Annotated in this window: 55 protein-coding genes and 3 tRNA genes; 51 read left to right on the top strand and 7 right to left on the bottom strand. The window is 44.3% G+C overall.

Features of this window, described 5'->3' with window-relative positions; translation table 11 throughout:
* Positions 1–154 precede the first annotated feature (154 nt).
* Positions 155–1,180 (top strand): UDP-N-acetylmuramate dehydrogenase, encoded by a 1,026-nt coding sequence (murB, locus tag ACVBIU_RS18945; RefSeq protein ID WP_447164529.1) that lies wholly within the window; start codon positions 155–157, stop codon positions 1,178–1,180.
* Complete coding sequence (birA, locus tag ACVBIU_RS18940; RefSeq protein WP_447162233.1) at positions 1,181–2,143, top strand: bifunctional biotin--[acetyl-CoA-carboxylase] ligase/biotin operon repressor BirA; 963 nt, start codon at positions 1,181–1,183, stop codon at positions 2,141–2,143. It abuts the gene before it with no gap.
* Positions 2,144–2,174: 31 nt separating this feature from the next.
* Here the strand turns inward: birA and coaA are convergent, their stop codons facing one another.
* Positions 2,175–3,125, bottom strand: a complete 951-nt coding sequence (gene coaA, locus ACVBIU_RS18935; protein WP_447162234.1) for a type I pantothenate kinase — start codon at positions 3,123–3,125, stop codon at positions 2,175–2,177.
* Positions 3,126–3,359: 234 nt separating this feature from the next.
* On the opposite strand from coaA, the gene ACVBIU_RS18930 reads away from it, so the two are divergent.
* The 44 genes from ACVBIU_RS18930 (at position 3,360) to rplQ (ending at position 35,781) form a co-directional block, all read left to right on the top strand.
* Positions 3,360–3,435 (top strand) — tRNA-Thr (locus tag ACVBIU_RS18930).
* A 7-nt stretch (positions 3,436–3,442) separates the two neighbouring features.
* Positions 3,443–3,527, top strand: a tRNA-Tyr gene (locus tag ACVBIU_RS18925).
* Positions 3,528–3,562: 35 nt separating this feature from the next.
* Positions 3,563–3,636, top strand: a tRNA-Gly gene (locus ACVBIU_RS18920).
* Between the two features lie 196 nt (positions 3,637–3,832).
* On the top strand, positions 3,833–5,017 hold the full coding sequence (tuf, locus tag ACVBIU_RS18915; protein WP_447162235.1) for an elongation factor Tu: 1,185 nt from the start codon (positions 3,833–3,835) through the stop codon (positions 5,015–5,017).
* Positions 5,018–5,302: 285 nt separating this feature from the next.
* Complete coding sequence (gene secE / locus ACVBIU_RS18910; protein WP_447162236.1) at positions 5,303–5,674, top strand: preprotein translocase subunit SecE; 372 nt, start codon at positions 5,303–5,305, stop codon at positions 5,672–5,674.
* Between the two features lie 9 nt (positions 5,675–5,683).
* The gene (gene nusG, locus ACVBIU_RS18905) at positions 5,684–6,235 is read left to right on the top strand and encodes a transcription termination/antitermination protein NusG (protein ID WP_012279191.1); all 552 of its coding nucleotides are present in this window, start codon (positions 5,684–5,686) and stop codon (positions 6,233–6,235) included.
* 126 nt (positions 6,236–6,361) lie between these two features.
* Complete coding sequence (gene rplK / locus ACVBIU_RS18900; protein WP_012153448.1) at positions 6,362–6,790, top strand: 50S ribosomal protein L11; 429 nt, start codon at positions 6,362–6,364, stop codon at positions 6,788–6,790.
* A gap of 4 nt (positions 6,791–6,794) precedes the next feature.
* Positions 6,795–7,496 carry a 50S ribosomal protein L1 gene (rplA, locus tag ACVBIU_RS18895; protein WP_447162237.1) on the top strand — a complete coding sequence of 234 codons (702 nt, stop codon included), beginning with the start codon at positions 6,795–6,797 and terminating at the stop codon, positions 7,494–7,496.
* A 266-nt stretch (positions 7,497–7,762) separates the two neighbouring features.
* Positions 7,763–8,260 (top strand): 50S ribosomal protein L10, encoded by a 498-nt coding sequence (gene rplJ / locus ACVBIU_RS18890; protein ID WP_447162238.1) that lies wholly within the window; start codon positions 7,763–7,765, stop codon positions 8,258–8,260.
* Between the two features lie 54 nt (positions 8,261–8,314).
* A complete protein-coding gene (gene rplL, locus ACVBIU_RS18885; protein ID WP_447162239.1) occupies positions 8,315–8,680 on the top strand; it encodes a 50S ribosomal protein L7/L12 in 366 nt (121 codons plus the stop codon).
* 240 nt (positions 8,681–8,920) lie between these two features.
* Positions 8,921–12,952 (top strand): DNA-directed RNA polymerase subunit beta, encoded by a 4,032-nt coding sequence (gene rpoB, locus ACVBIU_RS18880; protein WP_447162240.1) that lies wholly within the window; start codon positions 8,921–8,923, stop codon positions 12,950–12,952.
* A gap of 80 nt (positions 12,953–13,032) precedes the next feature.
* The gene (gene rpoC, locus ACVBIU_RS18875; protein ID WP_447162241.1) at positions 13,033–17,247 is read left to right on the top strand and encodes a DNA-directed RNA polymerase subunit beta'; all 4,215 of its coding nucleotides are present in this window, start codon (positions 13,033–13,035) and stop codon (positions 17,245–17,247) included.
* A 189-nt stretch (positions 17,248–17,436) separates the two neighbouring features.
* Positions 17,437–17,811 carry a 30S ribosomal protein S12 gene (gene rpsL / locus ACVBIU_RS18870; protein WP_012153454.1) on the top strand — a complete coding sequence of 125 codons (375 nt, stop codon included), beginning with the start codon at positions 17,437–17,439 and terminating at the stop codon, positions 17,809–17,811.
* 80 nt (positions 17,812–17,891) lie between these two features.
* Positions 17,892–18,362, top strand: coding sequence for a 30S ribosomal protein S7 (gene rpsG / locus ACVBIU_RS18865; RefSeq protein WP_012153455.1), 471 nt, complete (start codon positions 17,892–17,894; stop codon positions 18,360–18,362).
* Between the two features lie 74 nt (positions 18,363–18,436).
* Positions 18,437–20,533, top strand: coding sequence for an elongation factor G (fusA, locus tag ACVBIU_RS18860; RefSeq protein ID WP_447162242.1), 2,097 nt, complete (start codon positions 18,437–18,439; stop codon positions 20,531–20,533).
* A gap of 83 nt (positions 20,534–20,616) precedes the next feature.
* On the top strand, positions 20,617–21,801 hold the full coding sequence (tuf, locus tag ACVBIU_RS18855) for an elongation factor Tu (RefSeq protein ID WP_447162243.1): 1,185 nt from the start codon (positions 20,617–20,619) through the stop codon (positions 21,799–21,801).
* A 361-nt stretch (positions 21,802–22,162) separates the two neighbouring features.
* Positions 22,163–22,474, top strand: a complete 312-nt coding sequence (gene rpsJ, locus ACVBIU_RS18850; RefSeq protein WP_005503530.1) for a 30S ribosomal protein S10 — start codon at positions 22,163–22,165, stop codon at positions 22,472–22,474.
* A gap of 27 nt (positions 22,475–22,501) precedes the next feature.
* Positions 22,502–23,140, top strand: coding sequence for a 50S ribosomal protein L3 (gene rplC, locus ACVBIU_RS18845; protein WP_012153457.1), 639 nt, complete (start codon positions 22,502–22,504; stop codon positions 23,138–23,140).
* Between the two features lie 17 nt (positions 23,141–23,157).
* Positions 23,158–23,763 carry a 50S ribosomal protein L4 gene (gene rplD / locus ACVBIU_RS18840; RefSeq protein WP_012153458.1) on the top strand — a complete coding sequence of 202 codons (606 nt, stop codon included), beginning with the start codon at positions 23,158–23,160 and terminating at the stop codon, positions 23,761–23,763.
* Positions 23,760–24,062, top strand: coding sequence for a 50S ribosomal protein L23 (gene rplW, locus ACVBIU_RS18835; protein WP_012153459.1), 303 nt, complete (start codon positions 23,760–23,762; stop codon positions 24,060–24,062). Before rplD ends, rplW begins: the two co-directional genes overlap by 4 nt.
* 17 nt (positions 24,063–24,079) lie before the next feature.
* Positions 24,080–24,907: a 50S ribosomal protein L2 gene (gene rplB, locus ACVBIU_RS18830; RefSeq protein ID WP_012153460.1), complete on the top strand. Its 828-nt coding sequence runs from the start codon at positions 24,080–24,082 to the stop codon at positions 24,905–24,907.
* A gap of 11 nt (positions 24,908–24,918) precedes the next feature.
* Positions 24,919–25,197 carry a 30S ribosomal protein S19 gene (rpsS, locus tag ACVBIU_RS18825; RefSeq protein WP_011863970.1) on the top strand — a complete coding sequence of 93 codons (279 nt, stop codon included), beginning with the start codon at positions 24,919–24,921 and terminating at the stop codon, positions 25,195–25,197.
* Between the two features lie 15 nt (positions 25,198–25,212).
* Positions 25,213–25,545 carry a 50S ribosomal protein L22 gene (rplV, locus tag ACVBIU_RS18820; RefSeq protein ID WP_012144645.1) on the top strand — a complete coding sequence of 111 codons (333 nt, stop codon included), beginning with the start codon at positions 25,213–25,215 and terminating at the stop codon, positions 25,543–25,545.
* Positions 25,546–25,554: 9 nt separating this feature from the next.
* Entirely contained in the window at positions 25,555–26,244 is a 690-nt protein-coding gene (gene rpsC / locus ACVBIU_RS18815) for a 30S ribosomal protein S3 (RefSeq protein ID WP_012153461.1), read from the top strand.
* A gap of 11 nt (positions 26,245–26,255) precedes the next feature.
* The gene (gene rplP / locus ACVBIU_RS18810; RefSeq protein ID WP_012279176.1) at positions 26,256–26,666 is read left to right on the top strand and encodes a 50S ribosomal protein L16; all 411 of its coding nucleotides are present in this window, start codon (positions 26,256–26,258) and stop codon (positions 26,664–26,666) included.
* On the top strand, positions 26,666–26,857 hold the full coding sequence (gene rpmC, locus ACVBIU_RS18805; RefSeq protein WP_012144642.1) for a 50S ribosomal protein L29: 192 nt from the start codon (positions 26,666–26,668) through the stop codon (positions 26,855–26,857). The genes rplP and rpmC overlap by 1 nt, the downstream gene beginning before the upstream one ends.
* Complete coding sequence (gene rpsQ, locus ACVBIU_RS18800) at positions 26,857–27,105, top strand: 30S ribosomal protein S17 (RefSeq protein ID WP_447162244.1); 249 nt, start codon at positions 26,857–26,859, stop codon at positions 27,103–27,105. The genes rpmC and rpsQ overlap by 1 nt, the downstream gene beginning before the upstream one ends.
* A 180-nt stretch (positions 27,106–27,285) precedes the next feature.
* Positions 27,286–27,654, top strand: coding sequence for a 50S ribosomal protein L14 (rplN, locus tag ACVBIU_RS18795; RefSeq protein ID WP_011863976.1), 369 nt, complete (start codon positions 27,286–27,288; stop codon positions 27,652–27,654).
* Positions 27,655–27,665: 11 nt separating this feature from the next.
* Positions 27,666–27,980, top strand: a complete 315-nt coding sequence (gene rplX / locus ACVBIU_RS18790; RefSeq protein ID WP_012279173.1) for a 50S ribosomal protein L24 — start codon at positions 27,666–27,668, stop codon at positions 27,978–27,980.
* Between the two features lie 13 nt (positions 27,981–27,993).
* A complete protein-coding gene (rplE, locus tag ACVBIU_RS18785) occupies positions 27,994–28,533 on the top strand; it encodes a 50S ribosomal protein L5 (RefSeq protein ID WP_447162245.1) in 540 nt (179 codons plus the stop codon).
* Positions 28,534–28,543: 10 nt separating this feature from the next.
* Positions 28,544–28,849, top strand: a complete 306-nt coding sequence (gene rpsN / locus ACVBIU_RS18780; protein WP_447162246.1) for a 30S ribosomal protein S14 — start codon at positions 28,544–28,546, stop codon at positions 28,847–28,849.
* Positions 28,850–28,873: 24 nt separating this feature from the next.
* Complete coding sequence (gene rpsH, locus ACVBIU_RS18775; RefSeq protein ID WP_012153468.1) at positions 28,874–29,266, top strand: 30S ribosomal protein S8; 393 nt, start codon at positions 28,874–28,876, stop codon at positions 29,264–29,266.
* Between the two features lie 10 nt (positions 29,267–29,276).
* Positions 29,277–29,807, top strand: coding sequence for a 50S ribosomal protein L6 (gene rplF, locus ACVBIU_RS18770; RefSeq protein ID WP_012153469.1), 531 nt, complete (start codon positions 29,277–29,279; stop codon positions 29,805–29,807).
* 11 nt (positions 29,808–29,818) lie between these two features.
* Positions 29,819–30,169 carry a 50S ribosomal protein L18 gene (rplR, locus tag ACVBIU_RS18765; RefSeq protein ID WP_012153470.1) on the top strand — a complete coding sequence of 117 codons (351 nt, stop codon included), beginning with the start codon at positions 29,819–29,821 and terminating at the stop codon, positions 30,167–30,169.
* 13 nt (positions 30,170–30,182) lie between these two features.
* Positions 30,183–30,689 (top strand): 30S ribosomal protein S5, encoded by a 507-nt coding sequence (rpsE, locus tag ACVBIU_RS18760; RefSeq protein ID WP_012153471.1) that lies wholly within the window; start codon positions 30,183–30,185, stop codon positions 30,687–30,689.
* Between the two features lie 6 nt (positions 30,690–30,695).
* Positions 30,696–30,881 carry a 50S ribosomal protein L30 gene (gene rpmD / locus ACVBIU_RS18755; protein ID WP_020912153.1) on the top strand — a complete coding sequence of 62 codons (186 nt, stop codon included), beginning with the start codon at positions 30,696–30,698 and terminating at the stop codon, positions 30,879–30,881.
* Position 30,882: 1 nt separating this feature from the next.
* On the top strand, positions 30,883–31,317 hold the full coding sequence (gene rplO, locus ACVBIU_RS18750) for a 50S ribosomal protein L15 (protein ID WP_012153473.1): 435 nt from the start codon (positions 30,883–30,885) through the stop codon (positions 31,315–31,317).
* 7 nt (positions 31,318–31,324) lie between these two features.
* Positions 31,325–32,665 carry a preprotein translocase subunit SecY gene (secY, locus tag ACVBIU_RS18745; RefSeq protein WP_012153474.1) on the top strand — a complete coding sequence of 447 codons (1,341 nt, stop codon included), beginning with the start codon at positions 31,325–31,327 and terminating at the stop codon, positions 32,663–32,665.
* 23 nt (positions 32,666–32,688) lie between these two features.
* A complete protein-coding gene (rpmJ, locus tag ACVBIU_RS18740) occupies positions 32,689–32,802 on the top strand; it encodes a 50S ribosomal protein L36 (protein WP_006083579.1) in 114 nt (37 codons plus the stop codon).
* A 113-nt stretch (positions 32,803–32,915) separates the two neighbouring features.
* Positions 32,916–33,272, top strand: coding sequence for a 30S ribosomal protein S13 (gene rpsM, locus ACVBIU_RS18735; RefSeq protein WP_012153475.1), 357 nt, complete (start codon positions 32,916–32,918; stop codon positions 33,270–33,272).
* Positions 33,273–33,286: 14 nt separating this feature from the next.
* The gene (rpsK, locus tag ACVBIU_RS18730; protein WP_012153476.1) at positions 33,287–33,679 is read left to right on the top strand and encodes a 30S ribosomal protein S11; all 393 of its coding nucleotides are present in this window, start codon (positions 33,287–33,289) and stop codon (positions 33,677–33,679) included.
* 35 nt (positions 33,680–33,714) lie between these two features.
* A complete protein-coding gene (gene rpsD, locus ACVBIU_RS18725; protein WP_012153477.1) occupies positions 33,715–34,335 on the top strand; it encodes a 30S ribosomal protein S4 in 621 nt (206 codons plus the stop codon).
* A 24-nt stretch (positions 34,336–34,359) separates the two neighbouring features.
* Positions 34,360–35,349: a DNA-directed RNA polymerase subunit alpha gene (locus ACVBIU_RS18720; protein WP_012279167.1), complete on the top strand. Its 990-nt coding sequence runs from the start codon at positions 34,360–34,362 to the stop codon at positions 35,347–35,349.
* A 39-nt stretch (positions 35,350–35,388) separates the two neighbouring features.
* The gene (gene rplQ / locus ACVBIU_RS18715) at positions 35,389–35,781 is read left to right on the top strand and encodes a 50S ribosomal protein L17 (RefSeq protein WP_012153479.1); all 393 of its coding nucleotides are present in this window, start codon (positions 35,389–35,391) and stop codon (positions 35,779–35,781) included.
* 1,752 nt (positions 35,782–37,533) lie between these two features.
* Here the strand turns inward: rplQ and ccmE are convergent.
* From ccmE to ccmA, 5 genes are read right to left on the bottom strand one after another with little or no spacing between them, the layout of a single operon-like run.
* Positions 37,534–38,022, bottom strand: a complete 489-nt coding sequence (gene ccmE, locus ACVBIU_RS18710; protein ID WP_447164528.1) for a cytochrome c maturation protein CcmE — start codon at positions 38,020–38,022, stop codon at positions 37,534–37,536.
* On the bottom strand, positions 38,022–38,219 hold the full coding sequence (gene ccmD / locus ACVBIU_RS18705) for a heme exporter protein CcmD (protein ID WP_447162248.1): 198 nt from the start codon (positions 38,217–38,219) through the stop codon (positions 38,022–38,024). The genes ccmE and ccmD overlap by 1 nt, the downstream gene beginning before the upstream one ends.
* Positions 38,219–38,965 (bottom strand): heme ABC transporter permease CcmC, encoded by a 747-nt coding sequence (gene ccmC / locus ACVBIU_RS18700; protein ID WP_447162249.1) that lies wholly within the window; start codon positions 38,963–38,965, stop codon positions 38,219–38,221. The genes ccmD and ccmC overlap by 1 nt, the downstream gene beginning before the upstream one ends.
* Before the next feature lies 1 nt (position 38,966).
* Positions 38,967–39,653, bottom strand: coding sequence for a heme exporter protein CcmB (ccmB, locus tag ACVBIU_RS18695; RefSeq protein WP_447162250.1), 687 nt, complete (start codon positions 39,651–39,653; stop codon positions 38,967–38,969).
* Positions 39,654–39,662: 9 nt separating this feature from the next.
* Positions 39,663–40,313 carry a cytochrome c biogenesis heme-transporting ATPase CcmA gene (gene ccmA / locus ACVBIU_RS18690; protein ID WP_447164527.1) on the bottom strand — a complete coding sequence of 217 codons (651 nt, stop codon included), beginning with the start codon at positions 40,311–40,313 and terminating at the stop codon, positions 39,663–39,665.
* A gap of 321 nt (positions 40,314–40,634) precedes the next feature.
* On the opposite strand from ccmA, the gene ACVBIU_RS18685 reads away from it, so the two are divergent.
* Positions 40,635–40,928 (top strand): c-type cytochrome, encoded by a 294-nt coding sequence (locus ACVBIU_RS18685; RefSeq protein WP_447162252.1) that lies wholly within the window; start codon positions 40,635–40,637, stop codon positions 40,926–40,928.
* Between the two features lie 847 nt (positions 40,929–41,775).
* On the opposite strand, the gene ccmI is transcribed toward ACVBIU_RS18685, so the two are convergent.
* Entirely contained in the window at positions 41,776–43,029 is a 1,254-nt protein-coding gene (gene ccmI / locus ACVBIU_RS18680; protein WP_447164526.1) for a c-type cytochrome biogenesis protein CcmI, read from the bottom strand.
* Positions 43,030–43,460: 431 nt separating this feature from the next.
* Here ccmI and ACVBIU_RS18675 point away from each other — a divergent pair, with 431 nt between their 5' ends.
* Genes ACVBIU_RS18675 through ACVBIU_RS18660 form a run of 4 tightly spaced genes read left to right on the top strand, consistent with a single transcriptional unit; the run spans position 43,461 to position 47,068 of the window.
* Positions 43,461–45,440 (top strand): heme lyase CcmF/NrfE family subunit, encoded by a 1,980-nt coding sequence (locus ACVBIU_RS18675; RefSeq protein WP_447162254.1) that lies wholly within the window; start codon positions 43,461–43,463, stop codon positions 45,438–45,440.
* A 16-nt stretch (positions 45,441–45,456) separates the two neighbouring features.
* Positions 45,457–46,008 carry a DsbE family thiol:disulfide interchange protein gene (locus ACVBIU_RS18670; RefSeq protein WP_447162255.1) on the top strand — a complete coding sequence of 184 codons (552 nt, stop codon included), beginning with the start codon at positions 45,457–45,459 and terminating at the stop codon, positions 46,006–46,008.
* 11 nt (positions 46,009–46,019) lie between these two features.
* Positions 46,020–46,487 (top strand): heme lyase NrfEFG subunit NrfF, encoded by a 468-nt coding sequence (nrfF, locus tag ACVBIU_RS18665; protein ID WP_447162257.1) that lies wholly within the window; start codon positions 46,020–46,022, stop codon positions 46,485–46,487.
* Positions 46,484–47,068: a TlpA disulfide reductase family protein gene (locus ACVBIU_RS18660; protein WP_447162256.1), complete on the top strand. Its 585-nt coding sequence runs from the start codon at positions 46,484–46,486 to the stop codon at positions 47,066–47,068. Before nrfF ends, ACVBIU_RS18660 begins: the two co-directional genes overlap by 4 nt.
* Positions 47,069–47,173 lie beyond the last annotated feature (105 nt).

Raw genomic sequence — 47,173 nt, 5'->3', positions numbered from 1 at the left:
TGAGAGTTCAGAGCGAGTGACAAAATTGTGTTCTAGGGATTGGGCAAGTGTGACCAGTTAATTTTCCAGTTTGGTATTACCATTAAAGTGCTCCAAGCTTCTTCGATTTACTTCTTTAGGCTACAATAGTTGTTTTCCCCTAAATGATATCCAAATGCCAACCAGCCCACTTTATTCCCTTCAAGACTTTAATACTTTCGCTTTAGCCCATGGCTGTCAGCAATTAGTTCATGCTACGACATCAAATGTGTTGGTTGATACTTGCTGCAAACTTTATCAAGCGCAGCAACCTATGCTTATTTTAGGTGGCGGTAGTAATATTATTTTATGTGAAGATTTTCAAGGGACTGTGGTATTAGTCGAAACTAAAGGGATTGATATTACGGACGATGAGAATTATCACTATCTGAGTGTAGCGGCTGGAGAGAATTGGCATGATCTTGTTAGTTTTTGCTTAAGAAATAGATTCAGTGGTCTAGAAAATCTAGCGTTGATCCCGGGGACTGTTGGCGCTGCTCCGATTCAGAATATTGGTGCATACGGCGTCGAATTAAACGATTTTTGTGATTGGGTTGAGTACGTTGATTTGCGAGATGGCCACTTGGTACGTTTAGCTGCCAATGCTTGTGATTTCGGTTATCGAGACTCTATCTTTAAGAAAGAGTTGTTAGGTAAGGCGGTGATCACCAAGGTTGGTTTTAAGCTACCAAAGCGTTGGGTTCCACGATTAGATTATGGCCCTCTTAGATCGTTTAAAGCTGAACAAGTCACTGCTCAGCAAGTGTTTGATAGCATTTGTGAAACTCGTCGAGAAAAATTACCTGATCCAGCGGAGTTTGGCAATGCGGGGAGCTTCTTTAAAAACCCGATAATCGATAAGGCTGACTTTGATCGGCTTGTCGGCGTATTTCCAGATATCGTCGGCTATCCTCACGGCGATGAACAAGTAAAAGTGGCTGCTGGTTGGCTTATTGATAAATCGGGTTTAAAGGGACGCCAACTTGGTGGTGCTGCTGTGCACCAGAACCAGGCATTAGTGTTAATAAATAAACATAATGCGACCAGTGAAGATGTACTTTCGTTGGCGAGATTGATTGTTGAGAAAATTGAAGCACAATTTGGTATTAGGCTTGATCCTGAACCTCGAATGATCACTGCCAATGGTGAAAGGAGTTTATAGATGGCTGAGCAATGGAGTCGAAAACGCGAGATACTATCTGAATTGGCCGCAGGGTCATTTGTATCTGGAGAGGCTTTGGCCTCTCTTTTAGGGGTTTCTCGTACCGCTGTAAGTAACCATATTGCTGGACTGGAAGAGTATGGCGTTGATATATACAGTGTCAAAGGCAAGGGCTACCGCTTAAACGGACCTATATCGTTAGTTGATGAAGTGAAGCTAAAACAACAAATTAGCAATCGTTGCTTTTATTTTGACGAAATCCCCAGTACTAACGCTTTTATTTTAAAACACGCAGAAGACTTAGTTTCGGGCGATATCTGTGTTGCTGAGTATCAATCGGCAGGGCGAGGTCGACGTGGTCGTGTTTGGGTTTCGCCTTATGGTTGTCACTTGTATTTCTCTATGTATTGGCAATTTCCGCAAGGAATGGCGCAAGCGATGGGGTTAAGCCTAGTTGTGGCATGCTCGATTGTTACCGTACTTGAAAAGCTTGGCATTAAAGATGTTGGGGTAAAGTGGCCTAACGATATCTACCTTGAAAGTAAAAAACTCGCTGGCGTGTTGATTGAGATGAGTGGTCATACAGATAGTGAGTGCAATTTAGTCATAGGTATCGGCTTGAATATGGCCATGGGTGAGCAACATGCAGCACTGATTGATCAGCCTTGGAGTGATTTAACCGGTCAAGCAAGTCTGCCAGATAAAACGGCTTTGTTAGCTCTGCTGCAGAAGCAATTACAGCAAGATCTTAATCTATTTCAACAGTCTGGACTCACACCGTTTCAAGATCGTTGGCGCGAAGCTGATCTCTTTCAAGGAAAGTCGGTAAAGTTACTGATGGGCCAAGATGAGATTTATGGTGTCTGTATGGGGGTCGATGAGCAAGGGGCTGTTGTCTTAGAAACAGAGTCGGGATTGCAAAGCTATATTGGTGGTGAGATTAGCCTGCGTAAAGCAGACTAATCAGTATTAGCTTTTATACATAGCAGGTTCTCTATTTGCGCAATAGGACTTGATCCATCATATGGTCAGGTCCTTTTTGTAAGATAAGGTGTGCTCTTTCGCGCGTAGGCAATATATTTAGAGTGAGGTTAGGGCCGTTAATTGAGTCCCAAATGTTTGAAGCTGTCGCGGTTGCTTCAGAGTCATCGAGCTTTGAGTAATGATGGAAGTAAGAATCTTCACTACTGAACGCCCCGGTTCTGAACTGTAAAAAACGGTCGACATACCACTCTTTTAGTAACGCCTCATGGGCATCGACATAGATCGAGAAATCGACAAAGTCAGAAACAAATGGACGCTGGGTATCAACAGGTGAGTCTTGGCCAGTTTGCAAAACATTGAGTCCTTCAATGATTAAAATATCTGGCTGTCTGATCCATTGTTTTTCATCTTGAATGCGGTCATAGGTAATATGTGAGTATATCGGTGCACTGACTGCCGACTCACCAGCCTTAATCGCTGAAATAAACTCAACTAAGGCTTTCATATCGTAACTTTCTGGAAAACCTTTTCGCTGTAATAGGCCACGTCGCTTAAGCTCTGCTAACGGATACAAAAAGCCATCAGTGGTAATTAAATCGACTTTTGGATGCTCAGGCCAATGGCTGAGCAGTGCTTGTAGAATACGGGCTGTAGTGCTCTTACCAACAGCTACGCTGCCTGCGATACTGATAATATAGGGGCGTTTAGGCGGTACATGTCCGAGAAACTCATTTAACGCCAAACCTCTTTGCTGCTTTGCGCCAACATTTAAATTTAATAGACGACTCAGCGGCAGATAAATATCGGTGACTTCAGATAAGGATATTTTTTCATTAATACCACGTAAATCTGCCAAATCATTTTCACTGAGTGTTAATGGCACAGACTCTCTCAGTCCTGCCCACTGTAGGCGCTGAAAAGCGAGATAAAGAGCGTTGTGAATTTGGTTTGGTTGCGACATTGCGAAGTTCTCCGTTCAGGAGGGCACAGTACACTATGAATTTATTATGAACAACTGCAATGAGAACTGCGATGCTGGCTTTAAGTACTAATTTGATTTAATTGCTTCAAAAGTATACTTGAAAGTAGCGTTAAGCATAAAAAAACGCCATTTAACTCACTTTTTTAATAATATTTCACTTTTGCTATTGCACTTAGGCTCACATTTCCATAATATCCGCTACCGAAATGACACGCCGGCATAGCTCAGTTGGTAGAGCAACTGACTTGTAATCAGTAGGTCCCGAGTTCGACTCTTGGTGCCGGCACCATTTCTCTGGAGGGGTTCCCGAGTGGCCAAAGGGATCAGACTGTAAATCTGACGGCTCAGCCTTCGAAGGTTCGAATCCTTCTCCCTCCACCATATTCTAGGTAGTTAGGTAACCTGAAGTAGGTTCCGCGGATGTCGTATAATGGTATTACTCCAGCCTTCCAAGCTGATAACGCGGGTTCGATTCCCGCCATCCGCTCCAAAATCTTGCTGATAATACTTAATCAGTAGAAAGCACTCGGTCTCGAGTGCTTTTTCCCGTTTAAGACTACCTATCAGCTCCTCCCTGCTTCTCACCATTCTGATTATCTTACTAACTGATTCGATGACATTTTAATGCATCGGATTTTTTGCTATATGCAGTTTCATCACCAAAATACTTGGATTGGGGCAATACCATGGCTAAAGAAAAATTTGAACGCGTAAAACCACACGTAAACGTTGGTACCATTGGACACGTTGACCATGGTAAAACTACTCTAACTGCCGCTATCTCTTCTGTGTTAACGAAGACTTACGGTGGTACTGCACGTGATTTCGCACAGATCGATAACGCTCCAGAAGAGCGTGAGCGCGGTATTACAATTAATACTTCTCACATCGAATATGACACTCCATCACGTCACTACGCACACGTAGACTGTCCAGGTCACGCGGATTATGTTAAAAACATGATCACTGGTGCTGCACAGATGGACGGCGCGATTCTAGTAGTTGCTTCTACAGATGGTCCAATGCCACAAACACGTGAGCACATCCTGCTTTCACGTCAGGTTGGCGTTCCATTCATCATCGTATTCATGAACAAGTGTGACATGGTTGATGACGAAGAGCTTCTAGAGCTAGTAGAAATGGAAGTTCGTGAACTTCTATCTGAGTACGACTTCCCAGGTGATGACTTACCAGTTATCCAGGGTTCTGCTCTTAAAGCTCTTGAAGGCGAGCCAGAGTGGGAAGCTAAGATCCTTGAACTAGCTGAAGCTCTAGACACATACATCCCTGAGCCAGAGCGTGCTATCGATGGTGCATTCATTCTTCCAATTGAAGATGTTTTCTCAATCGCTGGTCGTGGTACTGTTGTTACTGGTCGTGTAGAGCGCGGTATCATCAAAGTTGGTGAAGAAGTAGAAATCGTTGGTATCAAAGATACAACTAAGTCTACTTGTACTGGTGTTGAAATGTTCCGTAAGCTTCTTGACGAAGGTCGTGCTGGCGAGAACTGTGGTGTTCTTCTACGTGGTATCAAGCGTGAAGACGTTGAACGTGGTCAAGTATTGGCAGCACCTGGTTCAATCACTCCACACACTACTTTCAAGTCAGAAATCTATGTTCTGTCTAAAGAAGAAGGCGGACGTCACACTCCATTCTTCAAAGGCTACCGTCCACAGTTCTACTTCCGTACAACTGACGTAACCGGTACTATCGAATTGCCAGAAGGCGTAGAGATGGTAATGCCTGGTGACAACGTAGCTATGACAGTAACTCTAATCTGCCCAATCGCGATGGACGAAGGTTTACGCTTCGCAATCCGTGAAGGTGGCCGTACAGTTGGTGCTGGTGTTGTAGCTGAGATCGTTGCTTAATTAGCAATCGTCTTAACTCGATACTGAAAAAGGCAGCTTAGGCTGCCTTTTTTGTTTTTATTGTATTTAGGTTTAATTTGTTAGTGAAGCTGGGCTATGTATTCTTGCCAAATAAGTGGAATAAGAATACAATCTATGACCGATTTTTGACTCGTTGAGTATACTTAACTAAGTATGTTGGACAGTCGCCAGTTCGGATAGCGAGTCTGACTGAATTTTTCACTGAGCAAAATGCTATTTATAGTGTCACTTGACTCAGAACGTAGTGAGTAACGGAATTAACCGATGACAACAAATACTGAAAGCCAGGGTAACTCTCTGGATATCGTAAAGTGGGGCCTAGTCGTAATCTTGTTGGCTGCTGCAATTATTGGCAATCAATATTTTAATGAAGCAAGTGTTGTAGTGCGCGCCCTAGGTGTCGTCGTGACTTTTGCTATCGCTGGTTTCATCGCGTTGCAAACAGAAAAAGGCAAGCAAGCTTTAACTTTTGCTCGTGAATCACAGATTGAAGTTCGTAAAGTGGTTTGGCCTACGCGTCAAGAAGCACTCAATACAACTTTCATTGTATTAGCTGCAACAGCCGTTTTAGGTTTAATCCTTTGGGGCCTAGATGCAGTATTGCTTAGAATTGTTAATTTTATTACAGGCGTATAGGCATTAAGTATGACTGAAGCTACTGAAGCTAAAAAAAGATGGTATGTAATTCAAGCGTTTTCCGGTTATGAAGGCCGTGTGTGTAAAACGTTGCTTGAGCATATCAGAATGCACGAAATGGAAGCTTACTTTGGTGAGGTTTTAGTACCGACTGAAGAAGTGGTAGAAATGCGTGCAGGCCAACGTCGTAAAAGCGAACGTAAGTTTTTCCCTGGCTATGTATTAGTTCAGATGGAAATGAATGATGAAAGCTGGCACTTGGTGAAAAGTATCCCTCGTGTAATGGGCTTCATCGGTGGTACGTCTGATCGTCCTGCCCCAATTTCTGATAAAGAAGCTGATGCAATTCTTCAGCGTCTGCAAGAAACTACTGAGTCTCCAACGCATCGCGTTATGTTTGAGCCAGGTGAAGTTGTTCGTGTTACTGACGGACCTTTTGCTGACTTTAACGGTACGGTTGAAGAAGTGGATTATGAGAAGAACCGCGTTAAGGTTTCTGTGATGATCTTCGGTCGTTCAACACCAGTAGAACTTGATTTTAGTCAGATTGAAAAAAGCTGATTAAATAAAGCACAAATACTGTTTGGAAATGGGAGCGAATTTATATATAATTCGCTCCCATATTTTTCGGGGAGCTGTTCAGCATAGTGCTGATAGCGTTTGTACCCAAACTTGAGGAAATGTCTCATGGCAAAGAAAGTTGATGGTTACATCAAACTGCAAGTCGCAGCCGGTGCTGCAAACCCGTCGCCACCAGTAGGCCCAGCATTGGGTCAGAAAGGTGTTAACATCATGGAATTCTGTAAAGCATTCAACGCTCGTACTGAAAAGTTCGAGAAAGGTATGCCAATTCCTGTAGTTATCACTGTTTACTCTGATCGCTCTTTCACTTTCGAAACTAAGACTCCACCTGCGTCTTTCCTACTGCTTAAAGCAGCTGGTCTGAAATCAGGTTCTGGCCGTCCTAACACTGAAAAAGTGGGAACTATCAAGCGTAGCGCTGTCCAGGAAATTGCTGAGACTAAAGCCGCTGATATGACTGGTGCTGATATTGAAGCGATGACTCGCTCAATTGAAGGTACTGCGCGTTCAATGGGTTTGGTAGTAGAGGATTAAGATTATGGCAAAGCTAACTAAACGCGCTCGTCTAATTCGCGAGAAAGTTGAAGCGACTAAAAGCTACGACATCAATGAAGCTGTTGCACTACTTAAAGAACTAGCTACTGCTAAGTTCCTTGAAAGTGTTGACGTTGCGGTTAACCTTGGTGTTGATCCACGTAAATCTGATCAAAACGTTCGTGGCGCTACTGTGCTACCACACGGTACTGGTCGTGACGTACGTGTTGCTGTGTTCACTCAAGGTGCTAACGCTGAAGCTGCTACAGCAGCTGGTGCTGAGCTTGTTGGTATGGACGAGCTTGCTGCACAGATTAAAGCTGGCGAAATGAACTTCGACGTAGTTATCGCATCTCCAGATGCAATGCGCGTTGTTGGTCAGTTAGGTCAAATCTTAGGCCCACGCGGTCTAATGCCTAACCCAAAAACTGGTACTGTAACGCCAAACGTTGCTGAAGCAGTTAAGAACGCAAAAGCGGGTCAAGTACGCTACCGTAACGATAAGAACGGTATCATCCACACTACTATCGGTAAAGTGGACTTTGAACCAGCTCAACTTAAAGAAAACTTAGAAGCACTACTTGGCGCACTTAAAAAAGCCAAGCCAGCTGCAGCTAAAGGCGTTTTCATTAAGAAAGTAAGCATCTCTACCACTATGGGTGCAGGTGTTGCGGTTGACCAGGGTACTCTGGAAGACGCAAAGTAAATTTACAAAGCTCGCGCATTAGTCTATAATGCGCGCACTTTGTAGGGTTGAGGCTGAGAGTTAACCTTTTAGGTTGATTATTAGTCTCCGTCCAAGACCGTAGGTGTTGCTCAAGTAGTTAACTTAATTTCCTGCGTAGACGGTGTCGGACCCCAGATAGATTTTTGTCTGCTGGAATTTTTCGCGCCGTAAGTCGCTAAGTATCTATGATATTTAGCATGGTAATTGCTAGGGAATTTCCCTAGATAGAATCCAGGAGTATACCAATGGCGTTAGGACTCGAAGACAAAAAAGCGATTGTTGCTGAAGTCAACGAAGCTGCCAAAGGTGCTTTATCTGCAGTTGTAGCCGATTCACGTGGCGTAACTGTAGCTAATATGACCGGACTTCGTAAAGCAGCTCGTGAAGCTGGAGTGTACATTCGTGTTGTACGTAACACTCTTGTTAAGCGCGCTGTAGCTGGTACTGATTTTGAGTGCCTAAGCGATACGTTTACTGGTCCTACTTTGATTGCATTCTCTTCTGAGCACCCAGGTGCAGCTGCGCGTCTTCTTAAAGATTTCGCTAAAGCGCAAGAGAATTTTGAAATCAAAGCAGCAGCCTTTGAAGGGGAATTAATCCCTGCAGAAAATATTGATCGTTTAGCAAAACTACCAACTTACGAAGAAGCACTAGCTCAGTTCATGATGACTCTAAAAGAAGCATCTGCTGGCAAGTTCGTTCGTACATTGGCCGCTCTACGCGATCAGAAAGAAGCTGCTTAATTTTAAGCCGCTTTAATTTAAAATTGAATTCAGTACAATTAGGAAACTTTTGTTATGTCTATCACTAAAGACCAAATCTTAGAAGCCCTTGCAGCAATGTCTGTAATGGAAGTTGTTGAACTAATCGAAGCAATGGAAGAGAAGTTCGGCGTATCTGCAGCTGCTGCTGTTGTTTCTGGTGGTGGCGATGCTGCTGCTGCTGAAGAGAAAACAGAATTCGACGTAATTCTTACTTCTCACGGCGACAACAAAGTTGCAGTAATTAAAGCTCTTCGCGCTGCTACAGGTCTTGGCCTGAAAGAAGCTAAAGGCATGGCTGAAGCTGCTCCAGTAGCAGTTAAAGAAGCTATCTCTAAAGAAGAAGCTGATGCTCTTAAAGCTGATCTAGAAGCGGCTGGTGCTGCAGTAGAGATCAAGTAAGTTATACTATAACTTACAACCACCCGAGTAATCGGGCGGAGGCTGGCGGTTTTTTAACCGTCGGCCTTTTTTGCGCTGTAAGCGCAGGCGATTTTTTTTTCACCGTTTATCGCCAGATTTCGCAGTTCCTAGCAGAGATTACTGGTTGGGTTCTTGCTTTCAACGGTGATGGGCAAACGCGCTGTTTCGACATTTTAAGTCGTTTCAGTCTTGGTCACATCTCGCAATCAGAGGAAACCCATGGTTTACTCCTATTCTGAAAAGAAGCGTATTCGCAAAGACTTTGGTAAGCGTCCACGTGTTTTGGATATCCCTTACCTTTTGTCAATCCAGTTGGACTCTTTTAAGAAGTTCACCGATCAAGATCCTACAGGTGAGCGTGGCTTTGAAGCTGCCTTCCGTAGCGTTTTTCCCATCAAGAGCTTTTCTGGTAATTCTGAGCTGCAATATGTCAGTTATAAGCTAGGCGAGCCAGTTTTTGATGTGAAAGAGTGTCAAATTCGCGGTGTTACATACGCAGCTCCATTGCGCGTTAAGTTACGCATGGTTCTGTATGACCGTGAAGCAGCACCTGGCACAGTAAAAGACATTAAAGAACAAGAAGTTTACATGGGTGATATACCCATGATGACTGACAACGGTACCTTTGTAATTAATGGTACTGAGCGTGTAATCGTATCTCAGCTACATCGTAGCCCAGGCGTATTCTTTGATCATGACCGTGGTAAAACCCACTCTTCAGGTAAGGTGCTGTATAACGCACGTATTATTCCTTACCGTGGTTCTTGGTTAGATTTTGAATTCGATCCGAAAGATGCATTGTTTGTTCGTATTGACCGTCGTCGTAAGTTGGCGGCATCGATCATTCTGCGCGCTTTAGATTATTCAACTCAAGATATTCTTGACCTGTTCTTCGATCGCGTAAACTTTAAGATCAAGAAAGATTCACTAGTAATGGATCTTGTTGCTGACCGTCTACGTGGCGAAACTGCAAGTTATGATATTAAAGACGCTGAAGGCACTGTTCTTGTTGAGAAGGGTCGTCGCATTACTGCACGCCATATTCGTCAACTTGAAAAGTCAAATACTACCGAGCTTGAAGTACCAGTTGAGTACATCTCTGGTAAGATTTCTGGTCAAGATTATATCGATCCAGATACAGGCGAAGTATTGGTTTCAGCTAACGCTGAGATCAGCCTAGAAGATCTTGCTAAGTTATCTATGGCTGGCATCAAAGAGATCAGTACACTGTATATCAACGAACTTGATAACGGTGCATACATCTCTGACACGCTACGTATCGATTCAACAACTAACCGCCTAGAAGCGCTAGTTGAAATCTATCGTATGATGCGTCCTGGTGAGCCACCAACCAAAGATGCAGCAGAAGCACTATTTAACAATTTATTCTTCAGTGAAGAACGTTATGATCTATCTAAAGTAGGTCGTATGAAGTTCAACCGTCGTCTAAGCATTGATGACGATGAAGGTACGGGTATTCTTTCTAAAGAAGATATCGTTGCCGTAATGAAGAACATTATTGCTATTCGCAACGGTTTTGACGAAGTCGATGATATCGATCACTTGGGTAACCGTCGTATCCGTAGTGTTGGCGAAATGGCTGAAAACCAGTTCCGTGTTGGTCTTGTTCGTGTTGAACGTGCCGTACGTGAGCGTTTAAGCCTTGGCGATCTAAATGAGCTAATGCCTCAAGATTTGATCAATGCTAAGCCAATCTCTGCAGCTGTTAAAGAATTCTTTGGCTCTTCACAGCTTTCACAGTTTATGGACCAAAACAACCCATTGTCAGAAGTAACGCATAAGCGTCGTATTTCTGCTCTAGGTCCAGGTGGTCTAACTCGTGAACGTGCTGGTTTCGAAGTTCGAGACGTACACCCGACTCACTACGGTCGTCTATGTCCAATCGAAACGCCTGAAGGTCCAAACATTGGTTTGATCAACTCGTTGTCAACCTTTGCGCGTACTAACAACTATGGTTTCCTTGAAACACCTTACCGCAAGGTTATCGATGGTGTGGTTACTGATGAAGTAGATTACTTATCAGCAATCGAAGAAGGCCGTTACGTTATTGCACAGGCTATCGTTCAGTTAGATGAGAACGGTCGTATGATGGATGAGCTTATTGCTTGTCGTCATAAAGGTGATTCTACCTTTATGGGCGCAGCTGACATCCAGTATATGGACGTTTCACCACAACAGATTATTTCTGTTGCGGCATCGCTAATTCCGTTCCTAGAACACGATGATGCTAACCGTGCATTGATGGGTGCGAACATGCAACGTCAGGCCGTTCCAACACTACGTGCTGATAAGCCGTTAGTTGGTACAGGTATTGAGCGTACACTTGCTGTTGACTCTGGCGTGGTTGTTGCTGCTAAACGTGGTGGTTATGTTGACTACGTTGATGCAAGCCGTATCGTTGTTAAAGTTAACGAATCTGAGTTAACTCCAGGCGAAGCGGGCATCGATATTTACAACTTGACTAAATACACGCGTTCTAACCAGAACACATGTATTAACCAACGTCCTTGTTGTTCAGTCGGTGACCCAATTGTTCGTGGCGACGTACTTGCTGATGGCCCATCTACCGATTTAGGTGATTTGGCACTTGGTCAGAACATGCGTATCGCGTTCATGCCTTGGAACGGTTACAACTTCGAAGATTCGATCTTAATCTCTGAGCGTGTAGCTCAGGAAGACCGTTTCACGACTATCCACATTCAAGAGCTTTCGTGTATTGCTCGTGATACTAAGTTGGGTAGCGAAGAGATCACTGCTGATATTCCAAACGTTGGTGAGTCTGCGCTTTCTAAGCTAGATGAATCAGGTATCGTTTATATCGGTGCAGAAGTGAAGGGTGGCGACATCCTAGTTGGTAAAGTAACACCTAAAGGTGAAACTCAGCTGACTCCAGAAGAGAAGCTCCTCCGAGCAATCTTCGGCGAAAAAGCATCTGACGTTAAAGACAGCTCACTACGCGTACCTAATTCTGTTAAAGGTACTATCATCGACGTACAAGTATTTACTCGTGACGGCGTTGAGAAAGACAAGCGTGCTGTAGAAATCGAAGAGATGCATATCGCTCAGGCGAAGAAGGATTTGACTGAAGAGTTCCAAATTCTTGAAGAAGGTGTTCTTGGTCGTGCTCGCAACCTATTACTAGGTGCTGGTTTCGATGAAGCCCATCTTGCAGCAATTCCACGCTCACAATTGTTGGTTCAAACCATCGATGACGAAGCGAAGCAAACTGAGCTAGAACAACTAGCTGAGCAAGCGGAAGAGCTGAAAGCAGATTTCGATAAGAAGTTTGAAATCAAGCGTCGTAAGATCACTCAAGGTGATGACTTAGCGCCTGGCGTACTAAAAATTGTTAAGGTTTACTTAGCCGTTAAACGTACTATCCAGCCTGGTGATAAGATGGCGGGTCGTCATGGTAACAAGGGTGTAATCTCTAAGATTTGTCCTGTTGAAGATATGCCATACGACGAAAAAGGTAACCCAGTTGATATCGTTTTGAATCCACTAGGTGTACCTTCACGTATGAACATCGGTCAGGTACTTGAAGTTCATATGGGCGCAGCAGCAAAAGGCATCGGTAATCGTATTACTGAAATGCTTGAAGAGCAGCGCGAACTGGCAGAACTTCGCGGATACATCAAGCAGGTTTATGAACTAGGTGACGAAGTAATTCAAAAAGTCGACATCGATTCATTTACTGATGATGAAATCTTGCGTCTTGCTAAAAACCTTAAAGGCGGTGTTCCAATTGCTACACCTGCGTTTGATGGCGCCAAAGAGAAAGAGATCAAGCAGATGCTTGAGCTTGCAGGCCTACCAAAATCTGGTCAGTTAACACTGATTGATGGTCGTACAGGTAACGAATTTGAGCGTAAGGTAACCGTTGGTTACATGTATATGCTTAAGCTTAACCACTTGGTTGACGATAAGATGCACGCCCGTTCTACCGGTTCGTACAGTCTTGTTACTCAGCAACCATTGGGTGGTAAAGCACAGTTCGGTGGTCAGCGTTTCGGTGAGATGGAAGTATGGGCACTTGAAGCTTACGGTGCTGCATATACCCTTCAGGAAATGCTAACTGTTAAGTCGGATGATGTGAACGGTCGTACTCAGATGTATAAGAACATCGTCGACGGTAACCATCAGATGCAACCAGGTATGCCTGAATCTTTCAACGTATTGTTGAAAGAGATCCGTTCACTTGGTATCAACATTGAGTTAGATACTAAGTAAAACAGGTTACCGCCTCTATTTGGCAAAATCGGTGCTCTGTATATGCAGGGCACCTGATTTAACTCCTTCAGGAGAGAAACGTGAAAGATTTATTAAAGTTTCTAAAACAGCAAAGTAAGACTGAGGAATTTGAAGGTATCAAGATCGGCCTAGCGTCGCCTGATCTGATCCGTTCTTGGTCATTTGGTGAAGTTAAGAAGCCAGAAACCATTAACTACCGTACATTCAAGCCTGAGCGTGAAGGTTTGTTCTGTGCGCGTATTTTTGGTCCTGTAAAAGATTATGAATGTTTATGCGGTAAGTATAAGCGTCTTAAGCACCGTGGTGTGATCTGTGAAAAGTGTGGCGTTGAAGTTACACAGACTAAAGTACGTCGTGAGCGTATGGGTCACATCGATCTTGCTAGCCCTGTTGCGCACATTTGGTTCTTGAAGTCTCTTCCGTCACGTATCGGTTTGATGCTAGACATGACTCTTCGTGATATCGAACGTGTACTTTACTTCGAATCTTTCGTAGTAATCGAGCCTGGCATGACCAGTCTTGAACGTGGTCAAATGCTAACAGAAGAAAACTATCTGGATGCATTGGAAGAGTACGGCGATGAATTCGACGCCAAGATGGGTGCTGAAGCAGTTCTAGAATTGCTACGTGCTATCGATCTTGAGAAAGAAATTGAAATGATGCGCGAAGAATTGCCATCTATCAATTCTGAAACTCGTCGTAAGAAGGTCACTAAGCGTCTTAAGCTTATTGAGGCATTCTTCACTTCTGGCAACAAGCCTGAGTGGATGATCCTTAAAGTGTTACCGGTTCTGCCACCAGATCTACGTCCTCTAGTTCCACTAGATGGCGGACGTTTTGCTACGTCTGATTTGAACGACCTTTACCGTCGTGTAATCAACCGTAACAACCGTCTAAAGCGTCTGTTAGACCTAGCTGCTCCAGATATCATCGTACGTAACGAAAAGCGTATGTTGCAAGAATCTGTTGATGCGCTATTAGATAACGGCCGTCGTGGTCGTGCTATTACAGGTTCTAACAAGCGTCCGCTTAAATCTTTGGCTGATATGATCAAAGGTAAGCAAGGTCGTTTCCGTCAGAACTTGCTAGGTAAGCGTGTTGACTATTCTGGTCGTTCGGTAATTACCGTAGGTCCAACTTTACGTCTACACCAGTGTGGTCTTCCTAAGAAGATGGCACTTGAGTTATTTAAGCCATTCATCTATGGCAAGCTAGAAGGTCGTGGCCTAGCTACAACTATTAAAGCTGCAAAGAAGATGGTTGAGCGCGAAGTTCCAGAAGTTTGGGACGTACTAGATGACGTGATCCGCGAACACCCAGTGATGCTTAACCGTGCACCAACACTGCACAGACTAGGTATCCAGGCGTTTGAGCCAGTACTAATCGAAGGTAAGGCGATTCAGCTTCACCCATTGGTTTGTGCGGCATACAACGCCGACTTCGACGGTGACCAAATGGCTGTTCACGTGCCACTAACGCTTGAAGCGCAGTTAGAAGCACGTTCACTAATGATGTCGACCAACAACATCTTGTCACCAGCAAACGGTGAGCCGGTGATTACACCATCTCAAGACGTTGTATTGGGTCTTTACTACACGAGCCGTGAGCGAATTAACGGCAAGGGTGAAGGCATGGCATTTGCTGATGTGGCTGAAGTTGAAAAAGCTTACCGCACCGGTGTTGCAGAGCTACACGCTCGCGTTAAGGTACGTATTACCGAGACTGCGACCACTGAAGCTGGCGAAAAAGTGAAGACACGTCGTATCGTAGATACAACGGTTGGTCGTGCATTGCTTTCAACGATCCTGCCTAAAGGTCTTTCTTATGATTTGGTTAACCAAAACATGGGTAAGAAGCAGATCTCTAAGCTATTGAACACTTGTTACCGTCAACTAGGTCTTAAAGATACCGTTATCTTTGCTGACCAATTGATGTATACCGGTTTCCATTATGCAACTGTGTCAGGTGCCTCTGTAGGTATCGACGATATGGTTATTCCTGATGAGAAATACACCTTAGTTGCTGATGCTGAAGCGGAAGTTCTTGAAATTCAAGAGCAGTTCCAATCTGGTCTAGTAACTGCTGGTGAGCGTTACAACAAAGTAATTGATATCTGGGCAAGTGCCAACGAGAAAGTTTCTAAAGCGATGATGGCTAACCTGTCTACAGAGACAGTGATTAACCGTGATGGCGTTGAGGAACAGCAAGAATCGTTTAACAGCATCTATATGATGGCTGACTCGGGCGCTCGTGGTAGTGCTGCACAGATTCGTCAGTTGGCGGGTATGCGTGGTCTGATGGCTAAACCAGATGGTTCAATCATCGAGACTCCAATTACCGCTAACTTCCGTGAAGGTCTAAACGTATCTCAGTACTTTATTTCTACTCACGGTGCGCGTAAAGGTCTTGCGGATACGGCATTGAAGACAGCTAACTCTGGTTACCTAACTCGTCGTCTAGTTGACGTTGCTCAAGATTTAGTTGTAATTGAAGATGACTGTGGCACGTTTGAAGGTCTAACTATGAAACCGCTGATTGAAGGTGGTGATGTAGTTGAGCCGTTACGTGAACGTGTTCTTGGTCGTGTTGTTGCACAAGATGTGTTGAAGCCTGGTACTGAACAAGTACTTGTACCACGCAACACGCTTCTTGACGAAGCATGGTGTGACATCATCGAAGAGAATTCTATCGATGAAATGATTGTTCGCTCAGTGATTAGCTGTGATACAGACTTCGGCGTTTGTAAGTTCTGTTACGGTCGTGATTTGGCTCGTGGTCATATCATTAACCAAGGCGAAGCGATTGGTGTTGTTGCTGCTCAGTCAATTGGTGAGCCAGGAACACAGCTTACGATGCGTACTTTCCACATCGGTGGTGCGGCATCACGAGCTTCTGCAGAGAACAATGTTCAAGTTAAGAACTCTGGTACGCTTAAGTTACACAACGCTAAGTTTGTAACTAACAGCAACGGCAAATTGGTAATTGTTTCTCGTTCTTCTGAACTTGCAATTATTGATGAGCTTGGCCGTGAGAAAGAACGTTATAAGGTTCCTTACGGTACAGTTCTTGAGAAATTGGAAGATGATGGTGTTGCTGCTGGCGAAATTATCGCTAAGTGGGATCCGCATACTCACCCAATTATCACTGAAGTGGCGGGTAGTATTAAGTTCGTAGATATGATTGAAGGTGTCACTATGACACGTCAAACAGACGAACTAACTGGTCTATCTTCAATCGTAGTGCTTGAAGTTGGTCAACGTCCAACAGCTGGTAAAGAGATGCGTCCGATGATCCGTCTAGTTGCTGCTGATGGTAGCGATTTGATGATCCCCGGTACTGAAGTACCAGCGCAATACTTCTTGCCTGGACAAGCGATTGTTAACCTTGACGATAACGCACCAATTAACGTTGGTGATGCATTAGCACGTATTCCTCAAGAATCTTCAAAGACTCGCGATATTACCGGTGGTCTACCACGCGTTGCGGACTTATTTGAAGCGCGTAAGCCAAAAGAGCCTGCTATTCTTGCTGAAGTATCGGGAACTATCTCGTTCGGTAAAGAAACCAAAGGTAAGCGTCGTCTAGTTATCACCCCAGCTGATGGTGGTGAGCACTATGAAGAGATGATCCCTAAGTGGCGTAACCTTAACGTGTTCGAAGGTGAAAAAGTTGAACGCGGTGAAGTTATTGCTGATGGTGCAGAAGCAGCTCACGACATTCTACGTCTACGTGGTATCCACAATGTGGCTAACTACATCGTGAATGAAGTACAGGACGTTTACCGTCTACAGGGCGTTAAGATCAACGATAAGCACATTGAGGTGATCATTCGCCAGATGCTGCGTAAGTGTGAGATCGTAGACGCTGGTGATAGTGAATTCCTACCGGGTGAACAGGCGGAAGTTTCTCGCGTTAAGATCGCCAACCGCGAACTTGAAGCGCAGGGTAAGCAGCCAGCAACATTCGAGCGTGAACTTCTTGGTATTACCAAGGCGTCACTAGCAACAGAATCGTTCATCTCTGCAGCATCGTTCCAGGAGACCACTCGTGTTCTTACTGAAGCGGCTGTTGGTGGTAAGAGCGATAAGTTACGTGGTCTAAAAGAGAACGTAATTGTTGGTCGTCTAATCCCTGCTGGTACGGGTTACTCATACCACCAGAAGCGTGCTGAAGCTGCAGTTAAACCTGCGGCTTCTGAAGCGCCAGCGATTAGCGCAAGTGAAGCTGAGCAGAATCTTGCTGATCTACTTAATCTAGCTGGTAGCAACGATTAATCGGTGCTGAAAAGTAAATAGATTGTAAAAAAGGCGCGTTTAGCGCCTTTTTTTTACTTTAAATCGGTTAAAAGTTGTCTATTTCTTGACAGATACTCCATACACTTCTAAAATTTCGCGTCCCACACCTGTGGGATATAGATTTTTCACACCTTACTGTTGATTTAGTCAACTGATTCGGAGCTATACATGGCAACTGTAAACCAGTTGGTACGTAAGCCTCGCGCACCGAAAGTCGATAAGACTAACGTTCCTGCGCTAGCTGCGTGTCCACAAAAGCGTGGTGTTTGTACTCGCGTATATACAACAACACCTAAAAAACCTAACTCTGCACTACGTAAAGTAGCTCGTGTGCGTCTAACTAACGGTTTCGAAGTTACTTCGTACATCGGCGGTGAAGGCCACAACCTGCAGGAACACAGCGTAATTCTAATCCGTGGCGGTCGTGTAAAAGACTTACCGGGTGTGCGTTACCACACTGTACGCGGCGCATTAGACTGTGCTGGTGTAAGTGAACGTCGTCAAGGTCGTTCTAAGTACGGTGCTAAGCGTCCTAAGTCTTAACGTTTTCCGTTAAGTAAGGCCAAGCTAGTTTTTATTGAGATTCCAGTTTTGGGGTCCCTGAAGCATACGGAGAAATTGTTATGCCAAGACGTCGCGTTGTAGGACAACGTAAAATCCTACCAGATCCAAAGTTCAAAAGTGAGTTGCTGGCTAAGTTCATCAACGTCATTATGCAGGACGGCAAAAAGTCGACTGCAGAAAAAATTATCTACAAGGCACTAGATACTGCGTCTGAAAAGAAAGGCGAAGATCATTTAGTAATCCTTGAAGCAGCCCTGGACAACGTACGTCCATCAGTCGAGGTTAAATCTCGTCGTGTTGGTGGTTCTACTTACCAGGTACCATGTGAAGTTCGTCCAGTGCGTCGTAACGCACTAGCGATGCGCTGGTTGGTTGAAGCTGCACGTAAGCGTGGTGAAAAATCTATGGCTTTACGTCTAGCAGGTGAAATGTTAGACGCATCTGAAAACAAAGGTACTGCTGTTAAGAAGCGCGAAGACGTGCATCGTATGGCAGAAGCAAACAAAGCGTTTGCTCATTACCGCTGGTAATATCTTGGCGTGGGTTATACCCCACGCCTTACTTGCATTGCTAACACTCAGATTAAGCTAAGAGGGTATAAATCGTGGCTCGTACAACTCCAATTGAGCGCTACCGTAATATCGGTATCTGTGCTCATGTTGATGCTGGTAAAACCACTACAACTGAACGTGTTCTGTTCTACACTGGCTTATCTCATAAGATCGGTGAAGTTCATGATGGCTGTGCCACTATGGATTGGATGGAACAAGAGCAGGAACGTGGTATTACCATCACCTCAGCCGCAACGACTACTTTCTGGCGCGGAATGGATGCGCAGTTCACTGAGCACCGCATAAACATCATCGACACTCCGGGTCACGTTGACTTCACTATTGAAGTAGAGCGTTCTTTGAGAGTACTTGATGGTGCTGTGGTTGTTTTTTGTGGCTCATCAGGGGTAGAACCTCAATCTGAGACTGTTTGGCGACAAGCTGATAAGTATCATGTGCCGCGCTTAGTGTTCGTCAATAAGATGGACCGCGCAGGTGCAAACTTTGATAGCGTAGTCGACCAGATCCGTAATCGCCTTGGTGCGACTTGTGTACCGATTCAAATGAATATTGGTGCGGAAGAGGATTTTAACGGTGTTATCGATTTGATCAAAATGAAAGCGATTAACTGGTCTGAAGAAGATCAGGGAATGACTTTCTCTTATGAAGCTATCCCAGAGCATTTAGCCGAGAAAGCGGCAGAAATGCGCGAGTATTTGGTTGAGAGTGCAGCTGAAGCGACAGAAGAATTGATGGAAAAGTACCTAGAAGATGGGGAACTTTCAGAAGATGAGATCAAAAAGGCACTACGTATACGCACCTTAAACAATGAAATCGTATTGGCAACCTGTGGTTCTGCATTTAAGAACAAGGGTGTACAAGCGGTTCTTGATGCTGTGGTAGATTTTCTGCCATCGCCTGTCGAAGTTCCCGCAATTAAGGGGATTGATGACAATGAAGAAGAGACTTGTCGTCAAGCTGACGATAATGCTCCATTTGCGGCGTTAGCATTTAAGATTGCAACAGACCCATTCGTGGGTACCTTAACCTTTATTCGTGTTTATTCAGGCGTATTGGAGTCAGGTGCTGGCGTTTATAACTCTGTTAAGCAAAAGCGTGAACGTATTGGTCGTATGGTGCAAATGCACGCTAATGATCGTCAAGAGATTAAAGAAGTGCGCGCTGGCGACATCGCAGCTCTTATTGGTCTTAAAGACGTGACTACTGGCGATACATTGTGCGATATCGATCACAAAGTAATTCTAGAGCGCATGGAGTTTCCTGAGCCTGTAATTACTATCGCTGTTGAACCAAGAACCAAGGCAGACCAGGACAAGATGGGGATGGCATTGCAAAAACTTGCAATGGAAGATCCGTCATTCCGTGTTGAGACTGATGAAGAATCGGGACAAACACTGATCTCTGGTATGGGTGAGCTACACTTAGACATCATCGTAGACCGTATGCGTCGCGAGTTCGGTGTTGAATGTAATGTAGGTAAACCACAAGTTGCATATCGTGAGACTATCCGCAAAACAGTGGAAGTCGAAGGTAAATTCGTACGTCAATCTGGTGGTCGAGGTCAATTCGGACACGTTTGGTTGAAACTAGAGCCTCAAGAAGAAGGTTTTGGTTACGAATTCGTCAACGACATTGTTGGTGGTGTGGTTCCTAAGGAATACATCCCAGCAGTTGATAAGGGTATTCAAGAGCAGATGAAGAGCGGCGTATTAGCTGGCTTCCCTGTTCTCGACATAAAGGTTACTTTGTATGACGGTTCATATCATGATGTGGACTCGAACGAAATGGCCTTTAAAGTCGCTGGTTCAATGGGCTTTAAAAAGGGTGCGCTTGAAGCAGACCCTGCCTTACTTGAACCTTGCATGAAAGTTGAAGTTACAACACCTGAAGATTATATGGGTGATGTGGTCGGAGACTTGAACCGTCGTCGTGGCCTTATTGAAGGTATGGATGATGGCATTGCAGGTGTTAAACTTGTGCATGCAACAGTACCGTTATCTGAAATGTTCGGTTATGCAACCGACTTGCGCTCTGCTAGTCAGGGACGTGCCTCATACTCTATGGAGTTTTTGAAGTACTCTGATGCACCGCAAAATGTTACTAAAGCAATAATAGAGGCCAGAGGCTAAACTGTCTCACTCTATTGTTGATATACTTAATTGCTATTGCTCGGTTTTAAGCCGAGCATTTTCTGAAAAGAAAGGAATATATCGTGGCTAAAGAAAAATTTGAACGCGTAAAACCGCATGTTAACGTTGGTACTATCGGACACGTTGACCATGGTAAAACTACTCTAACTGCTGCTATCTCTTCTGTGTTAACGAAGACTTACGGTGGTACTAAGCGTGACTTCGCACAGATCGATAACGCTCCTGAAGAGCGTGAGCGCGGTATTACAATTAATACTTCTCACATCGAATATGATACTCCATCACGTCACTACGCACACGTAGATTGTCCAGGTCACGCCGATTATGTTAAAAACATGATCACTGGTGCTGCACAGATGGACGGCGCAATCCTAGTAGTTGCTTCTACAGATGGTCCAATGCCACAAACTCGTGAGCACATCCTGCTTTCACGTCAGGTTGGCGTACCATTCATCATCGTATTCATGAACAAGTGTGACATGGTTGATGACGAAGAGCTTCTAGAGCTAGTAGAAATGGAAGTTCGTGAACTTCTAACTGAATATGACTTCCCAGGTGATGACTTACCAGTTATCCAAGGTTCTGCGCTTAAAGCCCTTGAAGGCGAGCCAGAGTGGGAAGCTAAGATCCTTGAGCTTGCAGAAGCACTAGATACTTATATTCCTGAGCCAGAGCGTGCTATCGATGGTGCATTCATTCTTCCAATCGAAGATGTTTTCTCAATCGCTGGTCGTGGTACTGTTGTTACTGGTCGTGTAGAGCGCGGTATCATCAAAGTTGGTGAAGAAGTAGAAATCGTTGGTATCAAAGATACAACTAAGTCTACTTGTACTGGTGTTGAAATGTTCCGTAAGCTTCTTGACGAAGGTCGTGCTGGCGAGAACTGTGGTGTTCTTCTACGTGGTATCAAGCGTGAAGACGTTGAACGTGGTCAAGTATTGGCTGCACCTGGTTCAATCACTCCACACACTACTTTCAAGTCAGAAATCTATGTTCTGTCTAAAGAAGAAGGCGGACGTCACACTCCATTCTTCAAAGGCTACCGTCCACAGTTCTACTTCCGTACAACTGACGTAACCGGTACTATCGAATTGCCAGAAGGCGTAGAGATGGTAATGCCTGGTGACAACGTAGCTATGACAGTAACTCTTATTGCTCCAATCGCGATGGACGAAGGTTTACGCTTCGCAATCCGTGAAGGTGGCCGTACAGTTGGTGCTGGTGTTGTAGCTGAGATCGTTGCTTAATTAGCAATCGTCTTAACTCGATACTGAAAAAGGCAGCTTAGGCTGCCTTTTTTGTTGCCTGAAGAAAAGTGAGGGCAGGGCTAGCATTCCAGATCTGACTGTGTATAATGACGCCACTTTGTTGAAATGAGTCAATTTGACGGTATTTCACACAACGGGCTTGATCTCAGCGATGAAATCAGTATAATAGCCCCTCGCCTTAACCATTAGGCGATTTAAATTGGTCTGCCTTCGGGTTTGACGTAAAAAAAACAGCGACTCCGATTGTGAGTCGAACGGTTAAATCATCTCACTCTGCTTTTTCTATAAGGAAAATTGCTAGAGGGTGGTTTTTTTGTGTACATTTTAGGAGCTCTGGTCAATGCAGAACCAAAGAATCCGTATCCGCTTAAAAGGATTTGATCATCGTTTGATTGATCAGTCTACTGCGGAAATCGTTGAAACTGCTAAGCGTACCGGCGCGCAGGTTCGTGGTCCAATTCCACTACCAACGCGTAAAGAACGTTATACCATTTTGACTTCTCCACACGTTAATAAAGATGCACGTGATCAGTACGAACTACGTACTCACAAGCGTCTTGTTGACATCGTTGAGCCGACTGAAAAGACTGTAGACGCACTTATGCGTTTAGATCTTGCGGCTGGTGTTGACGTTCAGATTAGCTTGGGTTAATTGAGATCCTTAGAAGAGGTTTGAGAGATGGCTATCGGTCTTATCGGTCGTAAAGTAGGTATGACTCGCATCTTCAATGAAGATGGCGCGTCGGTACCTGTAACAGTAATTGAAATTGCTGCTAACCGCGTAACCCAAGTGAGAACTTTGGATACAGATGGTTACCGTGCACTTCAAGTTACTACTGGTACCAAAAAAGCTAATCGCATCACTAAACCAGAAGCAGGTCACTTTGCTAAGGCAGGCGTTGAAGCCGGTCGTGGTTTATGGGAAATGCGTTTGGCAGATGGTGAAGGCGAGGGCATCGAAGTTGGTGCTGAGCTTAATGTAGATATCTTCGCTGACATAGCGAAAGTTGATGTTACTGGTCAATCTAAGGGTAAGGGCTTCCAAGGCGGTATTAAGCGCTGGAACTTCGCTACTCAAGATGCAACACATGGTAACTCACTGGCACATAGAGCTAACGGTTCTATTGGTCAAAACCAAACACCTGGTCGCGTTTTCAAAGGTAAGAAAATGTCTGGCCACATGGGTGCAGAGCGTGTTACGACACAGAATCTAGAAGTAATTCGTGTAGATGCTGAACGTAACCTGCTTTTGGTTAAGGGTGCAGTTCCAGGCGCTACTAATGGCGACCTGATCATCAAACCAGCTGTTAAAGCTTAAGGTCTGAGGAGATAGTAATGGAATTGGTATTGAAAGACGCACAGAGTGCTCTTGAAGTTTCCGAAGCTACCTTTGGCCGTGACTTTAATGAAGCACTGGTTCATCAGGTAGTTGTAGCTTACGCTGCAAACGCGCGTCAGGGCACTCGTGCTCAAAAGACTCGCGCAGAAGTAACTGGCTCTGGCAAGAAGCCATGGCGCCAAAAAGGTACTGGCCGCGCACGTGCTGGTACTGTTAAAGGCCCAATCTGGCGTGGCGGTGGCGTAACATTCGCTGCTAAAACACAAGATCACAGCCAAAAAGTTAACAAAAAGATGTACCGCGGAGCGCTGAAAAGCATTTTCTCTGAATTGGTACGTCAAGACCGTCTTATCGTTGTTGAGTCATTTGGCGTTGAAGCTCCTAAAACTAAAGAGCTAAAAGCTAAACTGAACGAAATGCAACTTGAAGACGTGTTGATTGTTACTCCAGAAGTTGACGAGAACTTGTTCTTAGCTGCTCGTAACTTGTACAAAGTTGACGTACGTGATGTTGCTGGTATTGATCCAGTTAGCCTTATCGCATTCAACAAAGTACTCGTAACCGCTGAAGCTATTAAGCAAATCGAGGAGATGCTGGGATGATAAGCGAAGAACGTTTGTTAAAAGTTATTCTTGCTCCACACATCTCTGAAAAGAGCACTGTGAATGCAGAGAAGAACAATACAGTTGTTTTCCGTGTAGCTATCGATGCAACTAAAGCTGAAGTTAAAGCTGCAGTAGCACAGCTATTCGAAGTTGAAGTCGATTCAGTTCGCACTTTGGTTAACAAAGGTAAAACTAAACGCACCGGCGCCCGTGTTGGCCGTCGTAGCGATTGGAAAAAAGCCTATGTTACTCTAGCTGAAGGTGCTGACATCGATTTCGTCGGCGGCGCTGAATAAGGCAAAGGAGAATTATCATGGCAGTTATTAAGTGTAAGCCAACCTCTCCAGGTCGTCGCCACTTAGTTAAAGTGGTGAACAGCGATTTGCATAAAGGTAAACCTTTTGCAGGCCTGTTGGCGAAAAAATCAAAAAGTGGTGGCCGTAATAATACGGGTCGTATCACTGTCCGTCACATTGGTGGTGGTCATAAGCAACATTATCGTCTAATCGACTTTAAGCGTAACAAAGACGGTATCCCTGCGAAGGTTGAGCGTTTGGAATATGATCCAAACCGTACAGCTAACATCGCTTTGGTACTATACGCTGATGGTGAGCGTCGTTATATTCTTGCTGCTAAAGGCATGAAAGCTGGTGATAAGATCCAGTCAGGTATCGATGCAGAGATCAAGAGCGGTAACGCACTGCCTCTACGCAATATCCCAGTGGGTAGCGTAGTACACGCAGTAGAAATGAAGCCTGCTAAAGGTGCTCAAATCGCGCGTTCAGCTGGTGCTTATGTACAAGTTATTGCTCGTGATGGCGCATACGCCACTCTACGTCTTCGCTCTGGCGAAATGCGTAAAGTGCCGGTTGATTGCCGCGCGACATTGGGTGAAGTTGGTAATGCCGAGCATATGCTACGCCAGTTAGGTAAAGCAGGTGCTAAACGCTGGAGAGGCGTACGCCCAACAGTTCGTGGTGTTGCAATGAACCCAGTAGATCACCCACATGGTGGTGGTGAAGGCCGTACTTCTGGTGGCCGTCACCCTGTATCACCTTGGGGTCAGCCTACTAAGGGTTATAAGACTCGTAGTAATAAACGCACCGACAAGTACATTGTACGTCGTCGCAATAAAAAGTAAGAGGATTCGCCATGCCACGTTCTCTCAAGAAAGGTCCATTCATTGACCTACACTTGCTGAAGAAGGTAGAGAAAGCGATGGAAGCGGGAGATAAAAAGCCAATTAAAACTTGGTCTCGTCGCTCTATGATCATTCCTAACATGATTGGAATGACCATCGCTGTCCATAATGGTCGTCAGCACGTACCTGTGTTCGTAACTGACGAAATGATCGGCCACAAGCTTGGTGAATTTTCACCAACTCGCACTTATCGCGGCCATGCTGCAGATAAGAAAGCGAAGAAGCGTTAATACGGGAGACATAAGATGGAAGTTTTAGCTAAACATCGTTTTGCCCGTACGTCGCCTCAAAAGTGTCGTTTGGTTGCAGATCAAATCCGTGGACTGCCTGTTGCTAAGGCTCTCGAAATTCTAACTTTCAGCCCTAAGAAAGCTGCAGTACTTGTTAAAAAAGTACTGGACTCTGCTATCGCCAATGCTGAGCACAATGAAGGTGCTGACATTGACGAATTAAGAGTTGGAGCGATTATGATCGATGAAGGTCCAACTATGAAACGTATCATGCCACGTGCCAAAGGCCGTGCTGATCGTATAATCAAGCGTACCAGCCACATTACTGTGGTTGTATCAGATCGCTAGGAGTTAGCAATGGGACAGAAAGTACATCCTAATGGTATCCGTCTGGGTATCACTAAGCCTTGGATCTCGACCTGGTACGCTGACAAGTCAGACTATGCCAATAACTTGAGCAGTGACTGGGAAGTGCGTAAGTTTCTTGAAAAGAAACTTAAGCAAGCATCAGTTTCTAAGATTGTTATCGAGCGTCCAGCAAAGAGTGTTCGCGTTACTATTCACACTGCCCGTCCAGGTGTTGTGATTGGTAAGAAAGGCGAAGACGTTGAGAAGCTACGCAACGCAGTTGCAAAGCTGACTGGTATTCCAGCTCAAATCAACATCGCTGAGATCCGTAAGCCTGAGCTAGATGCTAAGCTTGTTGCCGATGGCATCGCTTCGCAGCTAGAGCGTCGTGTTATGTTCCGTCGTGCTATGAAGCGCGCAGTTCAAAACGCAATGCGTCTTGGTGCTAAGGGTATCAAAGTTGAAGTGAGTGGCCGTCTAGGCGGCGCTGAGATTGCGCGTTCAGAGTGGTATCGTGAAGGTCGTGTACCTTTGCATACACTGCGTGCTGATATCGACTATTCTACTTCTGAGAGTCACACTCAATACGGTGTGATTGGCGTTAAAGTTTGGGTCTTCAAAGGCGAAGTTCTAGACGGCGTTCTACCTCAGCACGAAGAGCCGAAACAGCAGCCGAAGCGTAAGCCTCGCGGTAAATAGGAGAGCTGGCAATGCTGCAACCAAAAAGAATGAAGTTTCGCAAAATGTTCAAGGGCCGTAACCGCGGTCTAGCGAACGGCACTGAAGTTAGCTTCGGTGAATTCGGTTTGAAAGCTGTTGGACGTGGTCGTCTAACTGCTCGTCAAATTGAAGCTGCGCGTCGTGCTATGACACGTCACATTAAACGTCAAGGTCAGATCTGGATTCGCGTATTCCCTGACAAGCCAATTACCTCTAAGCCTCTTGAAGTGCGTATGGGTAAAGGTAAGGGTAACGTTGAATATTGGGTTTGCCAGATTCAACCTGGTAAGGTTCTTTACGAGATGAATGGTGTATCTGAGGAGTTAGCTCGTGAAGCTTTCACCCTAGCTGCTGCTAAACTACCTCTGAAGACTACCTTCGTAACTAAGACGGTGATGTAATGAAAGCGAGCGAACTAACAGAAAAGAGCGTTGAAGAATTGAACGCTGAACTGCTTGGTCTGCTGCGTGAGCAGTTTAATCTGCGTATGCAACACGCCACTGGTCAGTTGACTCAGACTCATCAGCTTAAAATCGTGCGTCGCAACATTGCGCGCGTTAAGACCATTATTACTTCTAAGGCGGGTGCATAATGTCTGATACTATCCGTACTTTGCAAGGTCGAGTACTTAGCGACAAGATGGACAAGTCTATCACTGTAGCTATTGAACGTAAGGTAAAACACCCTTTATACGGTAAGTTTATCAAGCGTACTACTAAGATCCATGCACATGACGAACAAAATCAGTGTAATGCTGGCGATGTCGTGACTATTCGCGAATGTCGTCCGCTGTCTAAGACTAAGTCTTGGACTCTGGTTGAAGTAATAAGAAAAGCTTAATTTTATTAAGCACTTAAACGAACGGCTCCTAAAGTTGGGGCCGTTTTTATTATTAGTACTATCTATTCCTATTTTTAGGTGTTACACTTGCGCGCCAATTTTGACTAAATTAAAGTCAAAATTAGGGTAAAATGTAGCCCCTTTGTGGGATTGTGAAGTAACGATAGCGGAGCACTTAAAATGATCCAAATGCAATCGACTCTAGAAGTCGCCTGTAATAGCGGCGCTCGTAGAGTTCAGTGTATTAAGGTCTTGGGTGGCTCTCATCGTCGTTATGCCGGTATCGGCGACGTCATCAAGGTTTCTGTTAAAGAAGCTATTCCTCGCGGTAAAGCGAAGAAAGGTGATGTATATAACGCGGTGGTAGTCCGTACTAAGAAAGGCGTACGTCGTCCAGACGGTTCTGTCATTCGCTTCGATCGGAACGCAGCGGTATTGCTTAACGCAAACCTTGCACCGATTGGTACTCGTATCTTTGGACCTGTGACACGTGAGCTGCGTACTGAGCAGTTTATGAAGATTGTGTCATTGGCACCAGAAGTACTGTAAGGAGCTTCAAAATGGCAGCTAAAATACGTCGTCAAGACGAAGTAATTGTACTAGCAGGTAAAGACCAGGGTAAACGCGGTAAGGTTTCTCAGGTTCTTCCAACTGGTAAATTAATTGTAGAAGGTCTTAACCTTGTCAAGAAACACCAAAAGCCAAACCCACAATTGGGCGTAGCTGGCGGTATTGTTGAGCAAGAAGCACCGATACAAGCATCAAACGTAGCGATTTTCAACTCTGCCACTGGCAAAGCTGATCGCGTTGGTTTCCGATTTGAAGACGGCAAAAAAGTTCGTTTCTTTAAGTCGAACAGTGAACTCGTTAAGTAATTTGGAGTAAACGATGGCGAAACTGCATGATAAATACAAAGAGACTGTTAGTCCTGAACTTGTAACCAAGTTTGGTTTTACCAGTGTCATGCAAGTCCCTCGGATTGAAAAGATCACCCTTAATATGGGTGTTGGCGAAGCAGTAGCAGATAAGAAAGTTATGGAGCATGCGCTTCGTGACATGACTGCTATCGCTGGTCAGAAGCCAGTAGTGACTGTAGCTCGTAAGTCAGTTGCTGGTTTTAAAATCCGTGAAGGCTACCCAATTGGCTGTAAGGTTACACTGCGCGGTGAGCGTATGTGGGAATTCTTAGAGCGTTTAGTTGATATCGCGATCCCTCGTATTCGTGACTTCCGTGGTTTGAGCGCTAAGTCGTTCGATGGCCGTGGTAACTATGCGATGGGCGTACGTGAGCAAATCATCTTCCCAGAGATCCAATACGATAAAATCGATAAGATCCGCGGTATGGATATTGTAATCACTACTTCTGCGACGAATGATGAAGAAGGCCGAGCTTTGCTCGAAGGCTTTAACTTCCCATTCAAGAAATAAGGGTAGCGTAATGGCAAAAAGTTCAATGAAAGCACGTGAAGCAAAACGTGCACAGCTCGTAGCAAAGTTCGCTGAAAAGCGCGCTGCACTTAAAGCTATCATTAGCAGTCCAGCAACATCTGATGATGATCGTTGGGATGCAGTACTTAAGTTACAAGCTCTACCACGTGACTCTAGCGCGGCGCGTCAGCGCAATCGCTGTAGTCAAACTGGTCGCCCACATGGTTTCCTACGTAAATTCGGCCTTAGCCGTATTAAATTACGTGAAGCAACTATGCGCGGTGAAGTTCCTGGTCTACGCAAGGCCAGCTGGTAAGCACTTGTCACGGAGTAAGCTAATATGAGCATGCAAGATCCTATTGCGGATATGTTAACACGTATTCGTAACGGCCAAGCTGCTAAACACGTATCTGTGAAGATGCCTTCTGCTAAGCTTAAAATCGCTATCGCGAAAATGCTTAAAGAAGAAGGTTATATCACTGACTACGCCGTAGCAGATGAAGCCAAGCCTGAATTGGAAATCACTTTAAAGTATTTCCAAGGTCAGCCAGTCGTTGAGACTATCCAGCGCGTTAGCCGTCCTGGTCTTCGTATTTACAAAGGTAAAAACGAACTTCCAAAGGTTATGGGCGGACTGGGTGTCGCTATTGTGTCCACTTCTCAAGGTTTGATGACTGATCGTACTGCCCGCCAAAATGGCATGGGCGGGGAAGTTATCTGCTACGTAGCATAAGGAGCTAGCAATGTCTCGTGTCGCAAAAGCACCAGTCGCTATCCCTGCAGGCGTAGAAGTGACTTTAAACGAACAAACTATCACCGTAAAAGGTACTAAAGGTAGTTTGACTCGAGTTATTAACTCTGACGTTTCTGTTGTTGTTGAAGACAATGAAATCAAGTGTTCACCAGTTGAAAGCGCTAAAACCGCTGCTCAAGCTGGTACAGCTCGTGCATTAATCAACAACATGGTTGTTGGTGTTACTGACGGTTTCGTTAAGAAGCTACAGTTAGTTGGTGTTGGTTACCGTGCAAAACTTGCCGGTAAAGATATCGATTTGACTCTAGGTTTTTCACATCCTTTGGTTCACAAACTTCCTGACGGCGTAACAGCTGAATGTCCATCACAAACTGAAATCGTACTTTCTGGTACTGATAAGCAGTTGATCGGACAAGTAGCAGCTGAGATTCGCGGTTACCGTCCACCAGAGCCTTACAAAGGTAAAGGTGTTCGCTATGCTGACGAACAAGTACGCCGTAAAGAGGCTAAGAAGAAGTAAGGTAATACGATATGGATAAGAAAACATCTCGCTTACGCCGCGCTCTACGTGCCCGTAAGAAGATCCAAGAGCTGGGCGTTAATCGTCTGGTTGTACATCGTACACCACGTCACACTTACGCTCAGGTCATTAGCCCTGAAAACGTAGTGTTGGCGGCAGCTTCTACTGCTGAAAAAGCAGTAACCGAGCAGCTAAAGTACACAGGTAACGTAGATGCAGCTAAAGTAGTGGGTAAAACCGTTGCTGAGCGCGCTATCGAAAAAGGCGTAGCTGTAGTTGCATTCGATCGTTCCGGCTTCAAGTATCACGGACGCGTTGCTGCATTAGCAGACGCTGCTCGTGAAGCTGGCCTCAAGTTCTAAGGAATGATGAAAAATGGCTAAATTTGAAGCTCAACAGCAAAAAGACGATCTGCAAGAGAAATTAGTTGCAGTAAATCGTGTTTCTAAAGTAGTTAAAGGCGGACGTATCTTTAGCTTCACTGCACTAACTGTAGTGGGTGATGGTAACGGTAAAGTCGGTTATGGCTATGGTAAAGCGCGTGAAGTACCAGCAGCAATTCAGAAAGCAATGGAAAAGGCTCGCCGTAACATTGTAAACGTTGAATTGAACAATGGTACTTTGCACCACCCTGTAAAGGGTCGTCACACTGGTTCACGTGTTTACATGCAACCAGCCTCTGACGGTACCGGTATTATTGCCGGTGGCGCAATGCGTGCCGTATTGGAAGTAGCAGGCGTTCATAACGTTCTGTCAAAAGCATACGGTTCTACTAACCCGATTAACATCGTTCGCGCTACTGTCGATGCGTTGGTGAATATGAAATCACCTTCACAAATCGCAGCTAAGCGTGGCCTGAATGTTACTGAAATTCGAGGTTAATGCACCATGGCTACTAAAACACTTAAAGTAACTCAGACTAAAAGTTCAATCGGCCGCTTACCAAAGCACCGTGCAACTTTGACAGGTCTTGGTCTACGCCGCATTAATCACACTGTTGAACTAGAAGATACTCCTTCAGTTCGCGGTATGATTAACAAGGTTTACTACATGGTTTCGGTGGAGGAAGTATAAGATGCGTCTAAATACTCTATCACCTGCTGCAGGTGCTAAGTCAGCAGCTAAGCGTGTAGGTCGCGGTATCGGTTCAGGCACTGGTAAAACTTGTGGCCGTGGTCACAAAGGCCAGAAGTCTCGTTCTGGTGGCGGCGTTCGCGTCGGTTTCGAGGGTGGTCAAATGCCACTTAAGATTCGTTTGCCTAAGTTTGGTTTTACCTCGCGTAAAGCGTTGGTATCTGCCGAAATTCGCATTAGCGAGTTGGCTAAAGTTAACGGTGATGTTATCGACCTAAATGCGCTGAAAGATGCGAATCTAGTTACTCGCAACATACAGTTTGCTAAAATCGTTCTTTCAGGTACCATTGAGCGCCCTGTGACCGTTAAAGGTCTGAAGGTAACCCAAGGTGCACGTGCAGCTATTGAAGCTGCCGGTGGCAAGATCGAGGAATAATACGTCGATGGCAAAACCAGGACTTGATTTAAAAAGCGCGAAAGGCGGTTTATCAGAATTGAAAACCCGTCTCCTGTTCGTGATTGGTGCAATTATCGTCTTTAGAGCCGGTTCGTTTGTACCAATTCCTGGTATTGACGCTGCTGTATTAGCAGAGCTGTTTAATCAGCAAAAGGGGACCATCCTAGGCATGTTTAACATGTTCTCTGGTGGTGCCCTTGAACGTGCCTCTATCTTCGCATTAGGTATCATGCCGTATATTTCGGCATCGATCATAATGCAGTTGTTGACTGTGGTTCATCCTGCACTTGCTGAATTGAAAAAAGAAGGCGAGTCGGGAAGAAAGAAAATCAGTCAATATACTCGATACGGCACATTGGTCCTGGGTACGTTCCAGGCAATCGGTATCGCAACAGGTCTACCAAACTTGGTTCCAGGGTTAGTTGTTAACCTAGGATTCAGTTTCTACTTCGTTGCTGTAGTGAGCTTAGTGACAGGAACAATGTTCCTAATGTGGCTAGGTGAGCAAATTACCGAAAGAGGCATAGGTAACGGTATCTCGATTCTTATTTTCGCAGGTATTGTTGCTGGTCTGCCATCTGCTATCGGCCAAACAGCCGAGCAGGCGCGTCAAGGCGACTTGAATGTACTAGTATTGTTGTTGCTAGCAGTGATTGTTTTCGCTGTTACTTATTTTGTGGTTTTCGTTGAGCGTGGACAACGTCGTATCGTTGTTAACTATGCAAAGCGTCAGCAGGGCCGTAAGGTTTTTGCAGCGCAGAGCACTCACTTACCGCTTAAGATTAATATGGCTGGTGTAATCCCGCCTATTTTTGCGTCCAGCATCATTTTGTTCCCAGGCACACTGGCTCAGTGGTTTGGTCAAAATGAGTCCATGTCATGGTTAAGTGATTTTTCACTGGCTGTGTCACCAGGACAACCGCTGTACTCATTATTATATGCAACAGCGATTATTTTCTTCTGTTTCTTCTATACTGCGTTGGTATTTAACCCTCGCGAAACAGCAGATAACTTGAAGAAGAGTGGTGCGTTTATTCCCGGGATTCGTCCTGGAGAACAGACTTCGCGTTATATTGATAAAGTTATGACCCGCCTAACATTAGCTGGCGCGTTATATATAACCTTTATCTGCTTAATTCCGGAGTTCATGTTAATTGCGTGGAAAGTACAGTTCTATTTTGGCGGTACTTCACTACTAATTATGGTAGTCGTAATCATGGACTTCATGGCTCAGGTTCAGACGCATATGATGTCTCATCAGTATGAGTCTGTAATGAAGAAGGCTAACTTGGTAAACAAAGCGAATTTAGATCGCTTTGGTCGCTAAGATAGCAATCTCGGAGTGATGAAATGAAAGTTCGAGCTTCCGTGAAGAAGATCTGCCGTAACTGCAAGATCGTAAAGCGTAGTGGCGTTGTACGTGTGATTTGTGTTGAACCTAAACACAAACAGCGTCAAGGCTAAACAAAAATTGACCAGCCCAGTCCGGGCTGGTCAAAATATTATTTGCTAAATTGTCGTCTGTCGAGTATCCTACCGGGCTTTTCACAGATGACCTTTAACTTAAGGAGTGCATAGTGGCCCGTATCGCTGGCATTAACATTCCTGATCAAAAGCATACAGTCATTGCATTGACTGCTATCTACGGCATCGGTCGTACTCGCGCACAAGCTATTTGCGCGGCTACTTCTATTGCTGAAGATGCTAAGATCAAGGAATTGAGCGAAGCTCAAATTGATACTCTACGCGAAGAAGTTGCCAACTACATTGTAGAAGGTGATTTACGTCGTGAAGTTTCCATGAACATCAAGCGTCTTATGGACCTTGGTTGTTACCGTGGCCTTCGCCATCGTCGTAGCCTTCCCCTTCGTGGGCAACGTACTAAGACCAATGCGCGTACGCGTAAAGGTCCACGTAAACCAATCAGAAAGTAACGGGGTAATCCAGAATGGCTAAAGTTCCGTCACGTTCTCCGCGTAAGCGTGTACGTAAACAGGTTGCTGATGGTATGGCGCATATCCATGCGTCTTTCAACAACACAATTATTACCATTACAGATCGTCAAGGTAACGCACTATCTTGGGCAACTTCTGGTGGTTCAGGTTTCCGTGGTTCACGTAAATCTACCCCATTTGCTGCACAGGTTGCTGCTGAGCGTGCAGGTACTGCTGCTCAGGACTACGGTGTTAAAAACCTAGAAGTTTTTGTGAAGGGTCCAGGTCCAGGACGCGAATCAGCGATTCGTGCACTAAACTCGGTTGGTTATAAGATTACTAACATTACCGATGTGACGCCTATCCCTCATAATGGTTGTCGTCCTCCTAAGAAACGTCGCGTTTAATTCGTCGTTTTTAATAGGATAGTTGGAGAAAGAACATGGCAAGATACTTGGGTCCAAAGCTCAAGCTCAGCCGCAGAGAAGGTACAGACCTTTTCCTAAAAAGCGGCGTGAGAGCAATCGATTCGAAGTGTAAGCTTGAAACTGCACCTGGACAACACGGCGCTCGTAAGACCCGTCTGTCTGAGTATGGTGTTCAGCTACGCGAGAAACAAAAAGTTCGTCGTATTTATGGTGTGCTAGAAAAGCAATTCCGTAACTACTACAAAGATGCTGCACGTACTAAAGGTAACACTGGTGAAAACCTACTTACTCTTTTAGAAACCCGTCTAGATAACGTTGTTTATCGCATGGGCTTTGGTGCAACACGCGCTGAATCACGTCAGCTAGTTAGCCATAAGTCAATTATGGTTAATGGTAGCGTCGTTAACATTCCATCATTCAAAGTGTCTGCGAATGATGTAGTGAGCGTTCGTGAAAAGTCTCGCACTCAAGCTCGTATTAAAGCGGCTTTAGAAGTGTCGGCTCAACGCGAAAAGCCAACATGGGTTGAAGTTGACAACACTAAGATGGAAGGTGCTTTCAAGCGCATTCCTGAGCGTAGTGATTTGTCTGCGGAAATTAACGAACAGCTGATCGTCGAACTTTACTCTAAGTAAGGTTAAAACAAAAGAGAGGACACAATGCAGGGTTCTGTTACAGAATTTCTTAAACCGCGTCTCGTTGATATCGAGCAGGTTAATCCAACACGTGCCAGGGTTACACTGGAGCCGCTTGAGCGTGGTTTTGGTCACACTCTAGGTAACGCGTTGCGTCGTATCCTATTGTCGTCTATGCCAGGCTGCGCGGTTACCGAAGTAGAGATTGATGGTGTACTGCATGAATACAGTAGCAAGGAAGGCGTGCAAGAGGATATCCTTGAGATACTACTAAACCTTAAAGGTTTGGCAGTAGTTATCGAAGGGAAAGACGAAGCTATGCTTACGCTAAGTAAGTCAGGCGCAGGCCCTGTTACTGCAGCAGATATCACGCATGATGGTGATGTTACTATCATGAATCCTGACCATGTTATCTGTCATTTGACAGGTAATAATGACGTCAGCATGCGTATCCGCGTAGAGCGTGGTCGTGGTTATGTACCGGCTTCTGCCCGTGCACAAACCGAAGACGATGATCGCCCTATCGGCCGTTTGTTGGTTGATTCTTCGTTCTCACCTGTTGCTCGCATTGCATACAATGTAGAAGCAGCTCGTGTTGAGCAGCGTACAGACTTAGACAAACTCGTTATTGATATGACCACAAATGGTACTATCGATCCTGAGGAAGCTATCCGTCGCTCTGCAACAATTCTTGCTGAACAGCTAGATGCGTTTGTTGAGTTACGTGATGTGACTGAGACTGCACCAGTAGAAGAGAAGCCGGAGTTCGATCCGATATTGTTGCGTCCTGTCGACGATTTAGAGCTAACTGTACGTTCAGCCAACTGTTTGAAGGCTGAAGCGATTCATTACATCGGCGATCTGGTACAACGCACTGAAGTTGAGCTGCTTAAGACTCCTAACTTAGGTAAGAAATCTCTTACTGAAATTAAGGATGTTTTAGCGTCTCGCGGACTGTCGTTAGGTATGCGTCTGGAAAACTGGCCTCCAGCTAGTTTAGCAGACGACCTTTAAGTCCAGATTAGTACAGATATAGGTAATAAGGATTAGGTCATGCGCCATCGTAAGAGTGGTCGTCAACTAAACCGTAACAGCAGTCATCGTCAAGCTATGTTCCGTAACATGGCTTGCTCAATAGTTCGTCACGAAGTGATTAAAACTACTGTAGCTAAAGCGAAAGAACTGCGTCGCGTAGTTGAACCTCTAATAACACTTGCTAAGAGTGATAGCGTTGCAAACCGCCGTTTGGCATTTGCTCGTACTCGCGACGCTGAAGTCGTTGGTAAGTTATTTACTGAATTGGGTCCACGTTTCCAGGAACGTCCTGGTGGATATACCCGTATTCTTAAGTGCGGTCTACGTACTGGTGATAAAGCGCCTATGGCGTATATTGAACTAGTAGGTCGTCCTGAAGCAGCTGAAGCTGTTGAAGACACTGCAGAGTAAATAAGTCTTAGTTTTAAAAGGCCGAACAATAGTTCGGCCTTTTTTATGCCTGAAATAAATTAATTTAATATGCTTCCCCTCTTTAGAAACCGCTCGATACTCATTAAGTATAAACATGCGATGATTCAGAGTGGGTCTAATGCTTCTGTAAAAATGATATTGATGGCTCCATGTTTCAGCCATCTTCGGTAACGGTTCCAGCTAGACTTTACCTGCTCCATCCCTCCGGTATATTTTACCTGCTATACCTATATAGCCGTTCAATACTGAGATTCGTAGAGTGTGAATTCAATATATCGGAAAGATGCTTATTTAATGTCAGTACGATGCAAGGTCATGCTGCTCGCAACCAGCTAAGATCATAGTTGGCCTGTTATACCAATCAGTATAAAGATTTGGTCGCTCAGCAAGAGTTTAGCGGCACTGAGACAAGGTCATTAAATGCTCATCGGTAACTGCTCCTGCGTTACTCTACCTCCTATATCCATATAGTCGTGCAGTAATGACATTCACCACATCTGACCTTCAGGGATGGAGGAAATGTCTTATGTATGTCGGGAACATACAAGACCATGTGGTTTGCAACGAGTGAAGAGCATAGTAATTCTACGTTTAAGCTCGTTAATACAGTATCAGAGCCGCTAAAACTCGCTATTCTGGCGCGTTTTTGGCTGCCTACTTCTGCGTTGAACAACTTCACAACGGAGTAACCATTCTTTCAGTTATTCGCCTTGAATTAGTTTGCCAAAAAACGTTCTGAGTAGATCAACTTCTTATACTGATTGGTATTAACGCAGCATTCGCGGCGTTAGCCTTGTTCAAAGTTGAAGTGCAGTACGGAGTATTTATGGCTGCTTACTTCAGTGTTGAATGATGTTTCAAGGGGGCAACAGTCCCATCATGTATTTGACTAGACATAATTTGCCTAAAATACTCTGGTAGAGCGCTTTATTATAGTGATTATAATTATCTCAGGAAGTTTTCAGTTAGCTAACGCCATGAGCCAAGATGTTAGCGATATCCACAGGCTAGTCGTTGCTGATTTGACTGCAATGCTAAGAACATGGAGTATGAATACTCAACGAGAAACGTAAACAGTGTTATCCGCAATATCAATTGATATAAGCAGGTGTTCTACTTAAAGTTAGTTCCCGGCATAATTAAGTAACTATCTGACTGTTCGGACGCATTATTTTTAGGTCACTTAACGCTGAGTGGGGACATAACAACAGTAGAAGCAGATCTTTGATGTGAACCCTATTTAATCGTACTCGATATGCCAAGGTGCTCGTTCGCTTTGTGAAGCGTAATGGTAGGACTGCATATGTGTGTTTTTCGGATGCCTTCCTATTGTGCATCTTCCTTTCGAGGGCTATAAAGCTTACTTCAAACCCAATCTCTTCAACCCAAACTTAATCTCAAGCTCAAGCATAACCTGACGCTGCCTCTATTCTTGAGCTCATTTAATACCTCTTTGATACTATTAGTTAGATTTGTAGGAATATCTATTTTTTTGGTTGGTTTCTAGATGTGATTTCTGGCCGTTTTTGATTATGTTGTACTAAGTAGGCCTATATCAGCCTTATCAATACGTTTAGACGATAAATAGCAAAGGTGTCACGGTTGTATAGTGTGTGATAGAGAGCGTTACTGGCGTCCGGATAGCCTAGCGGTTGAACCTTATCTATTTTGATAGATACAAAAAAGCCTTCATGACGAAGGCTTTTTGATTAAGATGATAACGAGCTAGGCTTAGTAACCGCCAGACTTTTGCTCTTGGTTATAATCCAGTTTCTCATGAGTTTGACCCATGGCTTCGGCAACTTCTGGTGGCATGTAGTTTTCATCATGCTTAGCCAGAACTTCAGTCGCTTGAAGTACGCCTGGGGCTGCAAGTACGCCCTGCGCCACAATGCCTTGTCCCTCACGGAATAGATCTGGTAATAGGTCGTCATAAGTTACGATGATTTCACCACCTGCAGCGTCATGTACAGCAAACTCTACATGCAAACTCTCAGGGTCACGTACCATAGAGCCAACGGTTACCATACCGCCGACACGAATACGTTGACCAATCTCAGGCATAACCCCAGTATCTTTCTTACCTTGTACAATTTCAGTGGGTGTAAAGAAAAGGTTCAAGTTTGAATTCAGCGCATATAAAAGCAAAGAAGCGATTGCTGCTACACCGACAATTAGGGCTACAGCAAGGGTAAGGCGTTTTTTACGTCTAGGATTCACTATTTAATACTCCGAGTTTCTTTAAGGCGATCTTCGCGTTGGATCTTCTTTGCGATTTCAACTAATACCTTACGTTTCTGTCTAACACTAAGGACAACCAGGGTACCTAGTGAAAGAAAAGTTACACCATAAGCCAACCATACATAAAAAGCATAGCCGCCCATGTTGAAAAATTCACTAATTGAGTCGAACTGCATTATTTGACCCCTTCTGCTTTAGCAAGTTCACGCACCCATGGACGCATTCCATTTCGTGCTAAAATTTCTGATCTAAATCTCACTAATGTAATCGCACCGATCATTAATCCGAAGCCTGCGATGTTAATCAATAACGGGTATAGCATTTCTGTTGGCATCGTAGATTTTTCTGTGATGCGTATAGTTGAAGGCTGATGTAGTGAGCTCCACCAATCAACAGAGTACTTGATGATTGGAATGTTAATAACACCTACGATTGCTAAGATCCCTGCGGCTCTTGCTGCAAGCACTTTATCTTCAAAAGATGCATATAAAGAGATCACACCCAAGTATAAAAACAACAAGACTAGTTCAGAGGTTAGTCGTGCATCCCATACCCACCAAGTGCCCCACATCGGCTTACCCCACGTTGCCCCCGTAATCAGTGCAATAAAGGTAATCACCGCACCAATAGGTGCAATCGCAGCGGCGGCCCAATCAGCAGATTTTATTTGCCACACTAGACCAATGAATGATGAAGTCGCCATTGCCATGTAAGCGGCCATTGACATCGACGCTGCAGGTACATGGATAAAGATGATTCTATAGCTGTCACCTTGCTGATAATCGGTTGGAGCAAATGCTAAGCCCCATACTGTACCAATACCGATAAAAGAGATGGCAAGCATGGCAAACCAAGGTAGTAGGGTGCCTGAGAGTTTGTAGGCGCGTTCAGGATCCGCGTATGGATGTAACCATTTCCACATTTTAGTTAGTACTCACTCGTAAGGATGCACCAATTGCAAAAGGTGCTAACGTTAATGAACCGACCAGCATTGCGCCAATAATAGCGAGCTGACCATCATAGGGTAAATTCATACCAGCAGCATCAATCGCGCTGGTAGCAAAAATTAAAACAGGAATATATAAAGGCAATATCAATAGGCTTAATAACACGCCGCCTTTACGTAAACCTACAGTTAGAGCTACACCAATGGCTCCCAGTAAACTTAATACCGGTGTACCGAGGGCTAGTGTCGCAATCAATGCGCCATAGCTATTACCGTCTAGATGCAGTAACACTGCTAATAAAGGTGCAACTAAAATTAAAGGTACACCTGTTAATATCCAATGCGCCAGTACTTTAGCCAATACCATCAAAGGTAAAGGTTGAGGACTCAGTAGCATTTGCTCCAAGCTACCATCAGCGTAATCCGCCTTAAATAAACGTTCGAGCGATAGCATTGATGCTAATAGTGCCGCAACCCAAATAATGCCAGGTGCAACGCGTGTTAATACTTGAGGCTCGGGTCCGATGCCAAGTGGGAACAGGGTAACCACTAGGACAAAAAACAGTAGCGGATTGAAAATATCACCGCGATGTCTTATAGCTATCTGCAGATCCCGCTTTAACAGCGTGTTAAACGCTTTGGTATAACTGATACCTTTCTTCATTGCCAAACCTTATACAAAGCGATAATCGAGACGAATTTTACGAAGAATATCATCACCAATCACACCCATATCTTGGTGTGTGGTCAATATTACGCATCCCCCCCGTTTTGCATGGGCTAAAAACAGGTGTTCGAGTTCTTCAACGCCTTTCTTATCGATAGCGGTAAAAGGCTCATCAAGTAGCCATATCTTACAGCTGGTATGCCATAGTCTAGCGAGTGCTGTTCGTCTATGTTGACCTGCTGATAAATGACCTGCGAGCGCTTCTTCAAAACCTGACAGATTGACTTTAGATAGAATTTCACGAGTATCGAATTCATCATACCCACTAATTCTTAAATTGAAGTTAAGATTTTCTTCGGCTGTTAACTCACTTTTAACACCTGCAAGGTGGCCAAGATACAATAACTCATCATTGTACTCGTCACGACAGCGGTTTATGTCTTCACCCTTAAAGTTGATTTGCCCGGCATAGGGGCGAGATAAACCGGCGATAATCCGCAAAAGACTTGTTTTGCCAGCACCGTTAGGACCTTCGATTTGAACGATCTCACCTTCAGAAATATCGAAGCTAAGTTCATCAAATAGAATACGTTCTTCTCTGATGCAGGTTAAGTTATTAGCTGATACCAGTGTTGTTGCTTTTGATTTTTCTACCACTGAGCCCTCTATATCAAGCTGTATGAAAACACAAGAGATACTAACACATACACTTTCAAGCGTTTAGTCTTGCTTGTTGCTAAGTGTCAGCAATTTGATGTAGTTCGAATATTATGTATTTTCTATGAACTTTTTAAACATTTGCTAATATATTAACCTTTTTGAGAGTTATGTCTTGCGAAAACCCCATTGTCGCGATTAATATCACAAAAAGATGCCATTTGTTGAACTTTGTAGTAACCTAGCCGAGATTTAAGAAGTCTGCCGAATTTTATGAGGGCAGCGTGAGCTTTGTTAGAATTTGCATTAGGAACGTATAAAATGAAAAAATTATTAGCACTGACTGCAGCTGCAGCTTTGACTCTGTCTACAAGCGCTTTTGCCCAAGATGGTAAGGCTGTATATGACAAGGCATGTCAAGTATGTCACAGCATGGGTGTTGCTGGCGCGCCAAAGTCACATGACGCAGCGGCATGGGAGCCACGCCTAGCTAAAGGCATGCCAGCTCTAGTATCTTCTGTTAAGTCAGGCCTAAATGCTATGCCACCAGGCGGCATGTGTACTGATTGCTCTGATGAAGATTACACGAAAGCAATCGAGTACATGTCTAAGTAACTTTTAGTTAGACATTAAAAAAAGCCGGCATTAGCCGGTTTTTTTGTACCTGTTATTTGGTCTGCCATGTTGTTAGGCCGGGCTATTAAGATGTTTTATACCAATTAGTATAAAGATTTGGTCGCTCAGCGAGAGTTTAGCGGCACTGAGACAAGGTCATCAAATGCTCCTCGGTAACTGCTCCTGCGTTACTCTACCTCCTATATCCATATAGTCGTGCATTAATGACATTCACCACATCTGACCTTCAGGGATAGAGGAAATGTCTTATGTATGTCGGGAACATACAAGACCATGTGGTTTGCAACGAGTGAAGCGCATAGTTGAACTAGGTTAAGCTCCCTCTTGTTCCATAAGAGTCACAGTATCAGAGCCGCTAAAACTCGCCATTCTGGTGCGTTTTTGGCTGCCTACTTCTGCGTTGAACAACTTCACAAGGGAACAACCATTCATTCAGTTATTAGCCTTGAATTAATTTGCCCAAAAACGTTCTGAGTAGATCAACTTCTTATACAGATTGGTATTAGCCATGCATAGTGAGGTGTAACTTCCTTTATCTTGAGGATCTGAATTGGCAGGCAAGGTATCCGTTTATATATTATCTAATGACTTTGGTGAACAATTTATAGAGTGGGATTTATTTGGGGTTTACGTGTAAGAACCATTCATTAGCTTGAATGAAGAATGTTTATACAAAATACCTGTCGTTAATGGAGCGGGTTTAACCTGACTATTTTGATGATGCTTAAGCTGAAAGGGGAGGCATCATCATCGGTACAATTTCCTGCCTCATAATATAGACATAAAAAAACCGGCTAATGCCGGTTTTCTCATTGGTAATTAGGATTTACTGTACTTGAGTATCTAGTACGAGTTGGCCAGTTTCACCGACTTTAACCATGGCTAGTGTGCCCTGGATATCACCAGTTTGCGCTCTAACGCTGCCATGTTTAGAAAGTACTGCAATGACTTCAACTGCTTTTGCGTCACTCAACTTAACGTTACCACCCATATTGGTGCTGTCGTCTAGCGTGATGGTTACCGGTAGAGACTCAGCAGAAACTTTAGTCGCTGCAAGTGGAACCTTTGGACCTTCAGTTGAACGAGCGAAGATGAATAACATATCAGTGCTAGACACTTTAGCTTGTAGTTCTGGAGAGATGGAGACTTCAACAGTAACAGTTTTAGCGGTTGCATCAGACTTTACATTCTTGTGAGCGTCATCATTTGGCATAACGCCTTCAGAGTTCATTCGCATTTTTGCGCTATCGATAGCGTTCATGATTGCACCACGATCTACGTCGCTGCGGTCGCTATCTAGGATTAGCTGCCATGCGTTAATCGCTTTTTGATAATCAGCTGTGAAGAATGAATCCATACCAACAAGTAATAATGTTGATGGGTCTTCAGCATCAAGTGCTAAAGCCTGATCAACGAGCGCTTGCACTGCTGGGGTCATCTGCTGGTTTGAACGGTAATAAAGGGCAGTGGCTTTAGGACCAAGCAGTTCAGCATGGACGCCGACAAGATCCATCGTCTTATCGAATGCTTTAATTGCATCATCGTAACGATTTGCAGAGATATAAGCGTGGCCTAGGCCAAACCATAATTGACTATTCTCTGGCTCAGCTTGTACTTGCGCTTCCATCATCTCTACACGCTGAGACATGATCTGCTCGGTTGTCTGGCCAGAATGTGGATCATTTGCAGTCATTGGTTGGTCTAGGTTTTTGTATGCACCCAAAGTTGAGTACATGTAACCGCAAATACCAATAATAACTGCAGACATGACTGAAGGCCAAAGAATACTTTTTGGCTTAAGGTTGTTAACGAGTGATTCATCGTTACCTTGTTTCATATCTTGAAGTAAGCTGATTTCGAGCTCTTTCTTTAGTGCGTCAAACTCAGGTTGATCGAGTCGCTCATCTTCAAGTTCTTTCTCTAATGTTGAAAGGCGTTCATTGAATAATTCAAGGTTGGTATCTTTACGAACACCCGCTTCTTCAGCTCTCAGCATACGCTGCTGGCGGAAGTGTGGGAACCAAATTAGCGCTAAGCTAACCAACAGGAATGAGGCTATTAAAATCCAGAATGTGGTCATTATGTCTATTTCACTTTCGTTTGCGAAAAAGCGGATTCACCGCTGAACTAGGGATAAGATTATACGTAAAGATTATTCATTGAACAGTAATATAACCTTAAAAGGTCATAGTTGAGTACTTGTTCACAAATTGATTCTATTTGTAAATCTTATTGAAACTTACGGGAACTTTGTCTGTCAGACCTTAAAATTCCGCTAAATATGCTCGGTTTACAGTGGAATGTGATCTGCAATTGTTTATGTGTGTTTGTTAATAAGATAGGGGAAGAATGCGACAAGTCACCCATATTTGTACGAAATAGGCAGACATTAACAATAGCAAATACTAAACTGAGCTAAAATTTGTACCTTTTAATAGTGTTAACTACTAACACGTATGTAATGATTAAGCGATAGCTTAACAATACATGATTTAGGACTGAGGAAAACCCATGATCCCAGAATTAGGACACTTTTCGCTGATTATCGGCCTGGCATTTGCCATGCTGTTAGCCATCGTTCCTTTAGTAGGTGTAGCTCGTAAAGACCAGTACCTAGTGCGCTATGCTTGGCCACTAAGTTACGGTATGTTCTTCTTTATTCTCTTCTCCGTTATTGCGCTTGGCTATAGCTTTGCCGTCGATGACTTCTCTGTTGCTTATGTAGCACATCACTCGAACTCTGAATTGCCAATCTTCTTTAAGATTGCTGCAGTATGGGGTGGCCATGAAGGTTCTTTGCTATTTTGGGTATTCTCACTAGCAGCTTGGGCCGCGGCAGTTGCACTATTTAGTAAAGGTTTAGAAGAAGTCTTTACTGCACGTGTTCTTGCTGTTCTAGCGATGATCTTAATCGGCTTTACGCTGTTTATGTTGCTAACGTCTAGCCCGTTTGAGCGCTTATTCCCTATTCCTATGGAAGGCCGTGACCTTAACCCAATGTTGCAAGACGTTGGATTGATTTTCCATCCTCCAATGCTTTATCTAGGTTATGTAGGTTTCTCTGTTAGCTTTGCTTTCGCAATAGCAGCATTGATGAGTGGCCGTCTTGATTCTGCTTGGGCTCGTTGGAGCCGTCCATGGACGCTAGCTGCTTGGGTATTCCTGACTGGCGGTATCTCATTGGGTTCTTGGTGGGCTTATTATGAGCTTGGCTGGGGTGGTTGGTGGTTCTGGGATCCAGTTGAGAACGCATCTTTCATGCCTTGGTTGATTGGTACAGCTCTACTTCACTCACTTATCGTAACTGAGAAGCGTGGCGCATTCCGTAACTGGACTGTATTGCTTTCAATCTTTGCATTCTCTTTAAGTTTACTGGGTACCTTCATTGTTCGTTCTGGTGTATTGACTTCAGTTCACTCGTTCGCGGCTGATCCAAGCCGAGGTATGTTCATTCTCTTATTGTTAGGTTTAGCTATTGGTGGTTCACTAACCTTATTCGCCTTTAGAGCGAGTGAGATGAGTAGCCCAGCCCGCTTTGAGCTTAAATCTAAAGAAACGATGCTATTAATCTGTAACCTATTGCTGACAGTTGCTTGCGGTACGGTATTACTTGGTACGTTATATCCACTGCTAATCGATGCATTAGGCATGGGTAAGATTTCTGTAGGCCCTCCATACTTCAACGCAGTATTTGTTCCTATCGTTCTAGTATTATTTGCCTTTATGGGAATTGGCCCGAATATTCGTTGGAAGAAGTCGAAAACGGGTGAACTTAAGCGTCAGATTATTGTTCCAGCAGTGATTGCCACAGTGGTTGGTCTAGCTGCACCTTTCTTGGCTGACGGTGAATTTAATATCTGGGTGGTATTCGGTATTGGTATTGCTGTATGGGTCATGTTGATGACATTCCGTGCCGCATACAACATCGTTAAGACTAAAGATGGTTCTATAGACATGACACGACTAGGTCGTAGTCAGTTAGGGATGATCATCGCTCACCTCGGTATTGCGGTATCAGTAGTAGGTGCCACTATGGTATCTAATTACTCAATAGAGAAGAGTGTACGTATGGGGCCTGGTATCTCTCAGGAGCTTGCGGGATACACATTCAACTATATTGAAACTAAGAATGTAGTAGGTCCTAATTACACTGCGCAGCAAGGTCAGATTGAAGTCTATCAAGGTGATGAATACGTCACATTGCTAAGACCGGATCGTCGCCAATATAATGTGCGCACTATGGATATGACTGAAGCTGGTATTGACTGGGGATTATTCCGCGACCTTTATGTGACGATGGGTGACCCAATTAGTCGTACCGAGTTTGCTGTACGTCTAAACTATAAGCCATTTGTTCGCTGGATTTGGTTTGGTTCTATCTTCATGATGGTTGGTGGTTTCTTCGCAGCTTCTGATAAGCGTTACCGTGTTAAGGCAACTAGTGCAGAAAAGAAAGCTGCTAAAGATGCCGATAAGTTAGCAACCGCTTAATTGGTATAGGGTAAGTATGAAAAAGCTAGTTTTATTTATTCCACTTGTCGTGTTTTTAGGTATGGGAGTGTTCCTGTATAAGGGGCTCTTCCTTAACCCACAAAAACTTGACTCAGCTTTAGAAGGAAAGCCGATCCCGGCTTTCCAGTTAGAAGTGTTAGAGTCTGGTGACACAGTTAGTAATGAAACACTGAAAGGTAAAGTTGGCTTACTTAATGTATGGGCAACTTGGTGCCCATCATGTAAGTATGAGCATCCTTTCTTGATGACTTTAGCGCGTAAGAATATTTTGCCTATCTACGGTATCAACTACCGTGATGATCGTCCTCTCGCTATCCGTGAGCTGAGTCGTGAAGGTAACCCATACGCTATCAACATCTATGATCATGATGGACGTTTAGGCTTAGATCTTGGTGTGTACGGTGCACCAGAAAGCTTCTTGGTCGACCATAAAGGTATTATTCGATACCGTTACGCAGGTCCAATTGATCGTAATGTCTGGAAGGAAACACTTTATCCAATGGTTCAACAGCTCCAGGCTGAAGCTGTGAAGGATGGTGCATCGTGATTAAATCATTAATGAAAGGCTTTACAGCTTTAGTGCTTTTGTTAAGCATGGCGTCACTCGCTAATGCCACACCAGTAGACACATATGAATTTAAGTCTGTTGCTAACCAAAAGCGCGCGTTAAGTCTTGCCCATTCTTTACGTTGTCCTCAGTGTCAAAACCAAAACCTAATCGATTCTAACTCTCCTGTTGCTCAAGACTTACGTCTTGAAGTTTATCAGATGGTCGATGAGGGTAAGGGGGATGATGAAATTGTTGAGTTTATGACGAGCCGTTACGGTGAATTCGTGCTTTATAAGCCAAGAATGGAAGCGAAAACATACGCGCTTTGGCTAGGACCGTTAGCGCTACTGTTATTTGGTGGCTTGATTGGATTCTTCTTCATTCGTAAGCAACGTATAGCAGAAGTAAACAATCAAGACTTAAGCACTGAAGATCAGCAAGAGCTCGATCGTCTATTAAAGAGAGATGCTAAATGAGATTGTCTATAGTTGGCCTGCTTGCAGCAACTATGTTGTTTGCTGTTGGCGCGCAAGCTTATCCAGGTATGGAGAAGCAAGCTGAAAGACAAGTTCAGTCAAGTGTCGATCTTATTAGTGTCTTACCTCAGCCATTTCCGATCGAAGCTGTACCTTTTAAAGACAGTAAAGGTAACGCCGTAGACTTTAGCCAGTATAAAGGCAAAGTTATCATGGTAAACATGTGGGCCACTTGGTGTCCTCCATGTGTTAGAGAGTTGCCGGCGATCAGTCGGTTCTCTGCCAAGATCGGATCGGATGATTTTGAAGTATTGCCAGTTTCAATCGATCTAGAAGGAAATAAGCAAGTTGAGCCATTTCTTAAATCGTTAGGAATGGAAGGCTTCAACACCTATTATGATAAAGAGCAAAAGCTAGGGCATGTATTTCCTTTGGAAACGATCCCAGCGACCTTTATCCTCAATAGGGAGGGGCAGTTAATTGCTTTTGTTCGTACTTTTGTCGATTGGGATGATGATAAGGCAGCGGCACTTATTAAGGGTTTCTTAGATCAACCTCTGCAACAAGTTAAAGCAGATTGACCCCAAGCACTCATAATCGTTAAAAAAAGGGGCTTTTAGCCCCTTTTTTGTACGTATCGTTTGTTAACTATGCATTTGATTCGATTATTCTAATTTAATTGAAAA

Source organism: Shewanella sp. 30m-14 (genome assembly GCF_052977125.1).
Note: the sequence above shows the minus strand (reverse complement) of the source record. Positions and strands in the feature narration are given on the sequence as shown.

What these genes read in the sequence shown, in the direction of transcription:
- murB (WP_447164529.1), top strand. Translation starts at nt 155, where the DNA reads ATGCCAACCAGCCCACTTTATTCCCTTCAAGACTTTAATACTTTCGCT.
- birA (WP_447162233.1), top strand. Translation starts at nt 1,181, where the DNA reads ATGGCTGAGCAATGGAGTCGAAAACGCGAGATACTATCTGAATTGGCC.
- coaA (WP_447162234.1), bottom strand. Translation starts at nt 3,125, where the DNA reads ATGTCGCAACCAAACCAAATTCACAACGCTCTTTATCTCGCTTTTCAG.
- tuf (WP_447162235.1), top strand. Translation starts at nt 3,833, where the DNA reads ATGGCTAAAGAAAAATTTGAACGCGTAAAACCACACGTAAACGTTGGT.
- secE (WP_447162236.1), top strand. Translation starts at nt 5,303, where the DNA reads ATGACAACAAATACTGAAAGCCAGGGTAACTCTCTGGATATCGTAAAG.
- nusG (WP_012279191.1), top strand. Translation starts at nt 5,684, where the DNA reads ATGACTGAAGCTACTGAAGCTAAAAAAAGATGGTATGTAATTCAAGCG.
- rplK (WP_012153448.1), top strand. Translation starts at nt 6,362, where the DNA reads ATGGCAAAGAAAGTTGATGGTTACATCAAACTGCAAGTCGCAGCCGGT.
- rplA (WP_447162237.1), top strand. Translation starts at nt 6,795, where the DNA reads ATGGCAAAGCTAACTAAACGCGCTCGTCTAATTCGCGAGAAAGTTGAA.
- rplJ (WP_447162238.1), top strand. Translation starts at nt 7,763, where the DNA reads ATGGCGTTAGGACTCGAAGACAAAAAAGCGATTGTTGCTGAAGTCAAC.
- rplL (WP_447162239.1), top strand. Translation starts at nt 8,315, where the DNA reads ATGTCTATCACTAAAGACCAAATCTTAGAAGCCCTTGCAGCAATGTCT.
- rpoB (WP_447162240.1), top strand. Translation starts at nt 8,921, where the DNA reads ATGGTTTACTCCTATTCTGAAAAGAAGCGTATTCGCAAAGACTTTGGT.
- rpsL (WP_012153454.1), top strand. Translation starts at nt 17,437, where the DNA reads ATGGCAACTGTAAACCAGTTGGTACGTAAGCCTCGCGCACCGAAAGTC.
- rpsG (WP_012153455.1), top strand. Translation starts at nt 17,892, where the DNA reads ATGCCAAGACGTCGCGTTGTAGGACAACGTAAAATCCTACCAGATCCA.
- rpsJ (WP_005503530.1), top strand. Translation starts at nt 22,163, where the DNA reads ATGCAGAACCAAAGAATCCGTATCCGCTTAAAAGGATTTGATCATCGT.
- rplC (WP_012153457.1), top strand. Translation starts at nt 22,502, where the DNA reads ATGGCTATCGGTCTTATCGGTCGTAAAGTAGGTATGACTCGCATCTTC.
- rplD (WP_012153458.1), top strand. Translation starts at nt 23,158, where the DNA reads ATGGAATTGGTATTGAAAGACGCACAGAGTGCTCTTGAAGTTTCCGAA.
- rplW (WP_012153459.1), top strand. Translation starts at nt 23,760, where the DNA reads ATGATAAGCGAAGAACGTTTGTTAAAAGTTATTCTTGCTCCACACATC.
- rplB (WP_012153460.1), top strand. Translation starts at nt 24,080, where the DNA reads ATGGCAGTTATTAAGTGTAAGCCAACCTCTCCAGGTCGTCGCCACTTA.
- rpsS (WP_011863970.1), top strand. Translation starts at nt 24,919, where the DNA reads ATGCCACGTTCTCTCAAGAAAGGTCCATTCATTGACCTACACTTGCTG.
- rplV (WP_012144645.1), top strand. Translation starts at nt 25,213, where the DNA reads ATGGAAGTTTTAGCTAAACATCGTTTTGCCCGTACGTCGCCTCAAAAG.
- rpsC (WP_012153461.1), top strand. Translation starts at nt 25,555, where the DNA reads ATGGGACAGAAAGTACATCCTAATGGTATCCGTCTGGGTATCACTAAG.
- rplP (WP_012279176.1), top strand. Translation starts at nt 26,256, where the DNA reads ATGCTGCAACCAAAAAGAATGAAGTTTCGCAAAATGTTCAAGGGCCGT.
- rpmC (WP_012144642.1), top strand. Translation starts at nt 26,666, where the DNA reads ATGAAAGCGAGCGAACTAACAGAAAAGAGCGTTGAAGAATTGAACGCT.
- rpsQ (WP_447162244.1), top strand. Translation starts at nt 26,857, where the DNA reads ATGTCTGATACTATCCGTACTTTGCAAGGTCGAGTACTTAGCGACAAG.
- rplN (WP_011863976.1), top strand. Translation starts at nt 27,286, where the DNA reads ATGATCCAAATGCAATCGACTCTAGAAGTCGCCTGTAATAGCGGCGCT.
- rplX (WP_012279173.1), top strand. Translation starts at nt 27,666, where the DNA reads ATGGCAGCTAAAATACGTCGTCAAGACGAAGTAATTGTACTAGCAGGT.
- rplE (WP_447162245.1), top strand. Translation starts at nt 27,994, where the DNA reads ATGGCGAAACTGCATGATAAATACAAAGAGACTGTTAGTCCTGAACTT.
- rpsN (WP_447162246.1), top strand. Translation starts at nt 28,544, where the DNA reads ATGGCAAAAAGTTCAATGAAAGCACGTGAAGCAAAACGTGCACAGCTC.
- rpsH (WP_012153468.1), top strand. Translation starts at nt 28,874, where the DNA reads ATGAGCATGCAAGATCCTATTGCGGATATGTTAACACGTATTCGTAAC.
- rplF (WP_012153469.1), top strand. Translation starts at nt 29,277, where the DNA reads ATGTCTCGTGTCGCAAAAGCACCAGTCGCTATCCCTGCAGGCGTAGAA.
- rplR (WP_012153470.1), top strand. Translation starts at nt 29,819, where the DNA reads ATGGATAAGAAAACATCTCGCTTACGCCGCGCTCTACGTGCCCGTAAG.
- rpsE (WP_012153471.1), top strand. Translation starts at nt 30,183, where the DNA reads ATGGCTAAATTTGAAGCTCAACAGCAAAAAGACGATCTGCAAGAGAAA.
- rpmD (WP_020912153.1), top strand. Translation starts at nt 30,696, where the DNA reads ATGGCTACTAAAACACTTAAAGTAACTCAGACTAAAAGTTCAATCGGC.
- rplO (WP_012153473.1), top strand. Translation starts at nt 30,883, where the DNA reads ATGCGTCTAAATACTCTATCACCTGCTGCAGGTGCTAAGTCAGCAGCT.
- secY (WP_012153474.1), top strand. Translation starts at nt 31,325, where the DNA reads ATGGCAAAACCAGGACTTGATTTAAAAAGCGCGAAAGGCGGTTTATCA.
- rpmJ (WP_006083579.1), top strand. Translation starts at nt 32,689, where the DNA reads ATGAAAGTTCGAGCTTCCGTGAAGAAGATCTGCCGTAACTGCAAGATC.
- rpsK (WP_012153476.1), top strand. Translation starts at nt 33,287, where the DNA reads ATGGCTAAAGTTCCGTCACGTTCTCCGCGTAAGCGTGTACGTAAACAG.
- rpsD (WP_012153477.1), top strand. Translation starts at nt 33,715, where the DNA reads ATGGCAAGATACTTGGGTCCAAAGCTCAAGCTCAGCCGCAGAGAAGGT.
- ACVBIU_RS18720 (WP_012279167.1), top strand. Translation starts at nt 34,360, where the DNA reads ATGCAGGGTTCTGTTACAGAATTTCTTAAACCGCGTCTCGTTGATATC.
- rplQ (WP_012153479.1), top strand. Translation starts at nt 35,389, where the DNA reads ATGCGCCATCGTAAGAGTGGTCGTCAACTAAACCGTAACAGCAGTCAT.
- ccmD (WP_447162248.1), bottom strand. Translation starts at nt 38,219, where the DNA reads ATGCAGTTCGACTCAATTAGTGAATTTTTCAACATGGGCGGCTATGCT.
- ccmC (WP_447162249.1), bottom strand. Translation starts at nt 38,965, where the DNA reads ATGTGGAAATGGTTACATCCATACGCGGATCCTGAACGCGCCTACAAA.
- ccmB (WP_447162250.1), bottom strand. Translation starts at nt 39,653, where the DNA reads ATGAAGAAAGGTATCAGTTATACCAAAGCGTTTAACACGCTGTTAAAG.
- ACVBIU_RS18685 (WP_447162252.1), top strand. Translation starts at nt 40,635, where the DNA reads ATGAAAAAATTATTAGCACTGACTGCAGCTGCAGCTTTGACTCTGTCT.
- ccmI (WP_447164526.1), bottom strand. Translation starts at nt 43,029, where the DNA reads ATGACCACATTCTGGATTTTAATAGCCTCATTCCTGTTGGTTAGCTTA.
- ACVBIU_RS18675 (WP_447162254.1), top strand. Translation starts at nt 43,461, where the DNA reads ATGATCCCAGAATTAGGACACTTTTCGCTGATTATCGGCCTGGCATTT.
- ACVBIU_RS18670 (WP_447162255.1), top strand. Translation starts at nt 45,457, where the DNA reads ATGAAAAAGCTAGTTTTATTTATTCCACTTGTCGTGTTTTTAGGTATG.
- nrfF (WP_447162257.1), top strand. Translation starts at nt 46,020, where the DNA reads ATGAAAGGCTTTACAGCTTTAGTGCTTTTGTTAAGCATGGCGTCACTC.
- ACVBIU_RS18660 (WP_447162256.1), top strand. Translation starts at nt 46,484, where the DNA reads ATGAGATTGTCTATAGTTGGCCTGCTTGCAGCAACTATGTTGTTTGCT.